The 57,671-nt window shown below is 63.9% G+C and carries 49 protein-coding genes and 1 pseudogene (1 of these 50 running past the window's edge); 21 read left to right on the forward strand and 29 right to left on the reverse strand.

Going from position 1 to position 57,671, the window contains the following annotated elements; translation table 11 throughout:
• On the reverse strand, positions 1-1,793 hold a 1,793-nt coding region (locus BG57_RS14645), incomplete at its 3' end, for a putative bifunctional diguanylate cyclase/phosphodiesterase (RefSeq protein ID WP_035965055.1).
• 310 nt (positions 1,794-2,103) lie between these two features.
• Here BG57_RS14645 and BG57_RS14650 point away from each other — a divergent pair.
• On the forward strand, positions 2,104-3,174 hold the full coding sequence (locus BG57_RS14650; protein WP_035965058.1) for an MBL fold metallo-hydrolase: 1,071 nt from the start codon (positions 2,104-2,106) through the stop codon (positions 3,172-3,174).
• Between the two features lie 27 nt (positions 3,175-3,201).
• On the opposite strand, the gene BG57_RS14655 is transcribed toward BG57_RS14650, so the two are convergent.
• From BG57_RS14655 to BG57_RS14675, 6 genes and pseudogenes are all read right to left on the reverse strand, one after another.
• Positions 3,202-4,545 (reverse strand): LLM class flavin-dependent oxidoreductase, encoded by a 1,344-nt coding sequence (locus BG57_RS14655; protein ID WP_035965060.1) that lies wholly within the window; start codon positions 4,543-4,545, stop codon positions 3,202-3,204.
• 34 nt (positions 4,546-4,579) lie between these two features.
• The gene (locus BG57_RS14660) at positions 4,580-5,809 is read right to left on the reverse strand and encodes an acyl-CoA dehydrogenase family protein (protein WP_371875861.1); all 1,230 of its coding nucleotides are present in this window, start codon (positions 5,807-5,809) and stop codon (positions 4,580-4,582) included.
• Positions 5,810-5,812: 3 nt separating this feature from the next.
• A pseudogene (locus BG57_RS31615) lies at positions 5,813-6,028 on the reverse strand (glutathione ABC transporter ATP-binding protein GsiA); the annotation flags it as partial.
• A complete protein-coding gene (locus BG57_RS14665) occupies positions 5,979-6,422 on the reverse strand; it encodes a hypothetical protein (protein ID WP_035965067.1) in 444 nt (147 codons plus the stop codon). The gene BG57_RS14665 and the pseudogene BG57_RS31615, both read right to left, overlap by 50 nt.
• A gap of 163 nt (positions 6,423-6,585) precedes the next feature.
• A complete protein-coding gene (locus tag BG57_RS14670; protein WP_229753999.1) occupies positions 6,586-7,149 on the reverse strand; it encodes a dioxygenase family protein in 564 nt (187 codons plus the stop codon).
• Between the two features lie 56 nt (positions 7,150-7,205).
• Entirely contained in the window at positions 7,206-8,327 is a 1,122-nt protein-coding gene (locus tag BG57_RS14675; RefSeq protein ID WP_035965070.1) for a YbdK family carboxylate-amine ligase, read from the reverse strand.
• A 175-nt stretch (positions 8,328-8,502) separates the two neighbouring features.
• Between BG57_RS14675 and BG57_RS14680 the strand changes: the two genes are divergently transcribed.
• On the forward strand, positions 8,503-9,405 hold the full coding sequence (locus tag BG57_RS14680; RefSeq protein ID WP_035965698.1) for a LysR substrate-binding domain-containing protein: 903 nt from the start codon (positions 8,503-8,505) through the stop codon (positions 9,403-9,405).
• A 105-nt stretch (positions 9,406-9,510) separates the two neighbouring features.
• Positions 9,511-10,785, forward strand: coding sequence for an MFS transporter (locus BG57_RS14685; protein WP_052005820.1), 1,275 nt, complete (start codon positions 9,511-9,513; stop codon positions 10,783-10,785).
• An 8-nt stretch (positions 10,786-10,793) separates the two neighbouring features.
• Here the strand turns inward: BG57_RS14685 and BG57_RS14690 are convergent, their stop codons facing one another.
• Positions 10,794-13,145, reverse strand: coding sequence for a two-partner secretion domain-containing protein (locus tag BG57_RS14690; protein ID WP_229754000.1), 2,352 nt, complete (start codon positions 13,143-13,145; stop codon positions 10,794-10,796).
• A 251-nt stretch (positions 13,146-13,396) separates the two neighbouring features.
• On the opposite strand from BG57_RS14690, the gene BG57_RS14695 reads away from it, so the two are divergent.
• The 3 genes from BG57_RS14695 to BG57_RS14705 are packed head-to-tail and all read left to right on the forward strand — an operon-like array spanning position 13,397 to position 17,547.
• Complete coding sequence (locus tag BG57_RS14695; protein ID WP_075583144.1) at positions 13,397-14,485, forward strand: HlyD family secretion protein; 1,089 nt, start codon at positions 13,397-13,399, stop codon at positions 14,483-14,485.
• A complete protein-coding gene (locus tag BG57_RS14700; protein ID WP_035965080.1) occupies positions 14,482-16,071 on the forward strand; it encodes a DHA2 family efflux MFS transporter permease subunit in 1,590 nt (529 codons plus the stop codon). Before BG57_RS14695 ends, BG57_RS14700 begins: the two co-directional genes overlap by 4 nt.
• Positions 16,072-16,104: 33 nt before the next feature.
• A complete protein-coding gene (locus BG57_RS14705; protein WP_035965082.1) occupies positions 16,105-17,547 on the forward strand; it encodes an efflux transporter outer membrane subunit in 1,443 nt (480 codons plus the stop codon).
• A 147-nt stretch (positions 17,548-17,694) separates the two neighbouring features.
• Here the strand turns inward: BG57_RS14705 and BG57_RS14710 are convergent, their stop codons facing one another.
• The 4 genes from BG57_RS14710 to BG57_RS14725 form a co-directional block, all read right to left on the reverse strand.
• Positions 17,695-18,975, reverse strand: coding sequence for a PQQ-dependent sugar dehydrogenase (locus BG57_RS14710; RefSeq protein ID WP_035965725.1), 1,281 nt, complete (start codon positions 18,973-18,975; stop codon positions 17,695-17,697).
• Positions 18,976-19,000: 25 nt separating this feature from the next.
• Positions 19,001-19,453: a DUF2231 domain-containing protein gene (locus BG57_RS14715; RefSeq protein ID WP_035965085.1), complete on the reverse strand. Its 453-nt coding sequence runs from the start codon at positions 19,451-19,453 to the stop codon at positions 19,001-19,003.
• A gap of 237 nt (positions 19,454-19,690) precedes the next feature.
• Positions 19,691-20,983 carry an MFS transporter gene (locus BG57_RS14720; RefSeq protein WP_035965090.1) on the reverse strand — a complete coding sequence of 431 codons (1,293 nt, stop codon included), beginning with the start codon at positions 20,981-20,983 and terminating at the stop codon, positions 19,691-19,693.
• A 29-nt stretch (positions 20,984-21,012) separates the two neighbouring features.
• Positions 21,013-21,849: an NAD-dependent epimerase/dehydratase family protein gene (locus BG57_RS14725; RefSeq protein ID WP_035965098.1), complete on the reverse strand. Its 837-nt coding sequence runs from the start codon at positions 21,847-21,849 to the stop codon at positions 21,013-21,015.
• Between the two features lie 345 nt (positions 21,850-22,194).
• Between BG57_RS14725 and BG57_RS14730 the strand changes: the two genes are divergently transcribed.
• The 4 genes from BG57_RS14730 (at position 22,195) to BG57_RS14745 (ending at position 26,892) form a co-directional block, all read left to right on the forward strand.
• The gene (locus tag BG57_RS14730) at positions 22,195-23,118 is read left to right on the forward strand and encodes a LysR substrate-binding domain-containing protein (protein WP_035965104.1); all 924 of its coding nucleotides are present in this window, start codon (positions 22,195-22,197) and stop codon (positions 23,116-23,118) included.
• A 169-nt stretch (positions 23,119-23,287) separates the two neighbouring features.
• Positions 23,288-24,616: an MFS transporter gene (locus BG57_RS14735; protein WP_052005827.1), complete on the forward strand. Its 1,329-nt coding sequence runs from the start codon at positions 23,288-23,290 to the stop codon at positions 24,614-24,616.
• Positions 24,617-24,715: 99 nt separating this feature from the next.
• Positions 24,716-25,924 (forward strand): CaiB/BaiF CoA transferase family protein, encoded by a 1,209-nt coding sequence (locus tag BG57_RS14740; RefSeq protein WP_371875862.1) that lies wholly within the window; start codon positions 24,716-24,718, stop codon positions 25,922-25,924.
• Positions 25,921-26,892, forward strand: coding sequence for a hydroxymethylglutaryl-CoA lyase (locus BG57_RS14745; protein ID WP_035965112.1), 972 nt, complete (start codon positions 25,921-25,923; stop codon positions 26,890-26,892). Before BG57_RS14740 ends, BG57_RS14745 begins: the two co-directional genes overlap by 4 nt.
• Before the next feature lie 11 nt (positions 26,893-26,903).
• Here the strand turns inward: BG57_RS14745 and BG57_RS14750 are convergent, their stop codons facing one another.
• Both BG57_RS14750 and BG57_RS14755 read right to left on the reverse strand, forming a co-directional pair.
• The gene (locus BG57_RS14750) at positions 26,904-27,773 is read right to left on the reverse strand and encodes a class I SAM-dependent methyltransferase (protein ID WP_035965120.1); all 870 of its coding nucleotides are present in this window, start codon (positions 27,771-27,773) and stop codon (positions 26,904-26,906) included.
• An 82-nt stretch (positions 27,774-27,855) separates the two neighbouring features.
• Entirely contained in the window at positions 27,856-29,046 is a 1,191-nt protein-coding gene (locus BG57_RS14755) for a glycosyl hydrolase (RefSeq protein ID WP_229754001.1), read from the reverse strand.
• 606 nt (positions 29,047-29,652) lie between these two features.
• On the opposite strand from BG57_RS14755, the gene BG57_RS14760 reads away from it, so the two are divergent.
• Together BG57_RS14760 and BG57_RS14765 are read left to right on the forward strand one after the other, a co-directional pair.
• On the forward strand, positions 29,653-31,920 hold the full coding sequence (locus BG57_RS14760) for a beta strand repeat-containing protein (RefSeq protein ID WP_035965137.1): 2,268 nt from the start codon (positions 29,653-29,655) through the stop codon (positions 31,918-31,920).
• A 700-nt stretch (positions 31,921-32,620) separates the two neighbouring features.
• Positions 32,621-33,970 (forward strand): beta-glucosidase, encoded by a 1,350-nt coding sequence (locus BG57_RS14765; protein ID WP_052005821.1) that lies wholly within the window; start codon positions 32,621-32,623, stop codon positions 33,968-33,970.
• A 52-nt stretch (positions 33,971-34,022) separates the two neighbouring features.
• Here the strand turns inward: BG57_RS14765 and BG57_RS14770 are convergent, their stop codons facing one another.
• From BG57_RS14770 to BG57_RS14800, 7 genes are read right to left on the reverse strand one after another with little or no spacing between them, the layout of a single operon-like run.
• Positions 34,023-35,105, reverse strand: coding sequence for an alcohol dehydrogenase catalytic domain-containing protein (locus BG57_RS14770; protein WP_035965145.1), 1,083 nt, complete (start codon positions 35,103-35,105; stop codon positions 34,023-34,025).
• Between the two features lie 26 nt (positions 35,106-35,131).
• Positions 35,132-36,166, reverse strand: a complete 1,035-nt coding sequence (locus BG57_RS14775; protein WP_035965754.1) for an NAD(P)-dependent alcohol dehydrogenase — start codon at positions 36,164-36,166, stop codon at positions 35,132-35,134.
• 34 nt (positions 36,167-36,200) lie between these two features.
• Positions 36,201-36,947, reverse strand: a complete 747-nt coding sequence (locus tag BG57_RS14780) for an SDR family oxidoreductase (protein ID WP_035965153.1) — start codon at positions 36,945-36,947, stop codon at positions 36,201-36,203.
• Positions 36,948-36,954: 7 nt separating this feature from the next.
• Positions 36,955-37,935, reverse strand: coding sequence for a sugar-binding transcriptional regulator (locus BG57_RS14785; protein WP_035965161.1), 981 nt, complete (start codon positions 37,933-37,935; stop codon positions 36,955-36,957).
• Between the two features lie 36 nt (positions 37,936-37,971).
• Positions 37,972-38,853 (reverse strand): carbohydrate ABC transporter permease, encoded by an 882-nt coding sequence (locus BG57_RS14790; protein ID WP_052005822.1) that lies wholly within the window; start codon positions 38,851-38,853, stop codon positions 37,972-37,974.
• Positions 38,850-39,791, reverse strand: coding sequence for a carbohydrate ABC transporter permease (locus BG57_RS14795; protein WP_035965170.1), 942 nt, complete (start codon positions 39,789-39,791; stop codon positions 38,850-38,852). The genes BG57_RS14790 and BG57_RS14795 overlap by 4 nt, the downstream gene beginning before the upstream one ends.
• 41 nt (positions 39,792-39,832) lie before the next feature.
• The gene (locus BG57_RS14800; RefSeq protein WP_035965178.1) at positions 39,833-41,203 is read right to left on the reverse strand and encodes an ABC transporter substrate-binding protein; all 1,371 of its coding nucleotides are present in this window, start codon (positions 41,201-41,203) and stop codon (positions 39,833-39,835) included.
• A 238-nt stretch (positions 41,204-41,441) separates the two neighbouring features.
• Here BG57_RS14800 and BG57_RS14805 point away from each other — a divergent pair, with 238 nt between their 5' ends.
• Positions 41,442-42,563, forward strand: a complete 1,122-nt coding sequence (locus BG57_RS14805) for an ABC transporter ATP-binding protein (protein ID WP_035965771.1) — start codon at positions 41,442-41,444, stop codon at positions 42,561-42,563.
• A gap of 292 nt (positions 42,564-42,855) precedes the next feature.
• Positions 42,856-43,713, forward strand: a complete 858-nt coding sequence (locus tag BG57_RS14810; RefSeq protein ID WP_081850914.1) for an EAL domain-containing protein — start codon at positions 42,856-42,858, stop codon at positions 43,711-43,713.
• A gap of 53 nt (positions 43,714-43,766) precedes the next feature.
• On the opposite strand, the gene BG57_RS14815 is transcribed toward BG57_RS14810, so the two are convergent.
• The 3 genes from BG57_RS14815 to BG57_RS14825 form a co-directional block, all read right to left on the reverse strand.
• A complete protein-coding gene (locus BG57_RS14815) occupies positions 43,767-44,063 on the reverse strand; it encodes a DUF4148 domain-containing protein (RefSeq protein WP_035965185.1) in 297 nt (98 codons plus the stop codon).
• A 139-nt stretch (positions 44,064-44,202) separates the two neighbouring features.
• Positions 44,203-46,269, reverse strand: coding sequence for a putative bifunctional diguanylate cyclase/phosphodiesterase (locus tag BG57_RS14820; protein WP_035965195.1), 2,067 nt, complete (start codon positions 46,267-46,269; stop codon positions 44,203-44,205).
• A 72-nt stretch (positions 46,270-46,341) separates the two neighbouring features.
• Positions 46,342-47,121 (reverse strand): DUF4410 domain-containing protein, encoded by a 780-nt coding sequence (locus BG57_RS14825; protein WP_035965204.1) that lies wholly within the window; start codon positions 47,119-47,121, stop codon positions 46,342-46,344.
• Positions 47,122-47,327: 206 nt separating this feature from the next.
• Between BG57_RS14825 and BG57_RS14830 the strand changes: the two genes are divergently transcribed.
• Positions 47,328-48,116 carry an SDR family NAD(P)-dependent oxidoreductase gene (locus tag BG57_RS14830; protein WP_035965210.1) on the forward strand — a complete coding sequence of 263 codons (789 nt, stop codon included), beginning with the start codon at positions 47,328-47,330 and terminating at the stop codon, positions 48,114-48,116.
• Here the strand turns inward: BG57_RS14830 and BG57_RS14835 are convergent.
• The 3 genes from BG57_RS14835 to BG57_RS14845 all read right to left on the reverse strand — a co-directional run bounded on the left by BG57_RS14835 (position 48,113) and on the right by BG57_RS14845 (position 51,207).
• The gene (locus BG57_RS14835; protein WP_035965214.1) at positions 48,113-49,564 is read right to left on the reverse strand and encodes a UdgX family uracil-DNA binding protein; all 1,452 of its coding nucleotides are present in this window, start codon (positions 49,562-49,564) and stop codon (positions 48,113-48,115) included. The two genes, BG57_RS14830 and BG57_RS14835, sit on opposite strands and share 4 nt — an antisense overlap.
• 7 nt (positions 49,565-49,571) lie before the next feature.
• Positions 49,572-50,783, reverse strand: a complete 1,212-nt coding sequence (locus tag BG57_RS14840; protein WP_035965222.1) for a putative DNA modification/repair radical SAM protein — start codon at positions 50,781-50,783, stop codon at positions 49,572-49,574.
• A 64-nt stretch (positions 50,784-50,847) separates the two neighbouring features.
• On the reverse strand, positions 50,848-51,207 hold the full coding sequence (locus BG57_RS14845) for a DUF3140 domain-containing protein (protein ID WP_035965229.1): 360 nt from the start codon (positions 51,205-51,207) through the stop codon (positions 50,848-50,850).
• Between the two features lie 104 nt (positions 51,208-51,311).
• Between BG57_RS14845 and BG57_RS14850 the strand changes: the two genes are divergently transcribed.
• From BG57_RS14850 to BG57_RS14860, 3 genes are all read left to right on the forward strand, one after another.
• A complete protein-coding gene (locus BG57_RS14850) occupies positions 51,312-51,533 on the forward strand; it encodes a hypothetical protein (protein ID WP_035965233.1) in 222 nt (73 codons plus the stop codon).
• 135 nt (positions 51,534-51,668) lie between these two features.
• Positions 51,669-51,983, forward strand: a complete 315-nt coding sequence (locus tag BG57_RS14855) for a hypothetical protein (RefSeq protein WP_035965239.1) — start codon at positions 51,669-51,671, stop codon at positions 51,981-51,983.
• Positions 51,984-52,310: 327 nt separating this feature from the next.
• The gene (locus BG57_RS14860; protein ID WP_075583145.1) at positions 52,311-52,607 is read left to right on the forward strand and encodes a hypothetical protein; all 297 of its coding nucleotides are present in this window, start codon (positions 52,311-52,313) and stop codon (positions 52,605-52,607) included.
• Between the two features lie 23 nt (positions 52,608-52,630).
• On the opposite strand, the gene BG57_RS14865 is transcribed toward BG57_RS14860, so the two are convergent.
• On the reverse strand, positions 52,631-53,575 hold the full coding sequence (locus BG57_RS14865; protein WP_052005823.1) for an aldose 1-epimerase: 945 nt from the start codon (positions 53,573-53,575) through the stop codon (positions 52,631-52,633).
• The gene (locus tag BG57_RS14870; protein WP_035965801.1) at positions 53,572-54,372 is read right to left on the reverse strand and encodes a phytanoyl-CoA dioxygenase family protein; all 801 of its coding nucleotides are present in this window, start codon (positions 54,370-54,372) and stop codon (positions 53,572-53,574) included. The genes BG57_RS14865 and BG57_RS14870 overlap by 4 nt, the downstream gene beginning before the upstream one ends.
• A gap of 193 nt (positions 54,373-54,565) precedes the next feature.
• On the opposite strand from BG57_RS14870, the gene BG57_RS14875 reads away from it, so the two are divergent.
• From BG57_RS14875 to BG57_RS14885, 3 genes are all read left to right on the forward strand, one after another.
• Positions 54,566-55,669 (forward strand): LacI family DNA-binding transcriptional regulator, encoded by a 1,104-nt coding sequence (locus tag BG57_RS14875; protein ID WP_229754003.1) that lies wholly within the window; start codon positions 54,566-54,568, stop codon positions 55,667-55,669.
• Positions 55,670-55,793: 124 nt separating this feature from the next.
• Entirely contained in the window at positions 55,794-56,810 is a 1,017-nt protein-coding gene (locus tag BG57_RS14880; protein WP_035965243.1) for an ABC transporter substrate-binding protein, read from the forward strand.
• A 69-nt stretch (positions 56,811-56,879) separates the two neighbouring features.
• Positions 56,880-57,671: the 5' portion of a sugar ABC transporter ATP-binding protein gene (locus tag BG57_RS14885; RefSeq protein ID WP_035965249.1), read on the forward strand. 771 nt of this gene lie beyond the right edge of the window; the window shows 792 of its 1,563 coding nt (coding positions 1-792); its start codon is at positions 56,880-56,882; its stop codon lies beyond the right edge, outside the window.

The raw sequence follows: 57,671 nt of genomic DNA on the forward strand, positions 1-57,671 counted from the left end.
AGGCTCGAATAGCCGGTGCCGAAATCGTCGATGGCGATCTGCACGCCGGTATGCCGAAGCTGTTGCAGCACCGCAAGGCTGACATCGACGTCGCGCATTGCAGTGGATTCCGTCACTTCGAGAATCAGGCTATGCGCCGGCAGATCGTGCCGGCGCAGCACGTCCTGCACGGCTTGCACGAGACCGTCGTCGATGAACTGCAAGGGCGACAGATTGACCGCGATGCTCCAGTCGACGTGCCCCGCGCAATGCCACAGCTTCAGTTGGCGGCAGCTTTCGTCGAGCACCCACATGCCGATCGGCACGATCGCCCCGGTCTTCTCCGCGAGCGCGATGAAGCGGTCCGGCGACAACAATCCGCGCACCGGATGATTCCAGCGCAGCAGCGCTTCCGCGCCGACCGCCGCGCCGCTCAGCGCGGCGAACTTGGGCTGGAAGTGAAGGACCATCTCGCCGGCCGTGAGCGCCGAACGCAACTCATGCGCGAGCTGCATCTGTTCATAGACGTCGGCCTGCATCGACGGCTCGAAGAAGCAGCAACTGCCGCTGCCGAGCGCCTTCGCGTGGTACATCGCTGCATCGGCGTTGCTGAGCAGTTCCTCCTGATCCGCGCCGTTGTCCGGATAAATGGCGATGCCGATGCTGAGCGAAATGCGGACATCGTGGCCCTCCACCTGAAACGGCGCTTCGATCGCCCGGGCCAGCGCCTGCGCGACCGCCGCCGCGCCCGCCGCATCGCCGACGTCCGACAGCAGCACGAACTCGTCGCCGCCGACGCGGGCGATCGTATCGTGCGATCGCAGTGCATCCCGCAGCCGCCGCGACACGTCGACGAGCAGCTTGTCCCCGACGCGATGCCCGAGCGCGTCATTGACCGCCTTGAAGCTGTCGAGGTCCATGAACATCAGCGTGAAGCGGCCTTTCGTGTGCCGCGCGCCCCGCACCAGTTGTTCGAGGCGGTCTTCGAGCAGCACGCGGTTGGGCAAGCCGGTGAGACTGTCGTGAAGCGCAAGAAAGGCGAGTTCCTTGTTCGCCTCCGCGAGCGAAGCCGCGAGCACCGCCGTGCGCGCTTCCATCCGCAGGTCGAGCACGGAGATGATCAGCGCGATGGCGATCACCGCCAGCGTCACGAGGATCACCACCAGCGCGAGCCACGCGGGGTCGGAGCCGTCCTGCGCGGCATCGCAGACGCTGCCGAGCGGAAAATGCGCGGCGGCCATGCCGGTGTAGTGCATGCCGACGATCGCCACGCCCATCACCAGCGATGCGATCCCGCGAAGAAAGAGCCTGCCCGACGCCTGCCGCAAGCGGAAAGCGATCCACAGCGCCGCGCCCGATGCCACGATGGCGATGGTCACCGACAACACGACGAGCGCCGGTTGGTACTCGATGCCGGGCCGCATCCGCATGGCCGCCATGCCGGTGTAGTGCATGCCCGCGATGGCCGGCCCCATCAGCAAGGCGCCGACGATCAGCCGCGATAAAGGAAGCGTTTTCTGGCCGACGAGCCAGAGCGCGAACATCGACGCCGCGATGGCGATGAGCAGCGACAGCAGCGTGATCGCCGGGTCATAGCCGAGCGCAATCGGCAAGTTGAACGCGAGCATGCCGATGAAATGCATCGACCAGATGCCGAGGCCCATCGCGCATGCGCCGCCGATCATCCAGTAGCGCGCGGCGCGCCCTTCGGCAAGCGCGATGCGCCCCGCCATGTCGAGCGCGGTGTAGGCGGCCAGCATGGCCACGAGGAGCGAACAGACGACCAACAGCGGGTTATAGGTATTGGCGAGCATCGGCCGTTATCGTTGGAAGCGCCAATCGTCGATCATCGCTCGTGCGCGGATGTCGGTGGAGCGGAGGTTTTGGCCGCCGGGCGAACTTGCCCGAAACTACGCAATAACGCGGCCCCACGAGCGAGCAAGTATGTTGCCAACCATGAGGCTTGGCAATCGAAAACATTCATAGGATTGCCTTTTCGACAGCACCTTGTCCTGGTCACGAAAAGCGGCGGCGCGACGGGCTTGAGCATTCGCCACGAACCGGCTTGAATGAAGGTAGAGGCCGCCCGCATCGGTACGCGCCTTCATCCTTCGGACACTCGCGATGATCTTTCGTCAGCTTTTCGATGCCGCGTCCTCGACCTACACGTATCTGCTCGGCGATGCCGGCGAGGCGCTGCTGATCGACCCCGTCTTCGAGCAGGCGCCGCGCGACCTCGCGCTTCTGGAAGAACTCGGCTTGCGCCTGTGCGCCACGCTCGACACGCATGTGCATGCCGATCACGTGACCGGCGCATGGCGGCTGCGCCGTCGATGCGGCAGCTCGATCGCGCTCGCGGAAGCAGCCGGCGCCGAGGGCGTGGACCGGCCGCTGAAACATGGCGATCGCGTCGGCTTCGGCGGCCGCCATCTGACGGTCCGCGCAACGCCCGGTCACACCAACGGCTGCCTCACCTATGTGCTCGACGATGAGCGCATGGCCTTCACCGGCGACAGCCTGCTGATTCGCGGCTGTGGCCGCACCGATTTCCAGCACGGCAATCCGCGCCAGCTGTTCGCCTCGGTGCGCGAGCAAATTCTGACGCTGCCCGGCGATTGCCTGCTCTACCCCGCGCACGACTATCGCGGCATCACCGTGACGAGCGTCGCGGAGGAGCGGCGCTTCAATCCGCGTCTCGGCGGCGACGTGGATATCGGCGACTTCATGGGCCATATGAGCCACCTCGATCTGCCGCATCCGAAACGGATGGCCGTGGCGGTGCCGGCAAACCTGCGCTGCGGACAGCCCGAAGACGACGCGCAGGCCGACGACATGCCGGACTGGGCGCCGCTCACGCTGCGATTCAGCGGCGTATGGGAGATCGAACCGACGGCGCTGCTGGAGCAGCAAGACGCGCTGCAGATCGTCGATGTTCGCGAGGCGCCCGAGTTCATCGACCGGTTGGGGCATCTGCCGGGCGCGAAGCTCGTGCCGCTGTCGCATCTGATCGACCGGATCGACGAACTGGATCGCGAGCGGCCGGTCGTGACGGTGTGCCGCTCGGGCGTGCGGTCCGCTCAGGCCAGCGTGCTGCTGACCAAAGCCGGATTCGGAAAGGTGGCGAATCTCGCCGGCGGGATGTTGAGGTGGAAGGCGGAAGGCTTGCCGGTGGAGGCGGACGCCGTCTCGCCGTGACGGGCCGCGTCGCTGCAGGATGCTTCGTTACGCCGCCTCGCGCGCCGCCGCATGCCCTGCTGGCTTTCCGAGCCCGAAGTGGCTGCGCAGCGTATCGCCTTCATAAGCGCGACGGAAGATGCCGCGCCGCTGCAGGATCGGCACGACGCCTTCCGTGAACGCTTCGAGCCCGTCGGGCAGGACGTCGGGCATCAGATTGAAGCCATCGGCGGCGCCGTTTTCGAACCAGTGCGCGATGTCGTCGGCGACCTGTTCCGGCGTTCCGACGATCACGCGATGCCCGCCCCCGCCCGCCAGCGCCCGCACCAGCTCACGCACCGTGTAGCCGTGCGCGCGCGCCTGCGCGAGCGTCGCGTTGAAGAACGTGTGATTGCCGTTGCCGTTATTGGGCAGCGGCAGATCGTCGGGCAGACGCTTGTCGGGCGAGAGCGAATCGACCGGCACGCCGAGCGTTCCCGCCAGCCGGTTCAGGCTGTAGCGCCACGGAATCAGGTCGACGAGTTCGTCGCGGCGGCGCAGCGCTTCCGTCTCGGTCGCGCCGATGATCGTCGTCAGCCCGGCCAGCACCTTCACCGCGTTCGGGCCGCGTCCGTAACGCGCGGCGCGTGCGTTCAGGTCTTCACGATACGCCCGCGACTCGTCGAACGATTGCGACGCCGAGAACACCGCTTCCGCGTGACGCGCGGCAAGATCGCGCCCGTCGCCCGATGCGCCCGCCTGCACCAGCACCGGATGACCCTGCGCCGAGCGCGGCAGATTCAGCGCGCCCTGCACGCCGAAGAAGCGCCCGCGATGCGCAGCCGGATGCAGCTTGCCGAGATCGACGAAGCGGCCGCTCGCCTTGTCCGCGATGAACGCGTCGTCTTCCCAGCTGTTCCACAGCGCCTTGACGAGCGACGCGAATTCGTCGGCGCGCGCATAGCGTTGCGCGTGATCGGGCACGGCGTCGAGCCCGAAGTTGCGGGCGGAAGGCAGATCCGCCGTGGTCACGATGTTCCATCCCGCGCGCCCCTTGCTGACGAGGTCGAGCGTCGCGAAGCGCCGCGCGATGTTGTACGGCTCGTTATAGCTCGTCGATGCCGTCGCGATCAGCCCGATATGCGTCGTCGCGGCGGCGATGCTCGTGAGCAGCAGCGTCGGTTCGAGCGCGGTGATCGGACGCATGTCGAGCTGATCGGAGATCGCGGCGTTATCGGCGAGAAAGATCGCATCGAGGCACGCGCGCTCCGCGGTCTGGGCGAGGCGCACGTAATGGTCCACGTCGATGAAGGCGCGCGGATCGGCGCCGGGCACGCGCCACGCGGACGGCACGAAGCCCGAGTGCAGCGCGTTGATGTTCAGATGCAACTGGCGCGGAAATTCGCCGCTCATGGAAGACTCCGATTCGAATGATGGGCGAAGCGCGTCAGAACACGCGTCCTTCGGTGAGATGCGTCGTCACGCCGTTCAGCTCGTAATCGCCGATGACGCGCGATTTGTGCAGCAGCGGGTTGTGACTGAAGATCGTGCGCAGATTGCGCCAGTGACGGTCGAAGTTATGCGCGCGCGCCGTCGCCGAGGCGCCGCCTGCCTCGAACATGCGCTCGGCTGCATAGAGCGCCAGCTTGCTGACGACGAGCTGCGTGCGCGCGGTGGCCAGCGCGCCTTCGAGCACGAGCGCATCGGCATCGGCGCTGCCGTTGCGAATCGCCCGCGACGAGCGATCGAGCACGCGTGCGTTGTCGCGCACGAGCGCATCGATCGCATGGCTATGCGCCGACAACTCGCCGATCACTTGCTGGATGAAGCCGTCTTCCCGCGCGGACGGCGCGGGACTATGCAGCACCGGACGCCCGTGACGAAGCACGTAGCGCTTCGCATCGGCCACGACGTTGCGCACGATGCCCGCCGCCACCGCCACCAGATGCAGTTGCCGCAGCGCGCCGCCGTGACGTCCTGCGAGCGTCGTCAGCGTGCGCGGCGTGACTTCGTCGGCGTGCACGAGCAGGTCATCCAACACGAGGCTGCCGCTCGCGGTCATGCGCTGGCCCATGCCGTCCCAGTCGTCGAGCACGTTCAGCCCTTCGCGCTTGGTCGGCACGATGGCGATGACCGGCTCGCCGGTTTCATCCTGCACGTTGAGACGCGCATAGTCGGAGAACGCCGTGCCCGTCGCGTAGTATTTGCGGCCGCTCAGTCGATAGTGATCGCCGTCGCGCCTCAGTTGCGTCGTGATTTCGCCGGGCCGCGACGTGCCCGCTTCCGTCGATGCACCGCCGAAGATCGCGCCTTCCGCCACGCGTCCGATTTGCAGTTCGTTGAACGGCGTGCGCGGTGACAGCAAGAGCGCTTCGGTCTGGTCGAAATGAATGCGCAACGCATGCGCGACATTGCTCTCATGCGCGGCGAGCGTCGATATCACGTGAAAGACATCTTCGAGCGAGCCGCCGAAGCCGCCCCATTCCACCGGCAGACGCAGCTTGCCGAGCCCCGATTCACGAAAGCGTGCGAACGCTTCGAACGGCAATTCGCGACGCACTTCGCGCGCCGCCGCTTCTTGTCCGATCGCCGCAGCGAGCGCGGGCAGCGCATCGAGGGCCTGCTGCAAGGCCGAGGAGTGGTGATGTTCCGGCATCTGGTTTCCTTGTTGGGTCATGTTTTATGCGGCTTGCGCGTCGAACCGGTTGACGGGAACCGCATCGAGCAGCGCGCGGGTGTGCGCGTGTCGCGGTGCGCGCGAGATTTCACGATGATCGCCACGCTCGACGATCTTCCCGCCGTGCATCACATGCACGCAATCCGCGATATAGCGCACCATCGAGAGGTCATGCGAGATGAAGCGATACGCGAGCCCGAGGTCGCGTTTCACTTCGAGGCTTGCTTGCGTCCCAGTGATCCGGGTTGCGGTCATGGACGATATTCGCGCCGCGCGTCCACGACTTGAAGCGGCGCGGATGAATGGACTTCGGCAGTTCGATGGACACCGCGACATCCGCCGACGTGAATGGCTGACCATCGTGGCATTGGCTTGAGATCGAAGTCGTATGCAGCAGCCCTTCGATCACTTTCGAGCTTGCGACGAGCGCCGATCCGGCCGTCTGGAAGATCGACGCGAGCACAGGCGGCTCGGGGTTAATCGGCACGTTCAGCGTGCCGCCGCGCCGGGGCGCCGCGCCCTGATTCCGTGCAAATGCCAGTGAAGACAGTCCCGTCGATGCGATGGCCGCATCGGATGAAATCAGGAAGTCATGTCGATCGAAGCCTGCCATGTAATGCCGTTCCCTTGCGTATCGTTAAGCGTCCGGTTCGCGGTTGCGCGTGCAGAACGTGCTGCTGCCGCAGCGCTACGGTAAGACGGACCGGCGTGCAAAGGAACAAATGCTTATGCATAACTAAAGCGCACATCGTCGAATAAGCTAGTGCGATGAATCGCTATGCGAGCGTCAACACGAAATCGAATCGCGCCGTCTTGCGCCCGCCCTCGTCGCCTGTCGCGACCAGCAAGCGCCGGTCGAACAGCGAATCGCGCGCGTTGCGCGGCTCGTTCGGAAAGTACAGTTGCGTGGTCAGCACCGCTCCATTGGGCGGCTGCACGTTCACATGAAAATGGCGCGTTCTCCCCGGATACAGCCCCGGCACGATGGTCTCCAGCCGATACCGTCCCTCGCCATCCGCAAACTGATGCCCGCGCAGGCGGAAGCCGTCGACGTCGTATTCGCCGGCATCGTCGGCGTGCCAGAAGTCGAGCAGCGCGCCCGGCACCGGCTTGCATTGCGATGACCATACGCGCCCGCTCAATACGACCTTCGTCCCGTCGATGCCCGCCTCCAGCAGCGATGTCCGCTTCGGCGAGCGCGGCAGGAAGAACGGACCCGCCGTCTGGCGCGGCGTCGGCTCGTGTGCGTCGCTGCAGGCGGGCGTGGCGGCGAGCGCGGGCCTCGCATCGCCGAAAGCCATCAGAAGCAGCGCGGATGGCAAGACACGCGACTCGAGCAAGAATCTACGCCGTCCCTGGCTGACGGATCGTTTCGACATCGAAGACGCCCTCGCTCTCACGCCTGCGCGCCACGCCATATGCGGCATTGCTGACGCACCACTTCATGCAACGAATGATGCGCGCCGTAGACACGCCGCAGCCACGTCGCATCGCTCAGGCCATCGGTCACGGTGCGCCTGATCTGGTCGAGTCCCTCCTCTCCTCCGAGCGCCCGCGCGTGCGGCGCGATCGCATCGAGCGTAGCGAGAATGTCGTCGCGTATCATAACGCTTTGCCCGGTCTCCGGATTCACGCAGGTTCCTTCCAGCCCGAAGCGGCAGGCCATGAACCGGTTCGTCCGATACACCTCGTAATCGCGCTCACTGAGACGCAGCGGCTCGTCGACGAGCACGTATCGCGCAAGCGCCTGAATATAAGCCGCGATGGCGGCGGCCCATTCGACGCGCAGCGGCGTATCCATCACGCGCACTTCGATGGTCCCGTAGCCCGGGCTCGGACGGATGTCCCAGTAGAAATCCTTGAGGCTGTTCACGAGGCCCGTCTTCGTCATGCGATCGAAGTAATGCTCGAATTCCGACCACTTCGTGACGAACGGCGCCTGTCCCGCCAACGGAAACGGCGCGACGGAATTCAGGCGGGCGCACTGGAACCGCGTGTCGCTTCCCTGCACGAAGGGCGATGACGCAGCCAGCGCGATGAAGTGCGGGACATAGCGCGACAGCGAATGCAGCAGCACGAGCGCCGAGTCGGCATCGGCGCAGCCCACGTGCACGTGCTGGCCGAAAATCGTGAACTGCTGATAAAGCGCGCCGTACAGGCCCATCAGATATTCGGAACGCGCGCGCCCGTCGGAACGCTGGTCGTACCAGTTCTGGAAGAAGTTGGTCCCGCCGCCGCAGACGCCGACGTTCAGAAAGTCGGCGGCGCGAACCAGCGTGTCGCGAAGCCCGAGCAGTTCGCTTCGCGCCTGCTCGAAGTTGCTGCACACACCGGTCGATACCTCGATCATCCCTTCCGTGGTTTCGGGATTGATCGCGCCCGCGAAGGTTTCCGCGCGCACGCGGTTCAGCAGTTCCGTCGTCGCCTTCGTCAGGTTGTAGTCATGCGTGTTCACAAGCTGAACTTCGAGTTCAACGCCGATCGTGAACGATTCCGAGGAGGCGAATGGCTGCAGCATGTCTTGTCCTGTTGAACGGGGACGGAGGCAGTACGCGGTGCATTGATTCTAGGCGTCTCCTTTCAGTTTGCTAAGGCCGATGTCGCGAACGCACAGGAAGGGGAATCCCAACGCGGGCAGTGCGACGCAAGGCGGCTGTACGATAACGTCACTGTCCATCCGGAAAAGCACGCTCATGCCCCAGCGCCTGCCCCCGCTCAACGCCCTGCGCCTCTTCGAAGCCGCGGCGCGGCACAAGAGTTTCAAGCTCGCCGCCGCCGAACTGAACCTGACGCCGGGCGCGGTGAGTCATGGCATCGGCGCGCTGGAAGACATGCTCGGCGTCGAACTGTTCGTGCGGGAGGCGCGGGGACTTTCGTTGAGCGCGGCGGGCGAGCTGTACTTGCCGTATATCGCGGAGGCGTTCGGGCTGATCGCGATCGGCACGCAATCGCTGCCCGACAGGCGCAAGCGCCGCTCGATCTCCGTCACCTGCGCGCCGACGCTCGCCGCGCGCTGGCTCGTCCCGCGTCTCGCGGACTTTCGCACGCGCTGGCCGAACATCGACGTGAGCGTGGATACGTCACGCCGCCAGGCCGGCTTTCCCGTCGATGGCTTCGATTTCGGCCTGCGCCTGAGTCGCGGCCCGGTGGACGGCGCATCGTGGCTGCGTCTCTTCGGCGAGCGGCTCGTGCCGGTGTGCAGCCCGGCTTATCGCGCGATGCTGGGCAACGATACTGATACGCCCGACCTCGCGCACGCGACCCTGATCCACGTCGATACCGCGAGCCAGGACTGGCAGGCGTGGATCGACGGCGCAGGCGTCGACGGCCTCGACACGCAAGGCGGGCTGCGCTTCGATACCGTGCAACTCGCCTTCGATGCCGCCGCCGCCGGTCTCGGCGTCGCCATCGGCAGGCGGCCGCTCGTCGACCGCGAGCTTTCGGACGGCACGCTCGTCGAAGCCCTCGCGACGACGGTCGAAACGCAAACCGCCTACTGGCTGTGCGAGACGCCGCAGGCTAGCGAGCGCGCCGAACGCGCGGCGTTCCGAAGCTGGCTGGTCGAACAGGCGGCGGAGTTCGCCGGGCGTATCTGAAGCGAATGCGCGGACGGTTGAACGCCGCTCATCCGTCCGCGAAAACTTTTCGTTTGTCAGCGCGTGCCCGGGCCTGCGACGATTGCCGCAAGGAGGAACGCGATCATGCCGTCCCTAACGCAGGCAACACATACGAACCGCACGAACCGCGCGGCGACCTGGGCGCTCATCGGCGCGGCCGCGCTGATCCTGAGCGCCGCGATGGGCGTGCGCCAGACCTTCGGGTTATTCATCGGGCCGTTCTCGTTCGATCGCGGTTTGCCCGTCACGCTGATCGCGTTCGCCATCGCGCTGCACAATCTCGTGTGGGGCTTCGCGCAGCCGTTCGCCGGCGCCGCCGCCGATCGCTACGGCGCGGCGCCGGTCGTCGCCACGGGCGCCGCGACGTTCGCCGCCGGGCTCGCGCTCGCCGCCGCATCGACATCGGGATGGATGCTCGTGCTCGGACTCGGATTGCTCGTAGGCATCGGCATCAGCTGCACCAGCTTCGGCGTGGTGCTCGCCACCGTGGGACGTGCGGCGTCGCCGCAAACGCGCAGCGTCGCAATGGGCCTCGCCAGCGCGGGCGGATCGCTCGGTCAGGTGCTGATGGTGCCGTTCGCGCAGGAAATCCGCGTGCACGCCGGCGTGCCGGCATCGCTCTATGCGCTCGCTTTTGCGATTCTGCTGGCCGCGCCGCTCGGCATCGTGCTGGACCGCGCGAGCCGGCGTCGAGTTGCTTCTGTTGCGGCATCGCCCGGCATGGAGGAGCTTGCGATGCCACTGCGCGATACGCTCGCCTACGCGTCACGTCATCGCGGCTATCGGCTGCTGACGCTGGGCTTTTTCACTTGCGGCTTCCAGCTTGCGTTCATCGCGACGCATCTGCCGGGTTATCTGCTGCTGTGCCATATGCCGGTCGGCCTCGGTGCGACGGCGCTCGCGCTGATCGGCCTCTTCAACATGATCGGCAGCTGGGGATGCGGCTGGCTCGGCGGACGCTTGCGGCAGCATCATGTGCTCGCGTGGCTCTACCTGATACGCGGCGGCGCGATCGCACTGTTCGTCCTGTTGCCGACGACGAGCGTCTCGGTCGTCGTCTTCGCCGCCGTCATGGGCCTGACGTGGCTCGGCACCGTGCCGCTCACCAACGGCCTGATCGCGAAAGTGTTCGGCACGCGGCATCTCGGCACGCTGTTCGGCGTCGTGTTCCTGAGCCATCAGCTTGGCTCGTTCCTCGGTGCGTGGCTCGGCGGCTATGTGTTCGACGCCACCGGCTCCTACTCGCTCATCTGGGGCGCGACGGCGATCGCGGGGCTGGTCGCGGCGCTGCTGCACTTTCCTATCGACGACAGAGCCGTCACCATCGACTTGCCGCAGCGCGAAGCGGCGCGTGCGTGACCTGCGCTTCAAGGCGTCTGCAACTGCCAGCGCAGAATCGGATGGGTGCCGCCCGCCGGGATGACCCATGTCCCGTTCGGGCCGAAGTCCCATTGCGGCCCGAAGCTCTGCGCCGTGCTCATTTGCGCCGTCGTGAGACCGGTGGCGCCTTCCGCGCCGCTGCCGTTCACGCCGATGGTCTTGCCGGTCGTCTGCACGTCCCAGAAGTCATTCGATAACGAACCGCCGTTCACGCCGATGAATCCGCCAATCGGATTGGGGCCGTACGGCGTGGCAGTGCCGGTCGCGAAAGACTGGTTCACGGTCCCGGCGTTATCGCCGGCGAACCCGCCGCTGACGCCGAGAATGGTGAAGGTCGAGCCGGTCGCGTAAGACTGCGCGATCGTCCCGGTGTTGCGCGCGACGAGCCCGCCGACCGCATCCGCGTGCGATCCGCCGGTGACCGCGCCGGTGGCGTACGACTGAGTGATGACGCCGGAGTTGGTGCCGGCGAGTCCGCCCATCGTCTCCAGCCCCAACACGCTGGCCGTGCTCGACGACCGCTCGATGGTCCCGCCGTTCACCGCGACGAGGCCGCCACCGGTCAGCGACGTGATGCCCTGGCCGTTATAGACGGCGCCTGCCGTGTGCACGCCGGCCACGTGTCCGTTGTTCCGGCCCGCGAGCAAGCCGATGTTCGCGCCGGCATACGTCGCGGCGGTCCCGTTCACGTTCAGATTGCGCACGATGCCGCCGGTCGCGATCGTGCCGAACAGTCCCGCATAACTCCCGGCGGGCGGATCGACGAGCCTGAAGCCGGAGATCGTGTGGCCCATGCCGTCGAACTGTCCGCTGAAGGCGGTTTGCGAGGAAACGCCGATGCCCGCGTAGGGCGTCGTCAGCGCGATGTCCTTGCCAAGCGCGTAGACGCCGCCGGGATCGGCGGATATCGCGTCGAGATCGGCCCGTGTGTTGACGAGGCGATACACCGTGAGCTGCGTCGCGAGACCGCTGTACGGTGCGGCGGTCCACTGTGCGTTCGTGGCGATCGTGCCGGGCGTGTACCCGCTGTTCATGTCCCGCAGTATCGACACGATGCCCACGCTCCTCGACCAGTCGATGACGCCTCCATTCACCACGCCGCCGCCGTTGCCGACGCCGCTGGCGTCCGCGCGCAAGGTGAGATTGCCTGCGCCGTTGTTCGCGACAGTCGCAGCGGGCGCGATCGTGACCGCGTGGAATGCGTTGAGCGCAAGCGATGCGTCGCCGTTCCAGCGCACGCTCGCGTTCACGTCGATGTCGCCGGCCTTGCCGCCTTTACCGGTGGTATCGACGGCCACCGACGTTCCGTGCGACAGCGCATTCGCGAGCGCGCCGGCCGCGCCGCCATCGACCGTGAAGGCTGGCGTGGCCAGATTCCACTTCGCGGCGTCGATCGATGCGTTGTCGACGTGCAGCGTCGCACCGTTCATGTCGACCGTGCCGCCGCTGCCGTCCGCATTAGCCGCGCCGATGCGGCCGTGCGCGTGCACCGCGCCGCGCTCCGCGACGAGCCACACGTGGCCGTCGCGCGTCGCGGTGCCGGTTGCGCGCAGTTCGCCGGGGCGGCCGGCGAGCGCGAAGACATTGCCATCGGCGGCTTGCAGGCTGATTTGCGCGGCGTCGATGGTGCCGGAGGCATCGACGGTGCCGCGGCTTCCGGCTTGCACGAACACTTGCTGACCGCTTACTGCGTCATGCAGCAACACTTGGCTACCGACCGCGAGTTCCGCGGTGCCTTGTTTCGCGTTGATTTCGCCGCGATTGAAGACCGCCGTGCGCGCGATCAGGAACACATCGCCACCGCTCGAACCGATCTGGCCGAGGTTTGCCACGACGCCGCCGCCGGTTCCGGTAAGCGTCAGGTCCCCGCCGGCCATGAACGCGCTGTTCGACGCATCGAGCGAAGATGCGACGAAGCGCCCGCCGGTCGTCACCACGCCCGTGCGTCCGATCACCACGCCTTGCGGATTGATCAGGTAAAGGCTGCCGGTTGCGCTGAGTTTTCCGTCGATGATCGAGCGGTCGAGCCCGGTCACGCGATTGAGCGTCGCGCCCGAGCCGTTGCTGATATCGACCGTATTGCCTTTGCCGATAGAAAAGCTGCGCCAGTCGATCACGCCGCGCGATGTCGTCTGCGTGATGCTGACGGATTTGGCTTGCGTACTGATGGAACCTTGCCCCGCCACGAACTGGCCGCACTGGGGCAAAGGCGGCGCTGCGCCCGCGTTCGACGCGAACATCACGGCGAGCGCCATGGAAGTCAGCGAGAAAGCGAACGGCGAAGCGATGCGATCGCGCGGCAAACAAGCGCGATGCGCTCGCCCGGTTATCCATGACATGACGCACCTCCGTCTGAGGCCATCGATCCGCGGACGAACGTCCCGCAGTGCGTTCAAGCATAGTTCATAAACGCTTAGGTCGTGAGCAAAGTCATTTGACAAAGTGCATATGCACAAATACACTGCCGAAGATGAACTCACCGGCCTTTCAGGATGATTGCAATGGCTTACGGCACGTCAGCGCGCTGGCCTGCACCCATCCGCAGACCGGTCTTTTTTTTACTCTCATCAGTGCACATGCACAATAGCCAATGTCGACAACTCCTTCGGTTGCCTCGCCCGACGTCGCGGGCATAGCGAAACCCGCCCGGCGCGTCCCGTGGATGCTGCTCGCACTGATTTCCGTCGCCATCGTCATTGCGGCGGCCGTGTCGTACTGGCTGCTCGTCGGGCGCTATGTCGAATCGACGGATGACGCTTATGTCGGCGGCGACGTGACGGTGCTTGCGCCGAAAGTGAACGGTTTTGTCTCCGACGTGCTCGTTCAGGACAACCAGTTCGTGCGCGCGGGCCAGGTGCTGATACGTCTCGATGCGCGCGACTACGATGCCCGCCTCGCCCAGGCAAGCGCCGAAGTGCAGCGCGCGCAGGCCGCCGTCACCGAACTCGAAGCGAGGAAGTCGCTGCAGATCGCGACGATCAGCGCGCAGTCGGCCGAAGTGCGGGCATCGGGCGCGGAGCTGACGCGCAGCGCTTCGGACTCCGCACGATACCGGCAGCTCGTCAAGGACGATGCCGTGTCGAATCAGGTGGTCGAACGCGCCGATGCCGATCTCGCCAAGGCACGCGCGGCCGTCGACCGCAACAACGCGGCGCTGACCGCCGCGCAACGCCAGTTGATCGTGCTCGATGCGCAAATCGACGATGCGCGCGCACGTATCGCCACCGCTGAAGCGACGCGGCGCGTGGCCGCGCTGAACGTCGAATACACGACGATCCGCGCGCCGATCGACGGCTATGTCGGCAACCGCAGCGCGCGTGTCGGGGCGCTGGCGAACGTCGGCGTGTCGCTCCTGACGGTGGTGCCGTCGAGCGGCCTGTGGATCGATGCGAACTTCAAGGAAGACCAGTTGAAGAAGATGAGAGCGGGCGACAAGGTCGATGTCGATCTCGACGCATCGAGCCGCCGTATCGAAGGCGTGGTCGAGAGTCTTGCCCCGGCGACGGGCGCGACTTTCAGCGTGCTGCCCGCCGAGAATGCGACGGGCAACTTTACGAAGATCGTGCAGCGCGTGCCGGTGCGCGTGCGGCTGTCCGTTCCGAAGGACATGCAGGGCGTGCTGCGTCCCGGCCTTTCGGCGACGGTAAAAGTGCATCTGCGCACGGACAGCGCATCATGAGCCGCGCAACGCACGCGCCTCACGCGCCGATGAATCCCGCCGATCTGCCGATGCGGACCAGGGTCTTCGCCTTCTCGCTGCTGTGCCTCGGCTTCTTCATGGCGACGCTCGATATCCAGATCGTAGCATCGTCGCTGAAGGATATCGGCGGCGGGTTGTCGGCGAGTCAGGACGAATTGTCGTGGGTGCAGACTTCATATCTGATTGCAGAGATTCTCGTGATACCGATGTCGGGCTGGCTCACGCGCGTGTTCTCGACGCGCTGGGTCTTCACGTTCTCCGCGTTCGGCTTCACGCTGACCAGCATGTTGTGCGGTCTCGCGTGGGACATCAACTCGATGATCATCTTTCGCGGCCTGCAAGGCGCGCTTGGCGCCGCGATGATCCCGACCGTCTTCACGACGGCCTTCATGCTCTTTCCCGGCAAGCAACGTCTGATCGCCGCGACGACCATCGGTGCGCTCGCCTCACTCGCGCCGACCATCGGCCCTGTGATCGGCGGCTGGATCACGTCGCAATGGTCGTGGCACTGGCTGTTCTATCTGAACCTCGTACCAGGCGCGGTGGTGACGATACTGGTTCCGCGTTTCGTCGACGTCGATGTCGCCGACCATTCGTTGCTGCGAAAGGGCGATTACGTGGGCATCGTGTTGATGTCGGGCTTTCTCGGTTGCCTCGAATACGTGCTTGAGGAAGGACCGCGGAAGAACTGGTTCGGCGATGACGTGATTCTCTTCTGCACGTGGATATCCGCTATCTGCGGTTTTCTCTTTCTCGTGCATGCGTTCACGGCGAAAGAACCGATCGTCGATCTGAAGGCGCTCGCCATTCGTAACTTCGGCATTGGCAGTCTGCTGTCGTTCATCACGGGCATTGGTCTCTTCTGCACGGTATTCCTGACGCCCGTGTTTCTTTCGCGCGTGCGCGGCTTCGACTCGCTTCAGATTGGTATCGCGTTGCTCTCGGTCGGCTGTTTCCAGCTCATTGCACTCAGCGCGTATTCGCTTCTTGCACGCTTCGTCGATATGCGCCTTCTGATGGTGTTCGGTCTCGTTTGCTTCGGCGTCGGCTGTTATCTCTATGTGCCGCTGACGAATGAATGGGGATGGCGGGAACTGCTGCTTCCGCAGGCGCTTCGCGGTATCGGGCAACAATTCTGCGTGCCGCCCATCGTCACGATGGCGCTCGGCTCGTTGCCGCCTTCGCGGCTCAAATCGGCGAGCGGCCTCTTCAACCTGATGCGCAATCTCGGCGGCGCGATCGGCATCGCCGTTGCAAGCACGATGCTCAACGATCGTCTGAACCTGCACTATCAGCGGCTCGATGAGCACGTGACTGCGGGCCGTCCGGTCATCGAGGCGCTGTTGCGCGATCAGGCCGCGCATTTCGCAGCGGCCGGCGGCGACATGCTCGATGGCGCTGCTGCAAGCCTCGCCGCACTGCATGCGCTGCTGATGCGCGAGGCGCTCGTGCTGACGTTCTCGGACACCTTCCTCGCGGTATCGCTCTGCTTTGCGGTCGGGCTCATCAGCGTTTTCTTCTCACGCCCGTTCGGCAACACGGCCCCGCCGCCGGATGCCCATTGATAGTTAGTCACCCTTATTACGTGAAGGTGCAGCATGAAAGCCATCGCTCCAAAACTGCTTGCCGTCGCGGCCGCGATGACGCTCGCTGCCTGCGCGGTGCCGCCGGCATCGCATCAGGACTTGCCCGAAGTGGCCAGGACCATCGCGCCCGATGCGTGGAGCGTCGATGCTCCCGTCGATAGCATTGATGCAAACGCGTGGTGGTCGCAATTCGGCGATCCGGTGATGCATCGGCTGATCGACACCGTGCTCGACGGCAATCTCGACATCAAAGCCGCCGTCGAGCGCGTGCGGCAGGCGCAAGACATCGTGAAGCAGCAGAATGCCGCGCTCGCGCCGCAACTCGACGCCAACGCAGGCGCATCATACGCACGGCAGAACACGCCGCCGCCGCTGGGGTATGTGAAGCAGGCGGGCGTCGGCCTGACGGCGTCGTGGCAGCCGGATGTGTTCGGCGGTGAACGCCTCGCCGTGCTGGCGGCGCAAGCGCAAGCCACCGGGCGCCGATCCGCGCTCGATGAATTGCGGCTCGCGATGGCTGCGAATGCGGCGAGCGCCTATATCGACTTGCGATGGGCGCAGGCGCAGCTTCAGATCATCAGCGACAACGAGCAGATACGCAGCCGCGCGCTCAGGCTCACGCAGCAGCGTCTGCGTTATGGACTGTCGACGCAGCTCGATGTCGCCCGCGCGCAGAACCAGTTACAGGACTTGCAGGCGCAGATTCCGCCGATTCGCGCCGCCATTCAGCACGACATGAGTCTGATCGCCGTCTACACGGGACGCACGCCCGAAAGCGTCGATGGACTGACGCTCGGCGAAGCGCGTCCTATCCCCGTCCCGGCGCAGAGCGTGCCGCACACGCTGCCATCGGAAGCGCTGCTGCGCCGCCCGGACGTGCGCAGCGCGTATGCAACGGTCGAGCAGCGCGCGGCGGAAGTGGGCGTCGCGAGAGCCGAGCGTTACCCGAAGTTTCGATTGAGCCTGAGCGATGGCATTCTGGCATCGTCGTATCTCGGACTGCCGACGCTGACGGATAACCTCTTCAGCGCCGCATTGAACGCGACGAGCCCGATCTTCAACGCGGGGCGCATCGCCGCCGATATCGACCGGAACGAAAGCCGCATGCGTGAATCGCAGCTTGGCCTTCAGCAGACGATGCTCGACGCGCTGAAGGACATCGAGGACACGCGCAGCGATCTGGTAAATGGCGACGAGCGAGTCGTCAGGCTCGGCGGCGCACTCGAGGCATCGAATCATGCGCTGCGCCTTTCGAACGAACTGTACAAGGGCGGGGCATCGAGTTTTCTCGACGTGCTCGCGGCGCAAGAAGCGTATCTGCGCGACGCCGACGCATTGAACGATGCCAAACGCCACCACGCGCAGGCGGCCGTCGCGCTTTACCGCTCGCTCGGCGGCGGCTGGGACGCGCCAGACGAGCGTGACCTGACGAGCGGGCAAGTGGCCGCAAATTGAAGTGCTTCGTGTGAACTCGGCGTGCAGCGCACTGCATGCGAAAAAAGCTGATCGTCTGACGGCGCATCGTGTGCGCACTGCACATGACGTGGCCAAAGGCATCATCGTTTGCATGCAGCATGCTGCGCACCGAGATGCTATCCGCCCTCACCCTCCCGCGGCAGTCACACGCCAGACCGCATTACCCGCGTCATCCGCGATGATGAGCGCCCCGTCCCGATCCTGCGCAAGCCCGACGGGCGCGCCGCGCAGTTCCTTCTCGTCGGCCGAGACAAACCCGGTAACGACCGGCTTCGGCTCGTCCACAGGCTTGCCGTTTTCGAACGCCACATACGCGACCGCATACCCCGAAAGCGGCGAACGGTCCCAACTGCCGTGCTCGCCGATAAACGCGCCGCCACGATATTGCGCCGGCAGATTGCCCCCGGTATAGAACAGCAGGCCGAGCGGCGCGACGTGCGAACCGATCGCATAATCCGGCTTCAGCGCCTTCGCGACGAGATCGGGCCGCTGCTGATGCACGCGCTCGTCGAGATGTTGCCCGTAGTAGCTGTAGGGCCAGCCGTAGAAACCGTGTTCCTGAACCGATGTCAGATAGTCGGGCACCAGATCCGCGCCGATCTCGTCTCGCTCGTTCGCGACCGTCCACAATGCGCCTGTTTTCGGCTCCCACTGCAAGCCGGTGGGATTGCGAATGCCCGACGCGTACACGCGGCTCGCGCCGGTCGCGATGTCGACCTCCAGCACCGCCGCGCGCCGGTACTCCACCTCGAGACCGTTCTCGCCGACATTGCTGTTCGAACCGACGCCCACGTAGAGCTTCTTGCCATCGCGGCTCGCGAGCAGCGCCTTCGTCCAGTGATGGTTGATCGTGCTCGGCAGATCGGCGAGTTCGACGCCCGGCTGCGCGATGCTCGTTGCGCCGGCCAGGTACGGAAACGCGAGGATCGCATCCGTATCGGCGACGTAGAGCGTATCGCCGATCAGCTGCATGCCGAACGGCGAATGCAGATGCTCGATGTACACATGCTTCTCCCACGCGCCGCCGCTGCCTTTTCGCAAAAGCGTGATGCGGTTGCCGCCCTTTGCCTCTTTCCCCGAGCGGCTCTGCACCATGCCCGCGACGAGCTGCTTCGGCGTCGTCACCGGTTCTTCCTGCGGGCTGCTCGATTCCGCGACGAGGATATCGCCGTTCGGCAACGCGAGCACCTGTCGTGGATGTTCGAGGCCCGAAGCGATGTTCTCGATCTTCAGGCCGTCCGCGACCTTCGGCGCTTCGCCGCTCTTCCAGCCGACATGCTTCGGCACCTGCATCGGCGGCGTGAAGAAATTGCGCGGTCCGGGCAGCGGCGGATTCGCGCCGGCCTGATGCTGCGAATCATAAGCGGCGTGCTCGTTGCATCCGGCAACGCACAGCGCAACGGCCATCGACAGCACGCCGGTCAACGTGGACTTATTCACGGACGGCCTCCGGCAAGTTGAAGCGGTTGAACCGGTCGAGTGCGAGCGCGATCTGCGCGACGCTCAGCAGCGCCACCGTCACGATGGAAAGAATCGTCGCAAGCGGAACCATCGCATAGGCGTCGCGCGAATGGACGAACGCATTGACGATCGCCGCGATGATGCCCGCGAAGTTCAGCCAGAAGTCGGTGCGTTCGAGGCTCGTGACCGTGCCGCGCGGGGCGAACCAGACATGGCCGAGGTTGATGAAACGCGGAACGATCGCGAAGAGCACGCCCACGGTGACGAGCCAGGCCGCGGCCTTGGCCCAGAAGATCACGGCGGTGTTCGCGTAGACGATGTCGAAGATGAGCGTGCCGACGAAGAGGCCATACGGGACTGGATTGAGCCAGTCGAAGAGCGCCGTGGCCAGTCGCGATCGGTATCGCGGACGGAGCGAAGTCATGGACGAATCCCTTTGTGGTTGAAGGAAACGGCCATGCGAAAGCTGCAGGAGTCGTGCCTGACGAGCGTCGTCGTTCTTATGGGATGCATCGCTTACAGCAGGCTTTTCGCTGTCCGACACGAGGCCGACAAAAGTCGTTGATGCTTAAGGTGCGGCATGGACCATCGCGCGCTTAGACGCAAAAACGCCGTCGTTTCTGCACGAAACGACGGCGTCGATGCAACGAGCCATGCAAGCTTACTTCGCCGCTGCTCCCGCTGCGGCCCAGTTCGGCGCGGTCGTCGTGTCATCGCGCCTCGCCAGCAGACACACGACGCCTGCCGCGATGATGTCGAACACGGCGAGCACGACGAACAGCGGGCTGTAGCCGATCCGCGTCACGAGCACGCCGAAGAGCGCGGTGAACGCCGCCGCACCGAGATAACCGGCCATGCCGCCCATGCCCGTCGCGGTCGCGACTTCGTTCTTGCCGAACATATCCGACGTGATCGCATACAGCGCACCGGACAAGGTCTGGTGAGCGAAGCCGCCGACGCACAGCAGCGCAACCGCTGCGTAAGGACTCGCGACGAGCCCGACGCACGCCGGTCCGACCATGCACAACGCGCCGACCACGAACACCATCTTGCGCGACGTGAAGAGCGATACCTTCGCGTACTTATGGAAGATCGGGCTCAGATAACCGCCGAGCACGCAGCCGATATCGGCGGCAAGGAACGGCATCCACGCATACAGCGCGACTTCCTTCAGGTTCATGTGCCGCTCGGTCATCATGTAGAGCGGAATCCATGCATTGAAGGTCTGCCACGCCGGCTCCGACAAAATGCGCGGGATGCCGATCGCCCAGAAATCGCGGCTGCGCAGCATGGCGAAGCGGCTTCGCTTCGCACCGGCCGCATCGCCATGAATGGCTTCCTGGCCGCTCAGGATGTAGTCGCGCTCCGCATCGCCCAGCATCTTCTGCTTGCGCGGATGCTGATAAAGCACCATCCACAGCACCGACCATACGATGCCCGCCACGCCCACCAGCACGAACGCCAGTTGCCACTCGCCGTGCATCAGCGCCCACACGACCAGCGGCGGCGCGAGCAGCGCACCGATGGACGAGCCGATGTTGAACCAGCCGATCGCGACCGACCGCTCCTTCGCGGGAAACCACTCGCTCGTCGCCTTGACGCCGGCGGGGATGCCCGCCGCCTCGGCCACGCCCAGCAGCCCGCGGAAGAACGCGAGACTGCGCCAGCCCGTCGACAAGGCCGCCGCCGCGCACGCAAGCGACCACGCAACCGCGAAGACCACGAAGCCGACCTTGGTCCCGATGGTATCGAGGATGAAGCCCGCCACCGGCTGCATGAACGCATAGCAAAGCTGCCATGCGACCACGACGTGAGCGTACTGCTCCGTCGTGACGTTGAGATCCTTCATGAGGCTCGGCGCCGCGACCGACAGCGTGTTGCGCGCCAGATAGTTGATGATGAGGCCGGCAGCGACGAGGCTGACCATCCACCAGCGAATGCCCTTGATTTTCATGCGAAGTCTCCTCCTGAGCCCGGATGCGGTCAGGCTTGCGCAACCGTCGAAGCGGGCTGACCGCTAGCGGCTGCATCGTTACGCGAATAGTCGATGCCGACGAAGCTGCCGCCCTGAAAGCGCTGACCGAGCGCATCGAGCGGATTCGGACGGGCGAGGATCTCGTCGGCGTAGTCCTCGGCGTTTTGTAGAGGCCGATAGCCGAGACGTGCAGCGCCGCTGTTGTCCCACCAGCTGCGCGTATTCGCGGACACGCCCCAGATGGTGAGGAAACCCACGTCGTCCGCTTCGATGCAGCGGTCGAGAAATTGCAGCAGGTCCTGATGACCGAACCACGTGCTCAGATGCCGCGGCTCGGTCGGCCGCTCGAGGCAACTGCCGATGCGCACGCAGACGCTCTCGATGCCGTGCTTGTCCCAGTACATGCGCGCGAGCGCTTCGCCCCACACCTTGCTCAGCCCGTAGAAGCCGTCCGGACGCAGTTCGCAATCGAGCTCGAGACGCTCGGTGACGGGATACATGCCGATCGCGTGATTGGAGCTTGCGAAGACGATGCGCTTCACGCCATGCCGGCGGGCGCCTTCGTACACTTCGACGAGCCCGCGCAAATTGTTCTCGATGATCTCCGGCAGCGGCCGTTCGACGCTCGTGCCGGCGAAGTGGATCAGCACATCGACGCCGTCCAGCAGCCGATCCACCACGGCAGGATCGCGAAGATCGCCGTGCATGACGTCCTCACCTTCGACGAGCGGCGCAAGCGCTTTCGAGCCGGCAGCCGAGCGCAGCGGAACGCCGCGCGCAACGAGCGCAGCACGGACAACAGTGCCGAGCTGCCCTCCGGCGCCGCTGAGAGCAATCTTTTTCATGGAAAACCTTTCCGGGAAGATGACGATGACTGCGGACGAGACGGCTGCGCGTTTGCAGCCAATGCCTAGCTGAGTCGTACGATGACGTACTATCGCCGACCGTCGATGCGAATTCACTAGGCAATTACCCGTAGAAGGATATCGTTTAACTAGCCGGGTATCATGAAGAAGTGCGATTCCAGGTGTGAGATGTCATACGACTTACCGAGTCTTTTCGGAAGGCTTTCGCGACAGCGGCGGGCAATCGGTTCTACCGGGTGCGTTTCATCCGGCGCTTTCGCGAAGATACGAAGAAGCCAACGTGCTAGCGCACAATGGCGCGAATCGTCCCCCGAGTCTCTCGTGATGAACCTGCACCGCCTCGATCTCGTCTCCCTGTCGCTCTTCAATCTCGTCGTGCGCGCCGGCAGCATCAGCAAGGGTGCGGCGCTGGCCAATCTCGCCGTCGGCGCGGCGAGCAAGCGCATCTCCGATCTCGAAGGCGCCGTAGGTTCCAGCTTGCTGGAGCGCCATTCGCGGGGCGTGACGCTCAGCGTCGCGGGACAGGCGCTGTATGACCACGCGCAACGCATTCTTCACGATGTCGACCGCCTCGCCGCCGATCTGTCCGACTACGCATCCGGGATGGTGGGCATCGTTCGCCTGTGGGCCAATACATCGGCGATTACGCAGTTTTTGCCGTCCGAGATCGCCGCGTTCACCGAAGCGAATCCGGGCATACGCATCGAACTGGAAGAGCAGAACAGCAGGGAAATCGTGCTGGCGTTGCTCGATGGCCGCGCCGACCTCGGCATCTTCGCGGACCGCACGCCGGCGCTGGGCATCCATTTGACGGACTATCGCGTGGACCGTCTGGTGCTCGTGATGCCGCGGACACATCCGCTGGCCGCGCGACGCTCGATCTGCTTCGAAGAAGCGCTCGAATACGATTTCGTAAGTCTTTCGAAGGGGACGTCGCTGGCCGAGCGCATGCAGGTGGAGGCCGAAGCGCTCGGGCGTCATCTGAAGCTGCGCATCAGGGTCCGCAGTTTCGACGCGATGTGCCAGATGGTGGCTGCCGGCATGGGCGTCGCCGTGCTGCCATCGCTTGCCGTGCATGCGCTGGTGCGATCGCTTAATTTGCGGCAAGTCGCATTGAAAGACGCCTGGGCCGAACGCCGGCTGCTGATCGGCATGCGCGATCCGGCCGCCGTTCCGCGTCATGCGCGGCTTCTCGTCGATCACCTCTGCCACGCCGGCACCGGCCCCTCAGCGTCATCGCGCGGATAACCAGCAGGACCTTCCAGCTTTCGCGATACGCGAAAGCTGGTTTCACCGCTTTGCGCTTTTCCATCGACGAGCGCGCCATCACCATGTCTCCATGCGCCACGAGAAGCGCACGATTCTTGATTGGCCGCCGGACCTCCATCGCGCGGTCCGGTGCAAACCGGAGACAAACGTGAACAAAGCCCTGTCCGCCAGCATCGACCTGGCGCCTCCCGACGAAGCCCGCACCATTCGCAAGGTCGCCTGGCGAATCATGCCGCTCATCATGGTGTGCTATCTCTTTGCGTTCTTCGACCGCATCAACATCAGCTTCGCCAAATTCGCGCTACAGAGCGATCTCTCTCTGACCGACACTGCGTATGGCCTCGGCGCGGGCCTGTTCGTCGTCGGGTACGTGCTGTTCGAAGTCCCCAGCAACATGATGCTTTACAAGGTTGGCGCGCGCCGCTGGATCTGCCGCATCATGATCTCGTGGGGCATCGCCACCGCGCTGATGGCGTTCGTGCAGACGGAGTGGCAGTTCTATACCTTGCGCTTTCTCATCGGCGCGATGGAAGCCGGCTTCGCGCCCGGCGTCCTGTTCTATCTGACGCTGTGGTTCCCGGTGGCGTATCGCGGCCGCATCACGTCGACGCTCTTCCTCGCCTCGGCTTTCGCGGGCATTCTCGGCGCGCCCGTTGCGGGGCTCGTGCTATCGCAGATGGAAGGCGTGCTCGGCATGCGCGGCTGGCACTGGCTCTTTCTCGTGGGCGGCCTGCCCTGCATCGCGCTCGGCTATCTCGTGTTCAAGGTGCTGAAAGACCATATCGAGGATGCGCAGTGGCTCACATCGGACGAGCAAGCGCTGCTTTCACAGCGTATCGCCGATCAGAACCGGCACATCGGCGGGCACTCGCTGCTCGGCGCGCTGAAAACGCCCGGCTTCCTCAAGCTCGGCCTCGTCTACTTCATGATTCAAGTCTGCTCCTACGGTCTCAACTTCTGGGCGCCGCACCTGATTCGCACATCGGGCATCACGCATCCGACGACGATTGGCCTTCTCACCGCCGTACCGTATATCTGCGGCGCGATCACGATGGTGGTGGTTGGCCGGCTGTCCGATGCGAGCGGACATCGCAGCCGCTTCGTCGCCGGTCTCATGCTGCTCGCCGCCGTGGGCTTCCTGTGCGCCGGCATCTTCGACAAGCACACGTCCTTTCTGATCGGCGCGCTGGCGGTCATGGGCGCGGGCATCATCGCTTCCATTCCGGCTTTCTGGGCGCTGCCGCCGAAGCTGATGACCGGCGCGGGCGCCGCGGGCGGCATCGCGCTCATCAATACGCTCGGTCAGCTGGGCGGCATCGTCAGTCCCGTGATGGTCGGCCGCATCAAGGACGTCACCGGCAGCACGACGCCGGCGCTCTATGCGATCGGCGCGCTTGCCATCGCCTGCGCGGCGATTCTGCTCTTCGCGCTGCCCGCAAGACTTCGCGCGAGAGAAGAGCACGCATCCGTGAACTGACGCGCATCCGCTTCGATTCAATACGGACTTTAAAGTGAATCCGCTTTACGAATTACTCGACGCGCTGCCCGATGCGAACGCGTCACTAGAAGGAGCACGATGATGAACAACGGCATATCCGCCGCCGCGTTGCAAGGACTGCGCGTCGTCGAGATGGGGCAACTGATTGCAGGGCCGTTCGCCGGAAAGACGCTGGGTGAGTTCGGCGCGGACGTGATCAAGATCGAAGCGCCCGGCAGCGGCGATCCCTTGCGCAACTGGCGTCTGATCAAGGATGGCACATCGGTCTGGTGGCAGGTTCAATCGCGCAACAAGCGCTCGATTGCGCTCGATCTGCGTAGCGCCGAGGGCCAGGACATCGCCCGCAAGCTGATCGCCGAAGCCGATGTGCTCATCGAAAACTTCCGCCCCGGCACGCTGGAACGTTGGGGCATGGGATGGGAGGCGCTGTCGCGCGTCAATCCCGGCCTCATCATGCTGCGCATCTCCGGTTACGGCCAGACCGGGCCGTATCGCGATCTGCCGGGCTTCGGCGCGATCGGTGAAGCGATGGGCGGGCTGCGCCATGTGACCGGCGAACCGGGCCGCGTGCCGGTGCGCTGCGGAATCTCGATCGGCGATACGCTCGCGGCCTTGCACGGCACCATTGGCATTCTGACTGCGCTTTATCATCGCAAGGTGAATGGCGGCGTGGGGCAAGTGATCGATGTCGCGTTGAACGAAGCCGTGTTCAACGTGATGGAAAGCCTCGTGCCGGAGTACAGCGCGTTCGGCGCGGTGCGTGAAGCCGCCGGGAGTGCGCTGCCGGGCATCGCGCCATCGAATGCGTATCGATGCACGGATGGCTTCGTGCTCATCGCGGGAAACGGCGATAGCATCTTCAAGCGCCTGATGGAGACGATCGGACGCAACGATCTCGGCAATGCCCCTGACCTCGCCGACAACGCGGGACGCGTCGCGCGAGCCCGGGAACTCGATGGGGCAATCGAAGCATGGACGCTCACGCAATCCGTGCAGCAGGTGCTCGATGTTCTCGGCGCTGCGGGCGTGCCCGCGGGCAAGGTGTACACCGCGAAGGACGTCGTCGAGGACCCTCATTACCGGGCGCGCGACATGATCCTCTCGCAGACGACGCGCGACGGTTACGAGGTCGAAGTGCCCGGCGTCGTGCCGAAGCTGATGGGCACGCCGGGCACGGTGCGCAGTTCGGCTCCCGGGCTCGGCGATGACACCGACGCGGTGTTGCAGGAACTCGGTTATTCGACGCAGGACATCGCCGCATTGCGCGGCAGAAAGGTGGTCGCATGACGCTCTGGAACGGCGCCGGACGGCGCATTTACATGCAGGAAGTCGGCACGCGGGACGGTTTGCAGGCAGAAACGGCATTCGTTCCGACGGAGGACAAGGTCGCGCTGGTCGATGCGTTGTCGCGTTCCGGCCTGGCGAAGATCGAAGTGACGGCCTTCGTCTCGCCGAAAGCGATTCCTGCCCTCAGCGACGCCGATGCGGTGCTGCGCGGCATCGAGCGGCGGCCGGGCGTCGTGTACAGCGCGCTGGTGCCGAACGTGCGCGGGGCCGAACGTGCAATCGAAGCCGGCGCGGACGAGCTGAACCTCGTCATGTCCGCGAGCGAAACGCACAACCTCTCCAATCTGCGAATGACGCGCAGCCAGTCGTTCAATGCGCTCTCCGATGTCGCGGCGATCGCGCGTCAGGCAGCGGTACCGGTGAATATTTCGCTATCCTGCACATTTGGCTGTCCGATGGAAGGCGACGTCGCCGCGGACACGGTCATGGACTGGTGCAGCGCATTCGCCGGCGATCTGGGCGCGCGCGGCGTCACGCTATGCGACACCACCGGCATGGCTTACCCGACGCAAGTCGCGGCACTTTCGAAAGCATTCCGCGAGCGTTGGCCCGGCACGGAACTGACGCTGCATTTCCATAACACACGGGGCCTGGGCATGGCGAACGTGCTCGCCGCCATCGACGCAGGAGCGGATCGTTTCGATGCGTCGCTCGGCGGCATCGGCGGTTGTCCCTACGCACCGGGCGCGAGCGGCAACGTGTGCACCGAGGAAATCGTGCATGGCCTCGAACTCATGGGCTACGACACCGGCGTCGACCTTGGCGGACTCATCGATGCTTCGCGGCGCTTGCCGGCGCTCATTGGCCACGACATCCCGAGCCAGATCGTCAAGGCGGGCCGCCGTCTGGACCTGCATCGGCCACCGGCCGACTTCGAAGCCATCCGGGAACGCGCGCACAGCCGATAGCGGACGTGACGCTAGGGCTTGACGAACCTGAGCGTCATGCGATCCGATTCCCCGATACCCGCAAAGCGCGACCGGTCCGCTTCGCCGCCCCTGTACGTGGGCGGCAGCGACCACACGCCATGCGGATAGTCTTTCGTATCCTTCGGATTCGCGTTGATTTCACTGCGCGCGCTGAGCACGAAGCCGGCTGCCTGAGCGTGCTCGATGACGAACGCCTCGGTCACGTAACCGGTCTCGATCATTTGCTGTTCGCTCGTCCCCGGCTGCGCGCGATGCTCTTCGACGCCGAGTTCGCCGCCATGCTTCAGCGCGCCGTAGAACGCACGCAGGTTCGCATCGATTTGTCCGTCCTTGATCCAGTTATGGATATTGCGGAACGTGAAGACGCGGTCGAATCGCTCGTTCGCGTCGAAGTCGATGAACCGGCCCGCATGCAATGTGCCGACGACCACCTTTCCATACAGCGATGGATCGCTCGCGAGCTTGCGCCGGTACGCAGCATCGGTGGCGCTGTCTTCGGCGGCGAGATCGGCGGAGGTGCTCAGATATTGCGCTTCGTAGAGACGGCCCGAATCGCGCAGATAAGGCGCGAGAATATCCGTGTACCAGCCTCCGCCCGGCGCGATTTCGAGCACCGATTGCGTCGGAGCGAGACCGAAGAACTCGAGCGTTTCCTTTGGATGGCGATAGACGTCACGCGCACGCGCCTTGTCGCTGCGTTGCGATCCGCCGATGGCGGCATCGAGCGGTGCGGCGCTCGCGCCTTGCGACTGCGCATCACGCGAGGACGAGGACGAGGATGCACAGCCTGTCAGTGCGATTGCAGCGAAGGTGATGGCAATCGCGACTGCGCGCGCCCGGTCGAGGCAAGTAGCGTTCATGGCGTCGAAGGAAGTTCGGGATACGCGACACGATACGCGTTTATCGCGTGACGCGCTCTTCTCCTTCGAGCCGCGTCGCGGCTTACACCGGGTTCGCTGCGATGAAGTCCTTGAACACGGCGTACGCCGGATTCTTCGTGACGCCGTCGAGCTGCATGAGACCGTAGTTCTTGTCCATCACCGCGTACATCATGATGGACTGGATGTTGTATTTGTCCTTGATCGATCGGTACTGCTTAAGCGCCTTGCCTGTGTACGCCGCGGCGGACTGCGGCGTGTCGTTCGCGCCGGACCAGCCCCATTCCGTCAGCCAGATCGGCACGTTGAACGAATCTTTCAGCACTTGAAGCACGTCGACGCACGCGTTGTTGCGCCCGCCGCACTGGATGTCGCCCGAACTCTTGTACCAGTGATAGCTCGTGAAGTCCCAGCGCAGCGACGCCGCGCCGCTCACGCCTTGCGTGGTGCCGTCGGGCGAAATGCCGTTCCACAGCATTTGCAGCGCGCGATAGGCCATTGGAATGCCGACGTTCACGCCGCACTGGATAGTCGGATCGATTGCGCGCACGCCGTCGATCATGCCCCGCAGCGCACCGCGAAACGACGGCCAGCACGCCGGGTCCCAGTCCGCCGTCGAACTGCCGTCACCGGCGATCTTCAGGTCCACATCGAGTTCGTTGCCGCACTCGATGTACTTGACGAGTCCCTTCAACGGGCGCGTGCAGCGCACCGCGAGGTCATAGCCGAGCGCGTAGGCATCGGCCTCGCTGCTGTGCGGGTCCCAATGCGCGGACAGCGGATTGAACACCGGCAGGATCGACACTCCGCTGTTCGCAAACGGGCCCTTCAGCGCGTTGGCGAGCGTGGTCGCCATGCCGCCGTCCGCAATGTCGCAGCGATAGTTGGTGACGCCCAGGTCCTGCAGGATGGCGAGTTGCGCAGCCGCCGGCATCGTCTGGTAGATGCCGTTGCCCCACGCCATGTGACCGTTGATGCCGTAGAAGAGGCCGTCCGATGCGCCTGACGCTTGCGAGCTCGTATCGCTCGAGCCCGTGTTCGTGGGCTGAGTGGCGTCGCCGGCGCTGTTGCTATCCGTCGCGTTCGATGCCGACGCTCCGCTCGCTGCCGACGCGCTCGACGTCGAAGGCGATGTCGAAGTCGATGTCGACGAGTTGGCGGTGGCGCTCGACTTGCCGGCAGCTTGCGAGTCGCTGCTGCCGCCTCCGCCGCCGCAGCCGGCCAGCACCGCACTGCCAGCCGACGCGAGCATCATGGCGAGAAAGGTTCGGCGCTTCGGTGCATCGAGCGAAGCGGCGGGATGGGATAGTCGGTGTCGTGAGGCTTGGTTGGGGACTGGCATGGCCGCGAAAGGTGGCGTTGATGCTCACGTTTACGGCCATGCGGGCACAGGCTTGAATCGTCTCTTGTATGTGCGCTTCAAAACGCTGGATGCGAAGCTGGCATTTTTACCGGTGTGCCCTGACCCCTTCGCCTATTCATGGCGATGTTTCTGCAAAATCCGGTCGATCCCGACTTGCACATTCACGAGTCGTTCGATCTCGCCCCAACCGCGATATCAGCGTCTCGTGCCATAACAATTCGAAGCGCGCCATCCATTCGACACATGCGCGACACATGCGCGACACACGCGCAACACACGCGCAACAGACCGCCCTTGATCATCGTTAGTGCTGCTACACTGCCCTGCCACTAGAGCGCCAATAAGCGACAACAAACGGGGAATGTCACAGCCCAAGGGGGGCTTATGCGTCATTCATTCAATCGTCACCTGAGCGCTTTCCGAACCGGCAGCCGTGCCGGTTACACAAGCACGCGGGCGGCGCGCTTCACAATCCGCCCTCTTTCGATACTCATTGCCATGGCTTGCGGGTCGGTCGGGTCGGCGGCCATCGCCGCGGCTCCACTGCCGCAAGGCGGCCAGTTCGTCGCCGGCGCGGGAAGCATCGCGCAGAGCGGCGGCAACATGACGATCACGCAATCGGGCGCGCGCGGGGTCATCGACTGGAAGAGCTTTTCGATTGCCCCGGGCCGCACGGTGTCGATCAACAACGGCACCGGCGCGACGCTCAATCGCGTGACCGGTAACGACGTCTCTGCAATCTACGGAACGCTACAGGGAACCGGTACGGTCTACCTGATCAATCCGCATGGCGTGGTCATCGGACCGAGCGGCGTCGTGTCCACGGGCGGCCACTTCGTCGCCTCGACGCTCGACATCAGCAACGACGACTTCGCCTCCGGCTATCAGGCCACCTTCACGGGCAACTCCAATGCGAGCGTCGTCAATCTCGGCAGCATCAGTTCGACGGGCGGCAACGTGTATCTCATCTCCGCGAACATGGTGATGAACGGGGGACGCATCGACGCGCCCGAGGGATCGGCCAATCTCGTCACGGGACGCTCGGTGTCGCTGATCGATACCGGCTACGACCAGCAGATCGGCGTGGCGGTGGGCAGTCACGGCACGGTCGCGAACGCGGGCGAAGTGCAGGCGGCGGTCATCAACCTCCAGGCGGCGGACGGCAACATCTTCGCGCTCGCCGGCCGCTCGGCGGCATTGCGCGCGACCGGCACCGCGACGCGCGATGGCCACGTCTGGCTCGTCGCCGATACCGGCTCCGTCGATGCACGCGGCGCGCAGATCAGCGCACGCAATGCGGACGGTACGCCATCCGGCGTCGATGTCATCGGCAGGAACGTCGGAGTCGGCGGCGCGGACATCAGCGCCGGCTCGCTCAATATCACCACGGGCGAATTCACCGCCGATGCCGCGACGGCCGGCACCTTCACGTCGAGTCTGAATCGCGGTACGTCCGTCACCGTCAATGCCGACGGCACGGACGGCAGCGCGGGCGCAACCGGCAAGGGCGATATCGTCGTGCCAACGAATCTGCGCTGGAACGGTGCATCGTCGCTGACGCTCAACGCCGCGCACTCGGTGACGATCGCGCCCGGCGTCACCATCGCCAATGCGGGTTCCGGCTCGCTCAAGCTGTATGCGGACGCGAACGCGTTCAACAACGGCGGCAGCGTGACGAACCTCGGCACGATCGACTGGTCGCGCAGCAACGGCGCCGTCTCAGTCCTGTTCGACATGAACGGCGTCAATACACCGGGGAACGTGCGCGTCAATCCATCGTGGAGCGCCGCGCCGTTCAGCGGGCTCGTCACGCAGTACACCGCTTATCGGCTCGTCAATTCGATCGCGGACCTGCGCGCGGTCAAGAACGATCTTTCCGGCACCTACGCGCTCGGCACGAGCCTCGGACTCTTCGGCGCGACGGGTCTCGGCGGCATCGGCACGGCGGCGACGCCGTTCACCGGACAGTTCGACGGCATGGGTCATCTGCCCGTGGGCCTCAGTCTCGGCGCCGGCGAGACCGGCCTGTTCGGCGTGGTCGGCGCGAGCGGCATCCTGCGCAACTTCGTGCTCGCGGGAACCACGGCCACGGCTTCGGGCGCACCGGTCGGCATGCTCGTCGGCACGAACCGCGGCTATCTCGTGAACGTTGGTGCATCGGGCGTCGTCACCGCAACTGGCGATGCGTCGACGGTAGCGGGCGGACTCGTCGGCGAGAACTTCGGACGCATCGAGCAATCGTGGTCCGGCGGGAACATCAGCGGCGGCAGCGCGGTCGGCGGGCTCGTGGGCCGCAACGACGGCTATATCGCCCGGTCCTACGCGCTCGGGTCCGCGACGGCCAGCGGACAAGGCGCGCTCGGCGGCCTCGTCGGCATCAATAACGGCAGGATCGTGCAGTCGTATGCGCAGGAATCGCTGACCGGCAACGGGGCCGTTGGCGGGCTCGTGGGCGGCAATGCAGACGGCATCTACGAGTCCTATGGCATGTCGACGCTCACCGTCGGCGCGGGCGCGCGGGCGGGCGGCATCGTGGGCGGAAACCGCGGCTTGATTGCTCCGAACGTGTTCTGGAACAAGGAGTCAGCGGGTGTGGCCTCGGCCGTCGGTCGCGGCGCGGGAACGCCGGCTTCGAGCGGACTGACCGACGCGCAAATGGGCGATCCGGCGAGCTTCGGTCCGACCTGGGACTTCAGCGCGACAGGTGCGTGGGCCATGCCGGTGGGATCGTTGTCGCCGTCGTTGCGGTGGCTCTACGGGTCGTGACTATCCGCTGACTGCATCTGCGTTTCCGATGCCCGGCCCGCCAGCGATGGCGGGCTTTTTTTCGCCTATAGCGCCTCGATGCTAGCCCGATTCAATCCGGTCAAATCCGGATTCGATATTCGCCCGAACGTGAGTTTCACAAAAGATTCTGCACCCGTTTCGCAAGATGGCATGAAGCCGGATTACGCCTCGAAAAACATATGGATGAATGCGCCTAATCGATGTTTCTGAACGGCGAATTAACCATAATCAACCTAAGGTTAATCTTTCACCGTTCACACGTTCGATAAAACATTCATTTATGCGACGAATATTACGGCAAGATAACACGTAACTTATTCCGCTATTCGTATGAATAGATAGTTCAAAAACGCCGGTTCTTAGCGACCTTCCGCATCAGATGCAAGAGCAAATGCGGCTTGTGTCCTTATTTGTATGCGCAGAAACGCAGGAATTGCCACGCAAACGTTCACTGTTACATACCGTTACGGCCTTTTTCATACGGTAAGAAATAACGAGCGGGTACCATTGCTTTCGTCCGGTCAGTAAAAAGCGACTGAGAAACGCGCCTGCTTTGTCTGTGGCGCACTGGTTGATCGCCTGTCTATTCCCTTCAGGTTCGAATTGCGAGTGCTTTAAAAGCACTCAGGGAAGACCTTTTTTCGGCGGTCGGAATTGAACACGTTCATCCATTTTCAGAATGAGAAAAAACCATTTCATCGTCTATTCCGTCTTTGCAAGCTCGTTAATCCTTTCGGCATGTGGCGGCGGCGCGGACAGTCTGCCGTCGAGCGTCGCAAACAGCGCGAATGATCCCGCCGCGGTCGCCAAAGCCGGCACGCGGGCACCGTCGCCGAACGGCACGACAATCCCGTCCGGTACGTCGATCGTCGATTCTTCGAACGCGGTCTGGACCGTCACCAACGGCGTCATCTATCGCGCGGGTCAGAAGGCCGGCTTCTCGCAGGCCGTCATTCAACTGCTGTGGTACGGCGGCAAGATCTATCAGCAGAACGTGAACAAGCTGTGGTGGGTGTGGCAGAACAACACGTGGGCGACGTCGAGCGACCCGCGCACCGCCACCGCCGCGTCGGCTTCGGCTTCGACCGCAATCCCGTTCTTCGGCGTCAATGCCCACTACATCCAGGGCGGCGTCTATTCGTCGATTCCGCTCGCGACCCAGTCCGCGACGATGGTCGACCTCGGCCTCACCAGCGTGCGTCAGGACGTCTACAGCAACGCGCAGATCGATATCCTCGCCGACAAGGTCATGCCCAACGTCGGCTCGAAGGTCAACGTGATGCCGCTGGTGATTCCACATCCGTGGATGGACCCGACGCTGAACGGCCGCACGCCGACCGAAGCGTCGGCCTACACGTATGCCTATAACATGGCGGCTTACGCGGCAACGCGCTTCAAGGGCGTGCCCGTCGTGGAGTTCGGCAACGAATACGACATCGACGAGCACAACCAGCGCATCGCGAACGACGGCGTGAACGTCTCCGACTACGACAACAACACGTGGCCGATCTGGCGCGGCACAATGCGCGGCTCCTATGACGGCTGGCGCTCCGTCGACAAGTCCGGGCAGACGAAGATCATCAACACGGCGTCGACGGGCTTCCTGAATCTCGGCTGGTACAAGGGCATGCTGACCGGCACGCAGCCGGACGGCTCGACGGGCCATCCCAAGGTGCCGACGGACATCCTCCAGTTGCACTGGTACTCGGACGGTCTGGATCCGGTGAACACGTGGGGCAAGGACGGCACGAACTACAACGTCCTCAAGATCCTGCACGACGCGTACAACCTGCCGATCATGTTCACCGAAATCGGCATCAACGCGGACTTCTCGACGGCCAAGGCGCAGGCTTATATCTCGAAGACGATTCCGGAGCTTTACGCGGCGAGAAGCACGTACAACGTGATCGGCTTCAACTGGTACGAGCTGTATGACGATCCTAGCGGCGAGTTCGGCATCCTCACCAATGGCGGGTCGAACAAGGCGGTCTATTCGACGGTCAAGGCGGCGGTAGCGGCATCGAAGTAAGAGAAAAAGGCGGAACGCAGGCGCGTTCCGCCTTTTTTTATGTGCGCCGTGCTTATTTCGGCCGCAGCAGCACCTTGATCGAATCGAGCGAATTCGCCACTTCGATCGCATCGTCCCACTCTTCCAGCGTGAAGCCGTGCGTGACGATTCCCTTCGAAGTCACGAGACCGCGCGCGAGCAGATCGATCGCGATCGGATAGCAGTACGGTCCGAGATGCGCGCCGCGCACGTCGAGCTCCTTGCGATCGCCGATGATCGACCAGTCGACCGTCGTATCGCTGCCGAACACGGAAAATTCCACGAAGCGCCCGAGCTTGCGTATCAGTTCGAGCCCTTGCGTGACGCCCGCCGGCGAACCCGTCGTTTCGATATACACGTCGCAGCCGTATTGATCGGTGATCGCGCGGATGGCTTCGAGCGCGTTGTCCGTCTTTGGATTGATCGTGATATCCGCGCCGTATTCGCGGGCGAGTTCGAGACGCTCGTCGACGAGATCGATCACGACGAGCTTCTTCGGCGTCTTCAGATGTGCGACCTGCACCATCATCAGGCCGAGCGGTCCCGCGCCCGCAATCACGACGACATCGCTCAACTGAATGTCACCGCGATTCACCGTATGGATGGCGCATGCCAGCGGTTCGATGATCGCGGCGTCTTCGAGCGAGATGCCATCGGGAATCTTGTGAACGATCGCGGTGGGCGGAAAGCGCATGTATTCCGCCATGCCGCCGTCCGCGACTTCGCGCTGAAAGCCGAAGATGTTGTGCACTTCGCACATCCAGTACTGCCCCGATCTGCAATAGCGGCACTTCGCACAAGGCACGATCTGCTCCGCGATCACGCGATCGCCCTTCTGCACGCCGAAATGCTCCGCCGCGCCGTCGCCGAGTTCCTCGACGTAACCGAAGAATTCATGCCCCGGGATGACCGGCGCTTTAACCCACGGATTCGGCCCGCCCCAGAACATCTTCGCGCCCGACCAGCACTTGCAGTCGCTCGCGCAGATGCCGCATGCGGCGATGCGAATCACCAGCTCGTTCGGCCCGGCACGCGGGCGCTGCACGCGCTCGACGCGATAGTCCTTGGGCGCGCGGCAGACGATGGCCGTCATCTGCGCGTTGTCGGTGTTCTCCATGATCGCGTCTCCCGGTCGTTATCGCGTCATTCCATGACGATCTGCACTTTCACATCCGTCGGCACGCCGCTCGCCGCTTCCTCGAAGGCCTTGATGCCTTCGGCGAAGGGGAACGTGCGCGAGATGAAAGGCTTGACATCCAGCTTGCCGGATGCGATCAACTGGATCGCACGCGGAAAGATATTGGCGTAGCGGAACACGGATTCGATACGCGCTTCCTTGATCTGCACCGCGACGACATCGAGCGGAACCGGGCGTTGCGGCATGCCGACGAGCACGAGACATCCGCCGGGACACAGCAAGTCGACGATGCCTTCGAACGCCTTTTCGTTACCGCTCGCTTCGAACACGATGTTCGCGCCCCAGCCGTCCGTCAGTTCCGCGATGACGTCCTGCACGCGCTGCTCGCGAATGTTCACTGCGGTGACGCCCTGCACCGCGCCGATCAGATCGAGCTTTTCCTGCACGAGATCGCAGACGATCGCCCGGCTGCATCCGCCCGCGAGCGCGGACAGCGCGCACATCATGCCGATGGTGCCCGCGCCCAGCACGACGGCGACATCGCCCGGCTGAATGGCCGCTTTCTTCGCCGCCTGCAAGCCGATGGACAGCGGCTCGACGATTGCGCCTTCCGCGAAGCTCACGTTGTCGGGCAGCTTGTAGGTGAACGCGGCCGGATGCACGACGAACGGCGCGAGGCAGCCATGCACCGGCGGCGTCGCCCAGAAGCGCACTTTCGGATCGAGGTTATACATGCCTTCACGCGATGCACGCGATTGCATGTCCGGCACGCCCGGCTCCATGCACACGCGGTCGCCCGCTTTCAGATGCGTTACTTCCTCGCCCGTTTCGACGACGGTGCCCGATGCTTCGTGCCCGAGCACCATCGGCTCGTTGACCACGAATGGCCCAATGCGTCCATGCTGGTAATAGTGAACGTCGCTGCCGCAAATGCCGACCGTATGGATGCGTATCCGCACATCGTGCGGACCCACGACCTGCGGCAAGCTGAACGGACGCAAGCTGATGCGCCGTGCTTCTTCGAGAACCAGTGCTTCCATCGTCGTTCCTTCGCGTTTGAATGAGGAATCCGTATCATCCCGCCTGAAAGCCGCCATCGACTGCGAGGCTCACGCCGCTTACCATGCTCGAATCGTCGCTCAGCAAGTAAGCAATGGTGCGTGCGACCTCGACCGGCTGCACGAAGCGATTCATCGGGATGCGCGCGAGCATCGGGCCGGATTTCGCGGGATCGCTCCACGCTTTCTCGGCCATGGGCGTCATCGTGACCACAGGGTTGACCGCGTTCACGCGTATGCCATGTGGACCAAGCTCGACGGCCATCACGCGCGTCATCGCATCGAGCGCGCCCTTCGATGCGCAATACGATGCATGCAGCGGCAAGCCGACCGCCGCCGATATGCTCGACACGTTGACGATCGCCCCGCCCTTGCCGCGCTCGATCATGCTTTTCGCGCACGCCTGAGCGACGACCATCGCGGCGCGCACATTGACGTTCATCGTGAGATCGAAGGCATCGGCGGTGGTGTCGAGAAACGGCTGCAGCTCGACGAGGCCCGCACAATTGACCAGCAGGTCGACCGGCTGCGCGGCGCGGGCGGCTTCGCGTGCGGCGCCGGCATCGGCGAGATCGACTGCGATCGTCTCGCAGCCCGTTTCGTTCGCCAGCATGGCGAGATCGTCCGCGCTGCGGCTCAATGCGATGACACGCGCGCCTCGTTCGATCAGCAGATGCACCGTCGCATGACCGATGCCCTTGCCCGCACCCGTTACAAGCACGGTCTTGCCTTCGAATGCACGATTCCGGTCGATAGTGGTCATGTCTCGATCAAGGCTCTTCACATAGGCGTCGGGCGGTGTCTTCATCGGTGACGAGCACCGACGGATAGCGGCCCCGCAACGCGGCACGTGTCACATGAAACTTCTTCGGTCCGCCGCTCACGAGTATCACGCGACGTATCTTGCGCAAATCTTCGAGCGTGATCGCGACCGTGCGTCGATTCAACGGATGATCGATCAGTTCGCCGTCTTCATCCATGAAATGTCCGAGCATGTCGCCCACCGCGCCCGCCTTTTCTAGCGTGCGCAATTGCTCGGGATTGTCGATGCCATACGTCACGACGAGCGATTCCGTCAGGTCGCCGCACGTCAGCAACGCAAGATCCGCATTGCGCGCAAGCTCGTAGGTTTCGCGCACCGTCCCTTCCTGCAGGATCACATCGCGCGCTTTCTGGCTGCTGACGTAGATCGGCGCGGCGAAGATATAACCATCGGCGCGGCAGATGTTCGCAAAGTCCGACACCAGATCGAACGTATTGATGCTCGGGCAATGCGACAGGCCGCCTTGCAGCGATACAGCCGACACCGCGCCATACGAGCGCTGCGGCATCGCACGCAGCACCGCGCGTATCGTGCGGCCCCAGCCGAGCCCGATGGTCAGTCCCGCGACGATCTGCTTCGCGAAGTAACTCGCCGCTCCTATGCCGAGCGCGGCGTTGTTCGCTTCGGTGTTCGCGCCGCTCGGCACGACCACCGCGCTTTCCAGCCCGAAGCGCCTGACCAGCGCTTCTTCGAGCGCCACGCATGGCGCGATCTTGCTGTTGATGGTGATCTGCACGAGGCCCGATTCGCGGCTCGCGGCCAGCAGCCGGTTCACTCGCACGCGATTGCTGCCGATGCGCTGGGCGATCTCCTGCTGCGTCAGATTGCCGACGTAGTAATGCCACGCGACGCGGGCCTGCAACTCCTCTTCCGAGTCGATCGATTCGTCCGTTACCGCGATGGCAATCGGCGGGGCTGTCTTGCTCATGTTCTCTGTGTAGTCGCAATGAAGGGCTGCGCGAGTCTACTTCACCGCGCCCATCGTGAGCCCTTGTACGAGCCGGCCCGATACGAGCAGCGCGAAGACCACCATCGGCAAGACGATCAGCGTGCCGGTCGCCATGATTTCGCCCCAGGGCAATTCATAGCCGCTCATGTAACTCGTCGCGGCAACGGGCGATGTGATGGCCTCCGTGCGTGTCAGCACGAGCGCATAGAGCAGATCGTTCCACGAGAAGATGAACGCGAAGATCGCGGACACGACGATGCCCGGCATCGCCAGCGGCAAGTTGATGCGCCAGAACACGCGCCACGGCGATGCGCCGTCGAGCCGCGCGGCTTCGTCCAGTTCGACGGGTATGTTACGGAACTGATCGGTGCATATCCACACGACGATCGGCAGCGAGAACGTCAGGTACAGCAGGATCAGCACGATATGCGTATCGACGATATCGAGCTTCGTCGCGATCAGAAAGAACGGCACCGCGAGCACGACCGGACTCACCATGCGGTTCGAGATGAACCAGAACCACAGGTCTTCCTTGCCCCGGAACTCGTAGCGTGCGAGTGCGTACGCGGCGGGCGTGCCGAGCAGGATGGCAAGCACGGTCGTCGAACTCGCGATGATGAGCGAATTGAGCAGGCTGCCCGCCACGTCATGTTCGAAGAGCGCGGCCGAATAGTGATGGAACGTCGGACTGAAGAGCCATTTCGGCGGATAGGCGAGCGCGTCGGACTGGCTCTTGAGGCTCGTCGTGACCATCCAGTAGAACGGAAACACCGACGAGAGAAACACGATCAGCAGGCCAATGAAATGCCATACGGTCGCGCGCCTGCGTGCTGCGCGCGCACGCTTGCCGCGTTGAGCGACGCCGCCGTTCGCGGCTTGATTAGCAGTGGTGCTCACGCGGCCTCCCGATAAACGAAGCGAATGTACAGTCGCGACAACACGATGGTCAGGATCAGCAGGATGATCGCTTGCGCCGATGCCATGCCCTGATCGAAGAGCCGGAAGCCGACGCGCTGGATATAGACACTGATGAACTCGGTCGCGGCGCCAGGGCCGCCGCGCGTCATCGTGAAGACGGCGTCGAACATCTTGAGCATGTCGGCGGAGCGGAGAATCAGGATCGCGGTCAGGCCCGGCAGCAGATAAGGCCGCTGCAAGTGCCACAAGATCATGCTCCACTTCGGCGTTTCGAGCCGCGCGGCTTCTTCGGCTTCCTTGGGCACCATGGAAAGACCGGCAAGCATGATGAGCGCGCAGAACGGCGTCCATTGCCAGATATCCATGATCATCACGGACACGAACGCCAGCGTGGGATCGGCAAGCCAGTCTTGCGGCGGGATGCCGAAAAGACCGGTCAGATAGTTCGCCACGCCGAACTGGCGATTGAAGATCAGCCGGCCGATCAGACCGACGACCGCATAAGTCGTGGCCATCGGAATGACGAGGCTCACGCGTGCGGCGGCACGCATGAACCGCAAGTCCATGCGATGCAGCATCAACGCGGCAAACAGACCGAGCGCGATTTCGATCGGCAGCGTAAGGCACAGGAACAGCGCGGTGCGGCCGAGCGCGCCCCAGAACGAGGGATCGGACAGCGTCGCGATGTAATTATCGACGCCGACGAACGGCGTGCCCGATGCGAGATCGGCCAGCTTGTATTGATGGAACGAGTTATAGAGCGCAAGCAGCAGCGGATAGATGCCGATGACCGCCAGCGCGAAGATCGCAGGAAACAGGAACCAGAAGGCCGGCGAGCGCGGCAGTATGCCGAAGCGGCGCGCGTGCTTGCGCGGCCTCCTTGGCTGTGTCGCGGATGCTACGGTGCCGTTCGCCATTGAATCGCCTCCGGTTCCTTAGATGACTGCGTTCTTCTCGCTTACTTCAGCAATGGCTTCTTGCCGTCGTAATAGCCTGCTTTCTTCAGGATGTCCTCGGTTTTCTGGCCGATGGTCTGCGCGCCCTCTTTGACCGTGACCTGACCGAGCATCATCTTGCTGCCCCATTCGCCGATGACTTCGGACACCGCAGGCCATTCAGGGAAGCGCGGACGATAATCCGGCACGCCGCCCTGCCACGACTCGACCATTGGCTTCACGAACGGATACTTGTCCTGCACGGCCGCATCCTTGTACACCGCCGTACGCGCCGGCACGCCGCCCGCTTCGAGATACGGCTTGGCCATCGCTTCGGAGGTGATCCACTGAATGAAGAGCCACGACGCGGCCTGCTTCTTAGCATTCGACTTCGCGTTGACCGCAAGCGAGAAGCCGCCGAGCGCGGGCTTGAGCCCCGCTGCGCCCCTCGGTTCGGTGGTGATCGCAAGACAGTTGCCGATCTTCGACTTGCTCGGGTCGGTGAGGGTCGGGTAGAACGCGGACCATTCGGTGATCATCGCGACCTGGCCTTGCGCGAGCGCGTTCACCGCTTCGGCGTGATCGAAGTCGACGATGCCCGGCGGCATGTACTTCATCAGCTTCTGCCGATATTCGAGTCCCGCCTGCGATTGCGGCGACATGAGGTTCGACTTGAACTTCGCATCGAGCAGCGAGCCGCCGTTGGGCCACAGCACGCGCATGAAGCTGTCCGCCGATTGCGTTTCGCCGCGCCGCGACTGAAGCGCGAATGCGAACTTGTCGCCCTTCGTGAGCTTCGGCGCATACGTGTTGAGCAGTTCGTCCCACGTCTTCGGGGGCGCGTCGAAACCCGCGTCCTTCAACATGCACTTGTTGTAGAACATGAGGCCCGAGTAATTATCGAACGGCAGGCCATACGTGACCTTGTCCCATGTGCCGAACGAATCGAGCAGGATCGGGAAGAAGCCCTGCAAATTCAGACTCGGGTCCGCGAGCTTGGGATCGTCGGTGAACTTCTTGATTGGCACGAGCCACTTGTTGCTCGCGAATTCGCCGATCCACACGACGTCGACGAGCACGATGTCCTGGTCCCCGCCGCCGACGAAGTTGAGCACTTCCTTCTCGCGGGTGTTCTCGTAGGGAATGACTTCCCAGCGCACCTTGATGCCCGTCTCTTTCTCGAACTGAGGAATCAGGGTTTGTGCGGCCTTGTATCCGGGGCGATCGAGAAATATAGCCTTGATGGTGGTGCCAGAGTACGGCTGCGCCGCTTCCTTGAGCGTCCAGGCTTGCGCACCGGATGCAGTGAACGCCGCGCTTGCCGCTAACAGCGCGACTGCCGCGATGTGCTTCAACGGACGGGACTGTATGCCCTGCGTGATGCGCTTTTTCATGCCTTGTCTCCTTTCTGTTTTCTCGAGCGGATACGTTCGTGTCGTGCGTCCTTCCCTGCGCAGCGGAGCGAAAAAGCACGGTAGGGAGCCGTGTCGTTTCACTTGTAATTTCGGTTTTACAATTGTATATTTGGGCCCGAACAGGTTGTCAAGAACAATGTGAGTCAAGGCATTCGATGCTGCACTGCGATACTTCCTACACAGTGCGGCGATGAAACCGGCTTAGATGGAGACACGCATGAGCGCAGTCCATTTGCAGCAGATTCGCAAGGCCTTTGCGGGCACCGAAGTGTTGAAGGGCGTCGATATCGAAGTGGCCGACCGCGAGTTCATGGTCTTCGTCGGGCCATCGGGATGCGGCAAGTCCACTCTGCTTCGCAGCATTGCCGGACTCGAGCAGTCTGATTCGGGACAAGTGCTGATCGGCGGCGAAGACGTGACGGATCTCGAGCCTTCGCAACGCGGCGTCGCGATGGTGTTCCAGTCGTATGCGCTCTATCCGCACATGTCGGTGTACGAGAACATCGCGTTCGGCCTGCGCATGCTGAAGTTGCCCGAAGCGCAGATCAAGGAGCGCGTCAATCGCGCGGCGGAGATACTGCAGATCGGCCAATTGCTCGAAAGGCGTCCTCGCGCGCTGTCGGGCGGGCAGCGGCAACGCGTGGCCATCGGGCGATCAATCGTTCGGGAACCGAAGGTCTTCCTGTTCGACGAACCGCTATCCAATCTCGATGCAGCGTTGCGCGTGCAGATGCGTCTCGAGCTCATCAAGCTGCACAAGCAGCTCAACGCGACGATGATTTACGTCACGCACGATCAGACCGAAGCCATGACCATGGCCGACCGCATCGTCGTGTTGAATCATGGGCGTGTGGAGCAGATCGGTTCGCCGCTGGAATTGTATCGGACGCCTCATAATCGTTTCGTCGCGGGCTTTATCGGCTCGCCAAAGATGAACTTCATCGATGTCCGCGTGCTGCGTGTCGATGCCACGGGCGTGACCATTGAACTGCCCGGAGGCGAACCGTTGACGCTGCCGTTTGCTGCGGCGTCGATCAAGCCGGGAGAAAGCCTTACGCTCGGAATACGCCCTGAGCATTTCATCGAGTCGGGCAGCGGGGATATCGACAGCGGTCTGACTGGCGAGGTCATGGTCATCGAGCATCTGGGCGGAGAAACGCTTCTGCATATCCGCTTGCCGAACGATCTCGTGATCAACGTGAAGGGTTCGGGGGAGTCGACGGCGGTCGATGGTCAACGGCTGAACGTCGGGTTCAGCATCCGGCACGTGCACTTGTTCCGCGAAGATGGCAGCGCGCTCGAAAGGATGCGGCCGGTCGCGGAGGCGGCTATCGTCTGACCGAAAGGGCGGGCGACGCATTAGTCCGTATTACAAAACATCGCAGAAACTGCAGCGTTTGCTACAAACGGTGTTTCGTACGATCGTTCGCCGGAGCCGTCAGTGTTACCGGCGACGACGCCTAATGCTCCCACCTTTACGCTCGGCGGCGGTTGCTCGTTACGCAACAATGCCCTGCAATCATGCATGCCTAAGGGTTTTCCCCCGACCAATGGCGCTTTTGCCCGATCAATGCTGAAACGGGCATGAGTCATGCAATTAAGCGCCTGATCCAATCAACGGGCGGCACAGCATGGACGCAACAACACTTCGCTCGCGGCTTTCGAACGCCGCACCGGCTACCGGTCACGCGCTGAAGTGCCGGGTGCTTCAGGGTTTGAGAACCGGTGAGTTTTGCGTCGCGTATCAGGGCATCTACCGGGTCGATAACAGCGAGCTCGCGCAGATGGAAGCGCTCATCCGTTGGCGTCATCCGGAGTTCGGCGTGTTGTTGCCAGGAAGTTTCTATGAGGTGCTCGAAGATGAAGAAGTCATCGTCGAGTTGACGGACTTCGTGATGAACACCGTATCGCGCGATATCGCGGCGCTGCAGGCGAAGGGCGTGTGTTATCCGGTGGCCATCAACGTCCCGCCTTCGCTTGCATCGTTAGATGAGTTCAGCGATCGGCTTCAAACCGTTTGCGATGCGCATGGCATTCCGCCTGACCTGATCGAAATCGAACTCTCGGAGAGCCAGGATCTTGCTCGCTTCCCTTGCATGTCGAGGGTGGTGCAACGGCTGCGCGATTGTGGCGTGAACGTGGCGATGGACGATTTCGGCACGGGCTTCGCCTGTCTTGCGGCGCTTGGGCCGATCGACTTTGGGACCGTGAAGATCGCGAAGGAACTGCTGTTGGAAGCGCCGCGTTGTCCGAACGCACGAACAGTGTTTTCGTCGGTGCTTGCCTTGCTGACGCGGCTCAACGTCAAGATTGTCGTCGAGGGTGTAGAGACACTCGCGCAGGCGCAGTGGCTCGGGCAATGGCCGCATGTGCTTGCGCAGGGCTTCTATCTTGCCCGGCCTGTGTTCGGGATGGACAACGTTCCGGGCGTGCAAGCATCGATGCCTCGTAGCGTCGTGACGGAGGTCCGGTTTGCGAACGCGGCTTGATGACGGCTTCGTGCGATGCGCTCACGGAAGGCGCATCGCGCGTTAGGCTTTGATCATGGAGCCGATGCCGGCGCGGGCTGGCCGGCCTTTTGCGCGTTGATGCGCTGCTGGGCGTTTTGCAGGTTGCGCGGATAGTCGGTCTGTTGGCCGGACGGGTTGTAGCCGTTCTTTTCGAGTTCGCTCAATTCGGCATTCTTCTTGGCTCGTGCAGCTTTGCGTTCGGCCTTCTTGATCTGCTTCGGCGTTGAGGCGGCGGAGTCTTGAGCGTGCGCGGGTGTCGCCGGTACGGTGATGAGCGCGGTCACCGACAAGGCGATGACAGCGAGCGGTGCAGTGCGGAAGGTGGGCATGTGGGGGCTCCGAAGACGTGGCAGTTGCGGATGCCAGAGCAAAAAATGATCCCATGCCCAACGAGTCGACTCGCCGTTATGCAGGCCGCGTGCGGCCCATCATATTGAGTCCGCGTCCGGCACCGTGCGGCATCTCCGCTCAAACCCCCACCGCCCCCTCTTCCAGCAACGCCTCGAACGCCTGCGCCGAAAGCGGCTTCGCCAACAAGAACCCCTGCATCTCATCACACATGAGATCGCGCAGCCGATCGCGCTGCGTCCCCGTCTCCACGCCTTCCGCGACCACGTCCATATCGAGCGAATGCGCGAGCGCAATAATCGCCGATACGATCGCGCGCCCTTCCTGCCCGTTCTCATCCAGCCCGTTCGTGAAGAACCGGTCGATCTTCAATTGCTTCGCACGAAAACGCTGCAAATAAGCGAGACTCGAATACCCCGTACCGAAATCGTCGATGGCAATCTCGAAGCCATTGTCCTGAAACGCGCGAATCATGTCGATGGTGCGCGGCGCGTCCTGCATCGCCACCGTCTCGGTGATCTCGAACATCAGCTGCTCGCTCGCCACGCCTTCCTCGCGCAGTATCGCCAGGATGCGAGCCACGAGATCCGCCTCGTTCATCTGCCGCGGCGACAGGTTGATCGCCACCTTCACCGGAGGACGTCCCGCGTCGCGCCATCGCACCATCTGCCGGCAGGTCTCGCGCACGACCCAATAGCCGATCTCGACGATCTGCCCCGAACGCTCTGCAATCGGAATGAACTCCATCGGCGTCAGCAAGCCGCTCTGCGGATGATCGAGCCGGATCAGCGCCTCCGCACCCGCAAGCTCGCCGCCGCCGCGAAACTTCGGCTGAAACAGCAGAAAGAAATAACCCGCGTCCAGCGCTTCGTGCAACGCCTGCTGGATCTTCAGCGTGCGCACCGCCGCTTCGTTCATGCTCGCCTCGAAGAAGCGATACGTGCTGCGCCCGCCGCGCTTCGCCTCGTACATCGCGACATCCGCATGCTTGAGCAGCGCTTCGACGCTCTCGCCATCGTCGGGGAAGAGCGCAATGCCGATGCTCGGCATCACCTGCAACGGATGCTCGCCGATCACGAGTCCCTTCCTCATCGTATCGAGGATGCGTTCGGCGAGCCGCTCCGCGTCGCCATGCGCTTTCATGTTCTCCAGCAGCACGACGAACTCGTCGCCGCCGAGCCGCGCGACCGTATCGCCGCCGCGCACGCATTGCAGCAGGCGTCGCGCGAACGCCTTCAGCACTTCGTCGCCGGTCGAGTGGCCGAGCGAATCGTTGATGGTCTTGAAGCCGTCGAGGTCCATGAAAAGAATCGCGAAGCGCGTGCCGCCGTGCGTCGCGTGGCGCACCGCCAGCTCGATGCGCTCGGTCATCGTGCGGCGGTTCGGCAAATCCGTGAGCGTGTCGAACGTCGCCATGTGGACGATCTGTCCGTGCAGCTTCGTCACGGAGCCGGCAAGCATCGCGTTATGCGCGTCGAAACGCGACAGCACGAGCGTGATGACGAGGATCGTCAGCGTGAAGAGCGTGACGGTCGTGCCGAGCCAGTGAACGTCGACATCGTTGGCCGCGGCGCAAACCGCGCCGAGCGGAAAGTTCGCGGCGGCATTGCCCGTGTAGTGCATGCCGGTGATCGCGATGCCCATCACGAGCGCCGATGCAACGCGCTTGATGATCAAGTTCGACTGGCTCGCGTCGGACAGCGCGCGTGCAATCCACAGCGCCGCGCCGGATGCCGTCACCGCAATCGCAATCGACGCTGCGAACAGCGCGGGATCGTAGACGATGGCGGGCTGCATGCGCATCGCGGCATCGCCCATGTAGTGCATCGTCGCGATGCCCGCGCCCATCAGCACGCTGCTGACGACGAGCCGCGCGATGGTGAGCCGCGCGCCGTTGATGACCGAGAGCGCAAAGAACGAGACGAGTATCGCCACGCCGAGTGACGCCGCCGTGATGCTCAGGTCATAGCCGAGCGGGATCGGCAGCGCGAAGGCGAGTACGCCGATGAAATGCATCGACCAGATGCCGGTGCCCATCGATGCCGCGCCGCCCGCGAGCCACACGTAGCGCATGCGCGAGCGGGACAGCGCCGCGATGCGGCCGGAGATGTCGAGCGCCGTGAACGAGGCGAGCGTCGCCACCACGAGCGACGCCGCGACAAGCCAGAAGTTGTAAGTGCCGTGCATAGGGTGCCGGGTTCAAGATGCTTGTTTGCGTCTGCGTCTTATCGGCGCGCGCCCCGGCATTCTTGAATCCGCTCAACTCTTGGCGGGCATCCATCCTTGCGCCGCCCCGCTTTTACCGATCTGCACTGCGATTGCATCGCCAAGGCGCTTTTCATCGGAAGAAACGCCTGCCCGCTTCGTTTCCGACACCCCATGCAGTCCGCCCGATACCGCCAGCGAACTCATCGCATGGCCCGCCGCCGCGCCGACGCCCGCCATCTCGGCGACGCCCGGCGCGTGGCCGCTGTCCGCGCTCGCGTCGAACTGCTCGACGATTTGCGGCACGCCGTGCGCCGGCTTATAGAGGAGCTGCACCGTCGCGCCGACCTTGCTTTCGCCCGCGCCGAGGCCGATCAGCACGCGGCGGCGGCGGTTGCCGGCGTCGATCTTGTCGATGCTGCCCGCGACGACCAGAACGCTCCGATCGTCCGGCGGCGGGACATCAGCGCGGATCGCGGGCAAGCCCATCGACTGCAGCTTGGCGACGATTTCGTTGGCGACCGCCTCGCGTGCTTCGACCGCTTCCTGCGATTGCTGCTGTGCGGGCGAAGCGCCGGACATCGAGGCCTTAAGCTTCGATGCAATACCGTGATCGTCGAGCGTGACGTCGCCTGCGCTGCTGTCGAACGCGTAGACGTAGATTGCGTCAGGACGCGTCGCGGGCGCCGCGGCAACGGTCGTCGGATTCGGATATTGGCCGGCTTGCGCGCAGCCGGCGAACAACGCGCTGCTGGTCATCACGCCCGCGATCACGACGCGGCGCGCATGCTTGAGGATGGAATTGAGCGAGGAAGAACGGATCGGCTTGGACATGGTGGCGGCTCGGCTTGATGAATCGTTGGCTGGGTGGTTCGCTTCAGACGCAACTATGGACGAGGCCCGCCGCCTGGGCCATCGAACATTTATGTCGCGAAGTTTCATCGACCGGAAGAGCCCGCCGCGCGGCGCTTCAGCGCGATTGCGCGGACGTCGCTACCATGCACCGGATACACGAACCGCCACCAACCACGGAGTCAGGAATGGACCTCAAGCTCGGCAGCAAACTCGCATTCGTTTCGGGATCGACGAAAGGAATCGGCCATGCCATCGCGGTGGGCCTCGCGCGTGAAGGGGCGCGCGTGATCGTCAATGGACGCTCCCAGTCATCCGTCGATGCCGCGCTCGACAAGCTGCGACAGGCCGTGCCGACTGCGCAAGTGGAAGGCTTCGCCGGCGATGTCTCGGACGCCGCGCAAGTCGACGCGCTGGTGCAACGCTTCCCCGACGTCGATATTCTCGTGAACAATATGGGCATCTTCGAACCGAAGCCGTTCGAAGACATCTCCGACGACGACTGGCTGCGCTTTTTCAACGCAAACGTGATGTCGGGCGTCCGGCTGTCGCGTGCCTATCTGCCGAAGATGAAGGCGAAGAACTGGGGCCGCGTCGTGTTCATCAGCAGCGAGAGCGGCATTCAGATTCCTGTCGAAATGATTCACTACGGACTGACCAAGACCGCGCAACTCGCGCTCTCGCGTGGCCTCGCCGAAACCTGCGCCGGCACGGGCGTGACCGTCAACGCAGTGCTGCCCGGCCCGACGAGTTCGGAAGGCGTGACCGAGTTCGTCGGCAAGCTTTCGGGCGGCAAGAGCTTCGAGGAAGCGGAGAAGTCGTTCTTCGCGGAGGCGCGGCCAAGCTCGCTGCTCAAGCGCTTCATTGAACCGGAAGAGATCGCGAGCATGGTCGTGTATGTGTGCTCGGAGTTGTCATCGGCGACGAATGGCGCGGCGCTGCGCGCGGACGGCGGGGTCGTGCGCGCGGCCTTCTAGCGCGTGCCCGGGCCCGCGCTCAACGCGTGGGCCTTGGCGAGGGCATCGGTGATATCGGCGACGGTCTTTTCGCGCGCCGTTTCGTCCTGCTGCCTGAGCGCGTATGACGGGTGATACGTCGCGACGATCAGCTTGTCGCCGAACGGCAACACGCGTCCGACGTGCTCGCGCAAGGTCGCGCGCTTGCCGAGCAGCGCGGTGAGCGCCGTCGCGCCCAGCGTGACGATGACGCGCGCATCGGTATCGTTCAGTTCGCGTTCCAGCCAGTACGAACACGCTTCGACTTCCTGCTGCGCGGGCGTCTTGTGCAGACGACGCTTGCCGCGCGGCTCCCACTTGAAATGCTTCACCGCGTTGGTCAGATACACCTGTTCGCGCGGCACACCGGCGCGGCGCATCGCGTCGTCGAGCAATTGTCCGGCCGGTCCGACGAACGGCTCGCCCTTCAGGTCTTCCTGATCGCCGGGCTGTTCGCCGAGCAGCATGATGCGCGCATCCGGCGGCCCCGCGCCGTGCACGGCCTGCGTCGCGTTGCGCCAGAGATCGCAGCGGCGGCAGGTATCGAGCGAGGTGGGCGCGTCGCGTTCCGGCTGTGCATCTTCCGCCTCGACCTGCACCGTCTTGCCGCCGAGCGCGCCGACCGTCCTCGCCTGCGCGACGCGCCGCGCGCCGCCACGTGCATCGCTCAGCATCTGCGGGATCAGCGCGCCTTCGGGCAAGCCCTTCCAGAACCGCACCGGCATGTGCTGTTCGAGCGCGGATTCATTGAGGCGCGCCGGATTGAAGATGCTGCGGTAGTAAGTCATCCAGAGGTCTTCGGCGGCGTCGGGCGTATCCGTCGCATGGTCGGACGCCAGCGCGCGGCGGCGCTCGATCTGCAGGCGCTCGCCATTCCACATCGCCGCGCCGTCGGGCGTCGTGATGAGCCACGTCGAGCGGCCCATGCGCGCCGCGAAGTGATCCGCGCCCCACGCGAGGACATCATGATCCGGCTCGTACCACGCGACGTATTCGGGCGGGCCGAGCGACGCGTCGCGCTGACGGAAACGCACATAGGCGATCATGTCGTGCTGCGCGCGCCGCACCGCCTTCGCCATCTTGTAGAGGCGCGCGCCGTCTTCGTCGGCGGGAGAAGCGACCGAGCGATCGCCGTGGGTCCATCGCCATAACACGCGATACAGAAAGCCCCAGCGATGCGCGTCGCGGAAATGCGCGGCGTCTTTCAGCAGCGCAGCGAGTTCGCGCGAGACGCGCACCTGTTGCGGATCGCGCGAAGGCGCGGCGGCATCGGCGTTCGCTTCGAACAAGGCGGGAGCTTCGAACAATGCGGGAGCTTCGCTCTGGCGCGTGCGCCAGTCGATCGCTTCGGGCGCGAGTCCCAGCGACAGCGCGTTCAGCGCCGCGCTGCGCCAGGCGTCGAAATCGTCGTCGATGGTGATGGCCTGCATTTGCACGCTAGAGAAGCGACAACTGCACCGGCTGCGTCGCGAGCGCCCGCCGCAAATTCTCCGACGATGCCTCGACGAGCGGCGGCCGATAATCTTCGGTGACCACGAACGGCTTCACCTTGTCCATGCTGCAGCGAAGGCGCACGAGGTCGTGGTAGCGCACGCGCCGCGTCCGGCGCAATTCGACGATGCGCTTCGCGTTGCGCATGCCGATGCCCGGCACCCGCGCGATCATGCGCGCGGGCGCGGCGTTCAGATCGACCGGAAAGCGCTCGCGATGAGCAAGCGCCCAAGCAAGCTTCGGATCGACATCGAGCGGCAGGTTGCCGGCATCGCCGAGAAGTTCGGCTGCATTGAAGCCATAACCGCGCATCAGAAAGTCCGCCTGATACAGCCGATGCTCCCGCAACAGCGGCGGCGCTTTTGACGGCACGCCGGTCGGGCTGTCCGGAATCGGACTGAACGCGGAATAGTAGACGCGCTTCAGTTGATAAGAACCGTACAGCGTTTCGGCGGTGCCGAGGATGGTGCGGTCATCCGTTTCGTCGGCGCCGACGATCATCTGCGTGCTCTGCCCCGCCGGCGCGAAACGTGGCGCGCGTGGCTCCGCTTCGGATTCTTCTCGCGCCACGCGGATGTTGCCCATCGCGAGCTTGATGGTTCGCCCGCTTTTCTCCGGCGCAAGACGTTCGAGGCTGATCTCGGTCGGTAGCTCGATATTCACGCTCAGCCGGTCCGCATACCGTCCCGCCTGCGCGATGATTTCCGGATCGGCATCCGGTATGGTTTTCAGATGGATGTAGCCGCGAAACTGATGCTTCTCGCGCAACGTCTTGGCGACGAGAACGAGTTGCTCCATCGTGTAATTAGACGAGCGAATGACGCCGGAACTGAGAAACAGGCCGTCGATGTAATTGCGGCGATAGAAGTCCACCGTCAGCGTGACCACTTCCTCCGGCGTGAAGCGCGCGCGCGGCACGTTGCTCGACCGGCGATTGATGCAGTAGCGGCAGTCGTACAGGCAAAAGTTGGTCAGCAGAATCTTCAGCAAGGACACGCAGCGGCCATCCGGCGTGAAGCTATGGCAGATGCCCGAACCCGTGCTCGCGCCGAGGCCGTCCACGCCGCGCGACTCGCGTTTCGGCGCGCCGCCGCTCGCGCACGAGGCGTCGTACTTGGCGGCATCCGCGAGAATTTCGAGCTTTTCTGACAGTTCCATTTTGGCTATGATACTGTATGTTTATACAGTATGCTATCGGTGTCGTGCGAGGTCAAAGGGCGTTCTACTTCAACGGATCATGTCCCCAGTTCATCAGCGAATAACGCCAGTTCGTATGCTCGATATCGCCGTGCGGGCGCTGCGCCAAATGGCGCTTCACGTAGCCGGCCACTTTGCGCATGTGGGCGTAGTCGTCGGGCTGCAAGTCGCTCTTCTTTGCGCCAAGCAATTCGATGATGCGTCTGCCCGACTTGTGGCCCACAGACTCCGCATCGCCGTCTTTCTGGCCGACTGCGCGGGACTCTTCCGTCGCGAGCCATTTGTCGAGTTGATGCGCCGTCATGTTCACGAGCGTCCTGAACTCTTCGTAAGCGGCCTTGTCTTCTTCGTCCGTCGATTGTCCATGCGCGTTGGCTTTGGTCACGAGTTTGCTCCTGGTATCGCGTCATATCGATCGAGCAAACATCGCTCCTGTGACATCGCCTTGCCTCAACCGAGTTGATGACTTCATTAGCGGAGACTTCCCGAATGCGTTTCGACTACAAGAACTTCCATATCGACTGCACCGCCCGTCACGATGAAGACGGCAGCTTCTACGCGCACGCCCGAATCACGAGCGCGCCCAATGAATACACGCCCAATCTCGAAGTCCACGACTCCGGCGATCTCGACTCATTCGCCAATGAATGGGACGCCTTACATTGCGCGCGGGCATGGGCAATCGAATGGTGCGACGAGGCGCTCGCCTGACGCACTCTCGGCTTCCTCACGTGGTCGACCTAGGCGAGGCTTTCATCGCGCGGCACAGGGATTGCGGTATGTAAGCCGCGACGCCGCGCGGTCAACGCGAAGCGGCGCGCTTAAACCACCATCAAGGGAGGCACCATGAAGATCGCTAAGAAGAGTTTGCTCGTGTCCGCGCTAGTGTTGAGCTTGTCGGGCGCTGCGTTCGCGCAGGGCGCGGGCGGCGGTGCAGGCGGAGGAGCAGGCGGTGCGGGCGGCGGCACGGCGGGCGGCAACGGCGCGGGTCAGGGCGGCACTGGCATGAGCACGCCGAACGCGCATGGCACGACGGGCGCCACGTCCGGCGCATCGGGCTCGAGCACGATGGACTCATCGGGCGGCTCGAGCGGATCGACGGGCTCCAGCAGCCATATGAACAAGAAGAGCGGCTCGAGCAGCGGCAGCAAGACGAACTAACGCGCTTCGTCTGACGAGTGTGCAGGCCGCGTTCGATGCGCGGCCTTTTTGTTTCTGGCGTCCTCACGATAAGCGGTCGCAAGTCCTGGCCGATCCCTCCCAACGCATCCCTTCGACATAGGGATTTCGCGTCCTCTCCCGAATCCGTAACGTGTGCCTGCGCGATGTTTCTCGCGCTCGAAACAGCACCGTGGTCAATGCACCGCGTGCTCGTATTGTTCGCGCGTTTGCCCGGATTCATTCATCGCGCGACTTTGCCCTAACGCTGCAAGGAGTCCGCGAAATTCGTTTCCGGCTGCTTGAGCATTCGTTACAAGGAGCTGGAACATGAAGCCGAGCCTGAACCTGAAAGTCGTCGCGATGATGGCCGCCTGTGCAGTGACCGCGAGCGTCGGCAACGCGCGCGCCGAAGGCATGCCCCAGTCCGCGCAACAACTCGTGCAGACGATGCGCCCAATGCAGCCGCACAACGGCGCGCCGGAACGCGATGCGAACGTCAAGTCCGGCGCCGGCGACGACCGCGCCTATGGCGGTGCGACTGGCAACGCGGGCGTATCGGCGAGCGGACGCAGCGTCGAAAGTTGCGCATGGGCGCCCGCCTGCACTGTGTTCTTCGGGCACTGAAGCCCGCGCCGACGCCGCCGGCGCTAATCCGTCCGCGGCGTCAGTCTGAACGCGACGCTCGTCGCGTCGCCCGGTTCGAGCACGCCGCCGCCCTTCAGCGTGTGATCGACATCGAGGTTCACCCAGTCCGCCACGTTGCTCACCGGCTCCACGCACAACAGCGACGGAAAAGCCGCCGGCGCATAGATCACCATGAAGTCGAACGGCGCGTCGGCGTCGAGCGTCACGGCGCGATGCTCGTCCGGCCACGCGATCGACGCCGTGCGCGTCCAGCCCGCGAAGTTGTTGTCGAGATCGAATGCATCGGCGGACATGCCTTCGGGCGACGCCAGCGCGTCCACGCTCGGATGCGGCGCGATGTGCGTCGGCAGTGGATCGGGCGTCGTGTGCCACATCGACGAAACCCGCGCATGCACGCGCGTGTTCGCCGTGCGCGGAAAGTACGGATGATGGCCGATGCCGAACGGCATACGCCGATCGGACAGGTTGCGCAGCGACATCGTGACCGTCAGCGATGTCCCGTCCAGCGCGATGTCCTGCGCCGCCTCATACGCGAACGGCCAGTGATGCGCGGCTTCCATCGATGGCGCGTGACTGAGCGTGAGCCGCGCGCTCGCCTCCGATAACGCCTCGACGCGCCACGGCAGCCGCCACGCGTTGCCGTGCAGCGCGTGTGGAAACAGATTGCCGTCGCCGGACAAATCGACGAGCGCGCCGTCGAACGTAAAGCGCGCATCGCGGATGCGGTTGCAGTACGGCGCCAGCGGAAAGCTCGCCATGCCGAGTGGATTGCGCGCGGCGAGCGCATCGGGCGTGGCGGGACGCAGCCAGTGACGCTCGCCGTCCGCGTGCGCGTCGAAGAACGCTGCGATCGCCCCGCCGATATGCGGCGCAAGAATCACGCGCCGCGCGCCATGACGCAAGGTGATCAGCGCGTCGTCCGCGCTCTCGATGTGATCGGCGCTCAATATGCGAACTGCCGGTAGTTTTCGTCGAAGATGCGCGCGGTTTGCTCGACCACCGGGTTGTAGCGCAAGAGACGCTTTGCACGCGACGGCAAATCGGCGAACACGGCGCGCGGCACGTCGATATGCACTTCGGGCCGGAAATACCACGCGCGGCTATAACCGATCACGACCATTGGACGCGGTTCGTCAGTGAGATTCGGCGTGCCGCGATGCAGCCCGCGCACGTCGCGGATCATCACGTCGCCGAGGCGCATCGGCACGCGCTCGGGCGGAAAGCGGCCATCGGCGAGACCGGCGAGCGCTTCTTCTCGCGAGATGCGATGCGTGCCGCGCGTCGTTTCGAGCGAGCCGTTACGGTCGTCGACATCGACGAGCGGAAAGTTCACCGCAAGCTGGAACGACGGCGTTTCCGGCGCGTCGTCGAAGAGCGGCGGCGTGTCGCGATGCCAGTCCTGGAAGTCGGAGCCGCGCACCGGCGTATCGGTGGCGAGCTGGCACATCACCGGGTCCGGCCCGGCCACACGCTCGACAATGCCGACGATATCTTCATCGCAGAAGATAGCCGGGTCCGCGAATTCGCCCTCGAACGGCAAGGTCACGTAGTAGCGCCCCGGCCCGCGATTGCCGCTGGCCGATGCCTCGCGCGCCGCCTCGACATGCGGTGCGAAGAGCGGCGCGAACGCATCGCGCCATGTTGCGAGCTTCGCGCGGTCAAAGTGATCCTGCAGCAGTACGAAGCCATCTTTCTCGAACGCTCGAGCGAGCGCATCTCTCGTGCTTTCGTCATACCGGCCCATCGTCTCCTCCGTTGTTTCGGTCATCGTTCGATCGAAAACAGGATGGCATGCGTGCAATCGGGCCGTCAATATTATTAGTAATAGATCGGGAAAACCCCGTACTGGCTCACCATTTAGCTAGGGGCTTCCCGCGTTGTTCATCACTAATATTAGTGGTAAGTTTCATTCGCTCTATGACTTGCGTTGCCGCACGATGAAGAAAACCACGCCCCGCCGTCCGACGATGACCGACATCGCGAAGCTCACCGGAGTCTCGCAATCGACGGTATCGCTCGTGCTCAACAATGCGAGCGGCGCGAAGTTTTCGGACGCCACGCGCGACAAGGTATTGAAGGTTGCGCAGGAACTCGGCTATCGCATGACGCCGCGCGAATCGGCGAGCCTGGAAGCCATCGATACGCTCGGCGCCCAAAGCGAGCGCAATCTGATCGTGTATCTCGCCGACGAAATCTCGACGAGCCCGCATCCGGTCGTGAGCATCGACGGCGCGCGCGAAACCGCGTTCGCGCACGGCCGCATGCTCGCCGTCTATTCGACGCACGGCAACGCGGAGATCGAGCAGCGCGTGCTGGATTCGACGCTCGGCAATCCGAACGTCTTCGGCGTGATCTACGCGACGGTGTACACGCGCCGCGTCACGCTGCCCGCCTCGCTCGCGCAGGTGCCGACCGTTCTGCTCAACTGCTACACGAGCGAGGCGACCGTGTCGTCGGTGGTGCCGGCGGAAGTCGCGGGCGGGCACACGGCGACGGATCATCTGCTGGCGGCGGGGCATCGGCGAATCGGGTACATCAACGGCGAGCCGTGGCAGGACGCCGCGCGCGAACGCCTGAAGGGGTATCGCACCGCGCTCGCGACAGCGGATCTGCCGTTCGCGCCGGAACTCGTGCGCGAAGGCGACTGGAGTTCCGGCACGGGCTTCGAGCAGACGCTTTCGCTGATGCGCGAAGCCAATCCGCCGACCGCGATCTTCTGTGCGAACGACCTGATGGCGCTCGGCGCGATCGAGGCGCTCAAGCAAATCGGCCTGCGCGTGCCGGACGATGTATCCGTCGTCGGTTACGACGATCAGGAGATTGCCCGGCACACGCATCCACCGCTGACGACGGTCGTGCTGCCGAACTACGATCTCGGCCGCTGGGCCGTCGAAACGCTTCTGCAGGAGGAACACAATCGCGCGGCGGGCGCGCCGGTGCGCCGCCGCACCGTGAAGCTGGACGGTCCGCTGATCGAACGCGGATCGGTCAGGGTCGTCAATGAAGTCAGGCAACTCGCCATCCATCACAGTAACGATTGACGGCGCTGACCCGCCGCACATAACGATAAAAGCAGCAACAGCAAGCCACTCTCGCAGCAGATCGACCGGGCAACAACAAGCATCGGCATCACCACAAAGAGAAGCATCCTTATCGGAGGAAGACATGCTGTCGCTAGAGAAGCAATCACGCCCGGGCATGCGCCCGCTCGCCGCCGCACTGAGCGCCATCGCCGCGCTGACGCTTTGCGCAGGCTTCACCGCCGCGCACGCCGCCGACGACGCCCTGCCCAAGATTCCGAACAAGAAGCCGCTGCGCGTGGGCTTCGCGCAGACCGAGAGCAACAACCCGTGGCGGCTCGCCGAGACGAAGAGCTTCAAGGACATCGCCGCGAAGTGCGGCTGGCAGATGGTCATGACGGATGCGAACAGCTCCGCAGCGAAGCAGGTGTCGGATATCCAGAGCATGATCGCGCAGCGCGTCGACCTGCTCGTGTTCCCGCCGCGCGAAGAGAAGCCGCTCGTGCCGGTCGTCATGCAGGCGAAGAAGGCGGGCATTCCGGTGATTCTCGTCGACCGCAACATCGATCAGTCGATGGCGAAGGCCGGCCGCGACTACCTCACGTTCATCGGCTCGGATTTCATCGATCAGGGACACCGCGCCGCCGACTGGCTCGTGAAGGCGACCAACGGCAAGGCGACGATCATCGAACTCGAAGGCTCGACCGGCGCATCGGCGGCGAACGATCGCAAGAAGGGATTCGATGAAGTCATCGCGAAGAATCCGGGCATGAAGATCGTCGCTTCGCAAAGCGGTGACTTCGCTCGCGACAAGGGCCGCCAGGTCATGGAAACGCTGTTGCAGGCGCATCCCGACGTGACCGCCGTCTACGCGCACAACGACGAAATGGCGCTCGGTGCGATCGCCGCGATCAAGGCCGCCGGCAAGCAGCCGGGCAAGGACATCATCCTCGTGACAATCGACGGCACCAAGGGCGGACTCGAAGCCATCAAGGCGGGCGAGCTCGGCGCAAGCGTGCAGTCGAGCCCGTTCTTCGGGCCGCTCGCGTGCGATGTCGCGCAGAAGTATGCGAAGGGCGAGACCATTCCGCCGTGGGTGAAAGTCTCCGACCGCTTTTACGACAAGAGCAACGTCGATCAGAGCATGCAGTACGGGTATTGACGCAAGCGTGTGTGCGTTGCGGGCGCGCGTGCAGTCGTGCCCGCCTTTCTCAATGGACGGACAACACGCATGGCTCAGACTCCCCTACTCGACATGCAGGACATCGAAATCGCGTTCGGCGGCGTCGCGGCATTGAAGCGTGCGCGGCTCACCGTGGCGGCGGGCGAAGTGCACGCGCTCATCGGTCAGAACGGCGCGGGCAAGTCGACGCTCATCAAGATTCTGACGGGCGCGTATCGCAAGAGCGGCGGCACGATTCGCTTCGATGGCCGCGAAGCCGATTTCCGCACGCCGAAGGAAGCGCGCGAATCCGGCATCAGCACGATCTATCAGGAGATCAACCTCGTGCCGTTCCGCTCGGTCGCGGAGAACATCTTTCTCGGACGCGAGCCGCGCCGTTTCGGCCTGATCGACTGGAAGACGGTGCAGCGTCGCGCATCCGACCTGCTGGAATCGTTCGGATTGCATATCGATGTCAGAAAACCCGTACGCGACTATTCGACCGCGATTCAGCAAATGGTCGCACTGGCGCGCGCCGTGTCGTCGGATGCGAAGATGGTCATCATGGACGAATCGACGTCCTCGCTCGACGAACGCGAAGTCGAATTGCTGTTCACCGTGGTTCGCCGTCTGCGTGACGACGGACGCGCGGTGATCTTCGTGTCGCATCGGCTCGACGAACTGTACGCGCTGTGCGACCGCGTCACCGTGATGCGCGACGGCCAGACCGTCGCCGAAAGCACGATGCAGGAGATGGACAAGCTCAGGCTCGTCACGACGATGCTCGGCCGCACGCTCGCCGCCGTCGTTCACGAAGACAGCGCGGTGAAGCAGGCGAATCTCGAAAAGCGCGGCGCGGTC

This window comes from Caballeronia grimmiae, assembly GCF_000698555.1.
GTDB classification, from domain to species: Bacteria; Pseudomonadota; Gammaproteobacteria; order Burkholderiales; family Burkholderiaceae; genus Caballeronia; species Caballeronia grimmiae.

Excerpts from the sequence above, each read along its gene's own strand:
- BG57_RS14650 (WP_035965058.1), top strand. The coding sequence starts at position 2,104 with ATGATCTTTCGTCAGCTTTTCGATGCCGCGTCCTCGACCTACACGTAT.
- BG57_RS14655 (WP_035965060.1), bottom strand. The coding sequence starts at position 4,545 with ATGAGCGGCGAATTTCCGCGCCAGTTGCATCTGAACATCAACGCGCTG.
- BG57_RS14660 (WP_371875861.1), bottom strand. The coding sequence starts at position 5,809 with ATGACCCAACAAGGAAACCAGATGCCGGAACATCACCACTCCTCGGCC.
- BG57_RS14665 (WP_035965067.1), bottom strand. The coding sequence starts at position 6,422 with ATGGCAGGCTTCGATCGACATGACTTCCTGATTTCATCCGATGCGGCC.
- BG57_RS14675 (WP_035965070.1), bottom strand. The coding sequence starts at position 8,327 with ATGCTGCAGCCATTCGCCTCCTCGGAATCGTTCACGATCGGCGTTGAA.
- BG57_RS14680 (WP_035965698.1), top strand. The coding sequence starts at position 8,503 with ATGCCCCAGCGCCTGCCCCCGCTCAACGCCCTGCGCCTCTTCGAAGCC.
- BG57_RS14685 (WP_052005820.1), top strand. The coding sequence starts at position 9,511 with ATGCCGTCCCTAACGCAGGCAACACATACGAACCGCACGAACCGCGCG.
- BG57_RS14690 (WP_229754000.1), bottom strand. The coding sequence starts at position 13,145 with ATGTCATGGATAACCGGGCGAGCGCATCGCGCTTGTTTGCCGCGCGAT.
- BG57_RS14695 (WP_075583144.1), top strand. The coding sequence starts at position 13,397 with ATGTCGACAACTCCTTCGGTTGCCTCGCCCGACGTCGCGGGCATAGCG.
- BG57_RS14700 (WP_035965080.1), top strand. The coding sequence starts at position 14,482 with ATGAGCCGCGCAACGCACGCGCCTCACGCGCCGATGAATCCCGCCGAT.
- BG57_RS14705 (WP_035965082.1), top strand. The coding sequence starts at position 16,105 with ATGAAAGCCATCGCTCCAAAACTGCTTGCCGTCGCGGCCGCGATGACG.
- BG57_RS14710 (WP_035965725.1), bottom strand. The coding sequence starts at position 18,975 with ATGGCCGTTGCGCTGTGCGTTGCCGGATGCAACGAGCACGCCGCTTAT.
- BG57_RS14715 (WP_035965085.1), bottom strand. The coding sequence starts at position 19,453 with ATGACTTCGCTCCGTCCGCGATACCGATCGCGACTGGCCACGGCGCTC.
- BG57_RS14720 (WP_035965090.1), bottom strand. The coding sequence starts at position 20,983 with ATGAAAATCAAGGGCATTCGCTGGTGGATGGTCAGCCTCGTCGCTGCC.
- BG57_RS14725 (WP_035965098.1), bottom strand. The coding sequence starts at position 21,849 with ATGAAAAAGATTGCTCTCAGCGGCGCCGGAGGGCAGCTCGGCACTGTT.
- BG57_RS14730 (WP_035965104.1), top strand. The coding sequence starts at position 22,195 with ATGAACCTGCACCGCCTCGATCTCGTCTCCCTGTCGCTCTTCAATCTC.
- BG57_RS14740 (WP_371875862.1), top strand. The coding sequence starts at position 24,716 with ATGATGAACAACGGCATATCCGCCGCCGCGTTGCAAGGACTGCGCGTC.
- BG57_RS14745 (WP_035965112.1), top strand. The coding sequence starts at position 25,921 with ATGACGCTCTGGAACGGCGCCGGACGGCGCATTTACATGCAGGAAGTC.
- BG57_RS14750 (WP_035965120.1), bottom strand. The coding sequence starts at position 27,773 with ATGAACGCTACTTGCCTCGACCGGGCGCGCGCAGTCGCGATTGCCATC.
- BG57_RS14755 (WP_229754001.1), bottom strand. The coding sequence starts at position 29,046 with ATGATGCTCGCGTCGGCTGGCAGTGCGGTGCTGGCCGGCTGCGGCGGC.
- BG57_RS14760 (WP_035965137.1), top strand. The coding sequence starts at position 29,653 with ATGGCTTGCGGGTCGGTCGGGTCGGCGGCCATCGCCGCGGCTCCACTG.
- BG57_RS14765 (WP_052005821.1), top strand. The coding sequence starts at position 32,621 with ATGAGAAAAAACCATTTCATCGTCTATTCCGTCTTTGCAAGCTCGTTA.
- BG57_RS14770 (WP_035965145.1), bottom strand. The coding sequence starts at position 35,105 with ATGGAGAACACCGACAACGCGCAGATGACGGCCATCGTCTGCCGCGCG.
- BG57_RS14775 (WP_035965754.1), bottom strand. The coding sequence starts at position 36,166 with ATGGAAGCACTGGTTCTCGAAGAAGCACGGCGCATCAGCTTGCGTCCG.
- BG57_RS14780 (WP_035965153.1), bottom strand. The coding sequence starts at position 36,947 with ATGACCACTATCGACCGGAATCGTGCATTCGAAGGCAAGACCGTGCTT.
- BG57_RS14785 (WP_035965161.1), bottom strand. The coding sequence starts at position 37,935 with ATGAGCAAGACAGCCCCGCCGATTGCCATCGCGGTAACGGACGAATCG.
- BG57_RS14795 (WP_035965170.1), bottom strand. The coding sequence starts at position 39,791 with ATGGCGAACGGCACCGTAGCATCCGCGACACAGCCAAGGAGGCCGCGC.
- BG57_RS14800 (WP_035965178.1), bottom strand. The coding sequence starts at position 41,203 with ATGAAAAAGCGCATCACGCAGGGCATACAGTCCCGTCCGTTGAAGCAC.
- BG57_RS14805 (WP_035965771.1), top strand. The coding sequence starts at position 41,442 with ATGAGCGCAGTCCATTTGCAGCAGATTCGCAAGGCCTTTGCGGGCACC.
- BG57_RS14810 (WP_081850914.1), top strand. The coding sequence starts at position 42,856 with ATGGACGCAACAACACTTCGCTCGCGGCTTTCGAACGCCGCACCGGCT.
- BG57_RS14815 (WP_035965185.1), bottom strand. The coding sequence starts at position 44,063 with ATGCCCACCTTCCGCACTGCACCGCTCGCTGTCATCGCCTTGTCGGTG.
- BG57_RS14820 (WP_035965195.1), bottom strand. The coding sequence starts at position 46,269 with ATGCACGGCACTTACAACTTCTGGCTTGTCGCGGCGTCGCTCGTGGTG.
- BG57_RS14825 (WP_035965204.1), bottom strand. The coding sequence starts at position 47,121 with ATGTCCAAGCCGATCCGTTCTTCCTCGCTCAATTCCATCCTCAAGCAT.
- BG57_RS14830 (WP_035965210.1), top strand. The coding sequence starts at position 47,328 with ATGGACCTCAAGCTCGGCAGCAAACTCGCATTCGTTTCGGGATCGACG.
- BG57_RS14835 (WP_035965214.1), bottom strand. The coding sequence starts at position 49,564 with ATGCAGGCCATCACCATCGACGACGATTTCGACGCCTGGCGCAGCGCG.
- BG57_RS14840 (WP_035965222.1), bottom strand. The coding sequence starts at position 50,783 with ATGGAACTGTCAGAAAAGCTCGAAATTCTCGCGGATGCCGCCAAGTAC.
- BG57_RS14850 (WP_035965233.1), top strand. The coding sequence starts at position 51,312 with ATGCGTTTCGACTACAAGAACTTCCATATCGACTGCACCGCCCGTCAC.
- BG57_RS14855 (WP_035965239.1), top strand. The coding sequence starts at position 51,669 with ATGAAGATCGCTAAGAAGAGTTTGCTCGTGTCCGCGCTAGTGTTGAGC.
- BG57_RS14860 (WP_075583145.1), top strand. The coding sequence starts at position 52,311 with ATGAAGCCGAGCCTGAACCTGAAAGTCGTCGCGATGATGGCCGCCTGT.
- BG57_RS14870 (WP_035965801.1), bottom strand. The coding sequence starts at position 54,372 with ATGGGCCGGTATGACGAAAGCACGAGAGATGCGCTCGCTCGAGCGTTC.
- BG57_RS14875 (WP_229754003.1), top strand. The coding sequence starts at position 54,566 with ATGAAGAAAACCACGCCCCGCCGTCCGACGATGACCGACATCGCGAAG.
- BG57_RS14880 (WP_035965243.1), top strand. The coding sequence starts at position 55,794 with ATGCTGTCGCTAGAGAAGCAATCACGCCCGGGCATGCGCCCGCTCGCC.